The sequence below is a fragment of the Streptomyces sp. NPDC001407 genome, assembly GCF_042895325.1.
In the GTDB taxonomy this organism is placed as follows: Bacteria; Actinomycetota; Actinomycetes; order Streptomycetales; family Streptomycetaceae; genus Streptomyces.
The window spans coordinates 57672-113196 of sequence record NZ_JBIAWF010000020.1; the positions used below are offsets into that span (position 1 = coordinate 57672).

General features: G+C 71.8%; 51 protein-coding genes, 1 tRNA gene and 2 pseudogenes (1 of these 54 running past the window's edge). 25 read left to right on the top strand and 29 right to left on the bottom strand.

Going from position 1 to position 55525, the window contains the following annotated elements; translation table 11 throughout:
- Positions 1-203 precede the first annotated feature (203 nt).
- Positions 204-3470, top strand: a complete 3267-nt coding sequence (locus ACFY1P_RS25130) for a S41 family peptidase (protein ID WP_361531406.1) — start codon at positions 204-206, stop codon at positions 3468-3470.
- Between the two features lie 241 nt (positions 3471-3711).
- On the opposite strand, the gene ACFY1P_RS25135 is transcribed toward ACFY1P_RS25130, so the two are convergent.
- The 4 genes and pseudogenes from ACFY1P_RS25135 to ACFY1P_RS25150 form a co-directional block, all read right to left on the bottom strand.
- Entirely contained in the window at positions 3712-3900 is a 189-nt protein-coding gene (locus ACFY1P_RS25135) for a hypothetical protein (protein ID WP_361531403.1), read from the bottom strand.
- A gap of 96 nt (positions 3901-3996) precedes the next feature.
- Positions 3997-4875 carry an SDR family oxidoreductase gene (locus tag ACFY1P_RS25140; RefSeq protein ID WP_361531400.1) on the bottom strand — a complete coding sequence of 293 codons (879 nt, stop codon included), beginning with the start codon at positions 4873-4875 and terminating at the stop codon, positions 3997-3999.
- Positions 4872-6404 carry a flavin-containing monooxygenase gene (locus ACFY1P_RS25145; protein WP_390751935.1) on the bottom strand — a complete coding sequence of 511 codons (1533 nt, stop codon included), beginning with the start codon at positions 6402-6404 and terminating at the stop codon, positions 4872-4874. Before ACFY1P_RS25145 ends, ACFY1P_RS25140 begins: the two co-directional genes overlap by 4 nt.
- Positions 6405-6990: 586 nt before the next feature.
- Positions 6991-7128 (bottom strand): annotated as a pseudogene (locus ACFY1P_RS25150) (exodeoxyribonuclease III); the annotation flags it as partial.
- 52 nt (positions 7129-7180) lie between these two features.
- Here ACFY1P_RS25150 and ACFY1P_RS25155 point away from each other — a divergent pair.
- The gene (locus ACFY1P_RS25155) at positions 7181-7522 is read left to right on the top strand and encodes a helix-turn-helix domain-containing protein (RefSeq protein WP_361531394.1); all 342 of its coding nucleotides are present in this window, start codon (positions 7181-7183) and stop codon (positions 7520-7522) included.
- Between the two features lie 106 nt (positions 7523-7628).
- Here ACFY1P_RS25155 and ACFY1P_RS25160 read toward each other — a convergent pair whose 3' ends face one another.
- The gene (locus tag ACFY1P_RS25160) at positions 7629-8825 is read right to left on the bottom strand and encodes a helix-turn-helix transcriptional regulator (protein WP_361531391.1); all 1197 of its coding nucleotides are present in this window, start codon (positions 8823-8825) and stop codon (positions 7629-7631) included.
- Between the two features lie 400 nt (positions 8826-9225).
- Between ACFY1P_RS25160 and ACFY1P_RS25165 the strand changes: the two genes are divergently transcribed.
- Together ACFY1P_RS25165 and ACFY1P_RS25170 are read left to right on the top strand one after the other, a co-directional pair.
- Positions 9226-9519, top strand: coding sequence for a hypothetical protein (locus tag ACFY1P_RS25165; RefSeq protein WP_361531388.1), 294 nt, complete (start codon positions 9226-9228; stop codon positions 9517-9519).
- Positions 9520-9817: 298 nt separating this feature from the next.
- Positions 9818-10012: a hypothetical protein gene (locus tag ACFY1P_RS25170; RefSeq protein ID WP_361531385.1), complete on the top strand. Its 195-nt coding sequence runs from the start codon at positions 9818-9820 to the stop codon at positions 10010-10012.
- 60 nt (positions 10013-10072) lie between these two features.
- Here ACFY1P_RS25170 and ACFY1P_RS25175 read toward each other — a convergent pair whose 3' ends face one another.
- Complete coding sequence (locus tag ACFY1P_RS25175) at positions 10073-10864, bottom strand: exodeoxyribonuclease III (RefSeq protein ID WP_361531382.1); 792 nt, start codon at positions 10862-10864, stop codon at positions 10073-10075.
- A 68-nt stretch (positions 10865-10932) separates the two neighbouring features.
- On the opposite strand from ACFY1P_RS25175, the gene ACFY1P_RS25180 reads away from it, so the two are divergent.
- On the top strand, positions 10933-11412 hold the full coding sequence (locus ACFY1P_RS25180; RefSeq protein WP_361531379.1) for a GNAT family N-acetyltransferase: 480 nt from the start codon (positions 10933-10935) through the stop codon (positions 11410-11412).
- A 299-nt stretch (positions 11413-11711) separates the two neighbouring features.
- On the opposite strand, the gene ACFY1P_RS25185 is transcribed toward ACFY1P_RS25180, so the two are convergent.
- The 3 genes from ACFY1P_RS25185 to ACFY1P_RS25195 form a co-directional block, all read right to left on the bottom strand.
- Positions 11712-12221, bottom strand: a complete 510-nt coding sequence (locus ACFY1P_RS25185; RefSeq protein ID WP_361535604.1) for a DUF1269 domain-containing protein — start codon at positions 12219-12221, stop codon at positions 11712-11714.
- Positions 12222-12321: 100 nt separating this feature from the next.
- On the bottom strand, positions 12322-13551 hold the full coding sequence (locus tag ACFY1P_RS25190; protein WP_361535607.1) for a HAMP domain-containing sensor histidine kinase: 1230 nt from the start codon (positions 13549-13551) through the stop codon (positions 12322-12324).
- A gap of 20 nt (positions 13552-13571) precedes the next feature.
- On the bottom strand, positions 13572-14033 hold the full coding sequence (locus tag ACFY1P_RS25195) for a hypothetical protein (RefSeq protein ID WP_361535610.1): 462 nt from the start codon (positions 14031-14033) through the stop codon (positions 13572-13574).
- 193 nt (positions 14034-14226) lie between these two features.
- Here ACFY1P_RS25195 and ACFY1P_RS25200 point away from each other — a divergent pair, with 193 nt between their 5' ends.
- Positions 14227-16410 carry an alpha-N-acetylglucosaminidase gene (locus ACFY1P_RS25200; protein WP_390751936.1) on the top strand — a complete coding sequence of 728 codons (2184 nt, stop codon included), beginning with the start codon at positions 14227-14229 and terminating at the stop codon, positions 16408-16410.
- 15 nt (positions 16411-16425) lie between these two features.
- On the opposite strand, the gene ACFY1P_RS25205 is transcribed toward ACFY1P_RS25200, so the two are convergent.
- Positions 16426-18018 carry a serine/threonine-protein kinase gene (locus ACFY1P_RS25205; RefSeq protein ID WP_390751937.1) on the bottom strand — a complete coding sequence of 531 codons (1593 nt, stop codon included), beginning with the start codon at positions 18016-18018 and terminating at the stop codon, positions 16426-16428.
- Positions 18019-18342: 324 nt separating this feature from the next.
- Here ACFY1P_RS25205 and ACFY1P_RS25210 point away from each other — a divergent pair, with 324 nt between their 5' ends.
- Entirely contained in the window at positions 18343-18900 is a 558-nt protein-coding gene (locus tag ACFY1P_RS25210) for a hypothetical protein (RefSeq protein ID WP_361526651.1), read from the top strand.
- Between the two features lie 146 nt (positions 18901-19046).
- On the opposite strand, the gene ACFY1P_RS25215 is transcribed toward ACFY1P_RS25210, so the two are convergent.
- The 7 genes from ACFY1P_RS25215 to galU form a co-directional block, all read right to left on the bottom strand.
- Positions 19047-19120, bottom strand: a tRNA-Ala gene (locus tag ACFY1P_RS25215).
- Positions 19121-19212: 92 nt separating this feature from the next.
- Positions 19213-20289 carry a gephyrin-like molybdotransferase receptor GlpR gene (glpR, locus tag ACFY1P_RS25220; RefSeq protein WP_390751938.1) on the bottom strand — a complete coding sequence of 359 codons (1077 nt, stop codon included), beginning with the start codon at positions 20287-20289 and terminating at the stop codon, positions 19213-19215.
- A gap of 151 nt (positions 20290-20440) precedes the next feature.
- Complete coding sequence (locus ACFY1P_RS25225; protein WP_361526645.1) at positions 20441-21061, bottom strand: GNAT family protein; 621 nt, start codon at positions 21059-21061, stop codon at positions 20441-20443.
- Complete coding sequence (locus ACFY1P_RS25230; protein WP_390751939.1) at positions 21058-21705, bottom strand: molybdenum cofactor biosynthesis protein B; 648 nt, start codon at positions 21703-21705, stop codon at positions 21058-21060. Before ACFY1P_RS25230 ends, ACFY1P_RS25225 begins: the two co-directional genes overlap by 4 nt.
- Positions 21702-22223 (bottom strand): cyclic pyranopterin monophosphate synthase MoaC, encoded by a 522-nt coding sequence (gene moaC, locus ACFY1P_RS25235; protein WP_361526642.1) that lies wholly within the window; start codon positions 22221-22223, stop codon positions 21702-21704. The genes ACFY1P_RS25230 and moaC overlap by 4 nt, the downstream gene beginning before the upstream one ends.
- Positions 22224-22295: 72 nt before the next feature.
- Positions 22296-23558 (bottom strand): gephyrin-like molybdotransferase Glp, encoded by a 1263-nt coding sequence (gene glp, locus ACFY1P_RS25240; RefSeq protein WP_390751972.1) that lies wholly within the window; start codon positions 23556-23558, stop codon positions 22296-22298.
- Positions 23559-23637: 79 nt separating this feature from the next.
- Positions 23638-24540, bottom strand: coding sequence for a UTP--glucose-1-phosphate uridylyltransferase GalU (gene galU, locus ACFY1P_RS25245; protein WP_361526637.1), 903 nt, complete (start codon positions 24538-24540; stop codon positions 23638-23640).
- 51 nt (positions 24541-24591) lie between these two features.
- On the opposite strand from galU, the gene ACFY1P_RS25250 reads away from it, so the two are divergent.
- A complete protein-coding gene (locus ACFY1P_RS25250; protein ID WP_390751940.1) occupies positions 24592-25206 on the top strand; it encodes a 5-formyltetrahydrofolate cyclo-ligase in 615 nt (204 codons plus the stop codon).
- Between the two features lie 270 nt (positions 25207-25476).
- On the opposite strand, the gene ACFY1P_RS25255 is transcribed toward ACFY1P_RS25250, so the two are convergent.
- On the bottom strand, positions 25477-28359 hold the full coding sequence (locus ACFY1P_RS25255) for a penicillin acylase family protein (RefSeq protein WP_390751941.1): 2883 nt from the start codon (positions 28357-28359) through the stop codon (positions 25477-25479).
- 224 nt (positions 28360-28583) lie between these two features.
- Between ACFY1P_RS25255 and ACFY1P_RS25260 the strand changes: the two genes are divergently transcribed.
- From ACFY1P_RS25260 to mscL, 5 genes are all read left to right on the top strand, one after another.
- Entirely contained in the window at positions 28584-30083 is a 1500-nt protein-coding gene (locus ACFY1P_RS25260; protein WP_361526659.1) for a potassium/proton antiporter, read from the top strand.
- A gap of 209 nt (positions 30084-30292) precedes the next feature.
- On the top strand, positions 30293-31567 hold the full coding sequence (locus tag ACFY1P_RS25265) for an MFS transporter (RefSeq protein ID WP_361526628.1): 1275 nt from the start codon (positions 30293-30295) through the stop codon (positions 31565-31567).
- 66 nt (positions 31568-31633) lie between these two features.
- Positions 31634-31972 carry an FmdB family zinc ribbon protein gene (locus ACFY1P_RS25270; RefSeq protein ID WP_361526626.1) on the top strand — a complete coding sequence of 113 codons (339 nt, stop codon included), beginning with the start codon at positions 31634-31636 and terminating at the stop codon, positions 31970-31972.
- Positions 31973-32084: 112 nt separating this feature from the next.
- Positions 32085-32936: an S-methyl-5'-thioadenosine phosphorylase gene (locus ACFY1P_RS25275; RefSeq protein ID WP_361526623.1), complete on the top strand. Its 852-nt coding sequence runs from the start codon at positions 32085-32087 to the stop codon at positions 32934-32936.
- 1120 nt (positions 32937-34056) lie between these two features.
- Positions 34057-34536 (top strand): large conductance mechanosensitive channel protein MscL, encoded by a 480-nt coding sequence (gene mscL, locus ACFY1P_RS25280; RefSeq protein WP_361526620.1) that lies wholly within the window; start codon positions 34057-34059, stop codon positions 34534-34536.
- 25 nt (positions 34537-34561) lie between these two features.
- On the opposite strand, the gene ACFY1P_RS25285 is transcribed toward mscL, so the two are convergent.
- Positions 34562-34759, bottom strand: coding sequence for a hypothetical protein (locus ACFY1P_RS25285; RefSeq protein WP_361526617.1), 198 nt, complete (start codon positions 34757-34759; stop codon positions 34562-34564).
- Between the two features lie 80 nt (positions 34760-34839).
- On the opposite strand from ACFY1P_RS25285, the gene ACFY1P_RS25290 reads away from it, so the two are divergent.
- Genes ACFY1P_RS25290 through ACFY1P_RS25300 form a run of 3 tightly spaced genes read left to right on the top strand, consistent with a single transcriptional unit; the run spans position 34840 to position 37360 of the window.
- Positions 34840-35004: a hypothetical protein gene (locus ACFY1P_RS25290; RefSeq protein WP_361526614.1), complete on the top strand. Its 165-nt coding sequence runs from the start codon at positions 34840-34842 to the stop codon at positions 35002-35004.
- Between the two features lie 2 nt (positions 35005-35006).
- Positions 35007-36224 (top strand): low temperature requirement protein A, encoded by a 1218-nt coding sequence (locus tag ACFY1P_RS25295; protein WP_361526611.1) that lies wholly within the window; start codon positions 35007-35009, stop codon positions 36222-36224.
- Between the two features lie 26 nt (positions 36225-36250).
- On the top strand, positions 36251-37360 hold the full coding sequence (locus ACFY1P_RS25300; protein WP_390751942.1) for a P1 family peptidase: 1110 nt from the start codon (positions 36251-36253) through the stop codon (positions 37358-37360).
- 49 nt (positions 37361-37409) lie between these two features.
- Here ACFY1P_RS25300 and ACFY1P_RS25305 read toward each other — a convergent pair whose 3' ends face one another.
- The 5 genes from ACFY1P_RS25305 to ACFY1P_RS25325 all read right to left on the bottom strand — a co-directional run bounded on the left by ACFY1P_RS25305 (position 37410) and on the right by ACFY1P_RS25325 (position 41669).
- Positions 37410-38378, bottom strand: a complete 969-nt coding sequence (locus tag ACFY1P_RS25305) for a transporter (protein WP_361526605.1) — start codon at positions 38376-38378, stop codon at positions 37410-37412.
- Complete coding sequence (locus ACFY1P_RS25310; protein ID WP_390751943.1) at positions 38375-39367, bottom strand: ATP-binding cassette domain-containing protein; 993 nt, start codon at positions 39365-39367, stop codon at positions 38375-38377. The genes ACFY1P_RS25305 and ACFY1P_RS25310 overlap by 4 nt, the downstream gene beginning before the upstream one ends.
- Entirely contained in the window at positions 39364-39792 is a 429-nt protein-coding gene (locus tag ACFY1P_RS25315) for a GntR family transcriptional regulator (protein WP_390751944.1), read from the bottom strand. Before ACFY1P_RS25315 ends, ACFY1P_RS25310 begins: the two co-directional genes overlap by 4 nt.
- A gap of 110 nt (positions 39793-39902) precedes the next feature.
- Positions 39903-40796 carry a hypothetical protein gene (locus ACFY1P_RS25320; protein WP_390751945.1) on the bottom strand — a complete coding sequence of 298 codons (894 nt, stop codon included), beginning with the start codon at positions 40794-40796 and terminating at the stop codon, positions 39903-39905.
- Between the two features lie 261 nt (positions 40797-41057).
- Positions 41058-41669, bottom strand: coding sequence for a cutinase family protein (locus ACFY1P_RS25325; protein WP_361526656.1), 612 nt, complete (start codon positions 41667-41669; stop codon positions 41058-41060).
- Between the two features lie 360 nt (positions 41670-42029).
- Between ACFY1P_RS25325 and ACFY1P_RS25330 the strand changes: the two are divergent.
- The 5 genes and pseudogenes from ACFY1P_RS25330 to ACFY1P_RS25350 all read left to right on the top strand — a co-directional run bounded on the left by ACFY1P_RS25330 (position 42030) and on the right by ACFY1P_RS25350 (position 45249).
- Positions 42030-42387: pseudogene (locus tag ACFY1P_RS25330) on the top strand (DUF6879 family protein).
- Between the two features lie 138 nt (positions 42388-42525).
- A complete protein-coding gene (locus ACFY1P_RS25335; RefSeq protein WP_390751946.1) occupies positions 42526-43761 on the top strand; it encodes a helix-turn-helix domain-containing protein in 1236 nt (411 codons plus the stop codon).
- A 93-nt stretch (positions 43762-43854) separates the two neighbouring features.
- The gene (locus ACFY1P_RS25340) at positions 43855-44082 is read left to right on the top strand and encodes a hypothetical protein (protein WP_390751947.1); all 228 of its coding nucleotides are present in this window, start codon (positions 43855-43857) and stop codon (positions 44080-44082) included.
- 242 nt (positions 44083-44324) lie between these two features.
- A complete protein-coding gene (locus ACFY1P_RS25345) occupies positions 44325-44723 on the top strand; it encodes a peptidase inhibitor family I36 protein (protein ID WP_361526587.1) in 399 nt (132 codons plus the stop codon).
- A 148-nt stretch (positions 44724-44871) separates the two neighbouring features.
- Positions 44872-45249, top strand: coding sequence for a hypothetical protein (locus ACFY1P_RS25350; RefSeq protein WP_390751948.1), 378 nt, complete (start codon positions 44872-44874; stop codon positions 45247-45249).
- Between the two features lie 96 nt (positions 45250-45345).
- On the opposite strand, the gene ACFY1P_RS25355 is transcribed toward ACFY1P_RS25350, so the two are convergent.
- On the bottom strand, positions 45346-46827 hold the full coding sequence (locus ACFY1P_RS25355; protein ID WP_390751949.1) for an MFS transporter: 1482 nt from the start codon (positions 46825-46827) through the stop codon (positions 45346-45348).
- A 99-nt stretch (positions 46828-46926) separates the two neighbouring features.
- On the opposite strand from ACFY1P_RS25355, the gene ACFY1P_RS25360 reads away from it, so the two are divergent.
- Complete coding sequence (locus ACFY1P_RS25360) at positions 46927-47889, top strand: YafY family protein (protein ID WP_361526580.1); 963 nt, start codon at positions 46927-46929, stop codon at positions 47887-47889.
- Between the two features lie 1105 nt (positions 47890-48994).
- Here the strand turns inward: ACFY1P_RS25360 and ACFY1P_RS25365 are convergent.
- Complete coding sequence (locus ACFY1P_RS25365) at positions 48995-50002, bottom strand: sigma-70 family RNA polymerase sigma factor (protein ID WP_361524657.1); 1008 nt, start codon at positions 50000-50002, stop codon at positions 48995-48997.
- A 513-nt stretch (positions 50003-50515) separates the two neighbouring features.
- On the opposite strand from ACFY1P_RS25365, the gene ACFY1P_RS25370 reads away from it, so the two are divergent.
- Positions 50516-50953 (top strand): hypothetical protein, encoded by a 438-nt coding sequence (locus tag ACFY1P_RS25370; protein WP_361524660.1) that lies wholly within the window; start codon positions 50516-50518, stop codon positions 50951-50953.
- Positions 50954-50992: 39 nt separating this feature from the next.
- On the opposite strand, the gene ACFY1P_RS25375 is transcribed toward ACFY1P_RS25370, so the two are convergent.
- The gene (locus tag ACFY1P_RS25375; protein ID WP_361524663.1) at positions 50993-51775 is read right to left on the bottom strand and encodes a class III extradiol ring-cleavage dioxygenase; all 783 of its coding nucleotides are present in this window, start codon (positions 51773-51775) and stop codon (positions 50993-50995) included.
- A gap of 116 nt (positions 51776-51891) precedes the next feature.
- On the opposite strand from ACFY1P_RS25375, the gene ACFY1P_RS25380 reads away from it, so the two are divergent.
- The gene (locus ACFY1P_RS25380; RefSeq protein WP_361524666.1) at positions 51892-52401 is read left to right on the top strand and encodes a MarR family transcriptional regulator; all 510 of its coding nucleotides are present in this window, start codon (positions 51892-51894) and stop codon (positions 52399-52401) included.
- A gap of 70 nt (positions 52402-52471) precedes the next feature.
- Here the strand turns inward: ACFY1P_RS25380 and ACFY1P_RS25385 are convergent, their stop codons facing one another.
- Both ACFY1P_RS25385 and ACFY1P_RS25390 read right to left on the bottom strand, forming a co-directional pair.
- Entirely contained in the window at positions 52472-53986 is a 1515-nt protein-coding gene (locus tag ACFY1P_RS25385) for an MFS transporter (protein ID WP_361524669.1), read from the bottom strand.
- Positions 53987-54069: 83 nt separating this feature from the next.
- The gene (locus tag ACFY1P_RS25390; RefSeq protein ID WP_361524672.1) at positions 54070-54708 is read right to left on the bottom strand and encodes a helix-turn-helix domain-containing protein; all 639 of its coding nucleotides are present in this window, start codon (positions 54706-54708) and stop codon (positions 54070-54072) included.
- 312 nt (positions 54709-55020) lie between these two features.
- Between ACFY1P_RS25390 and ACFY1P_RS25395 the strand changes: the two genes are divergently transcribed.
- On the top strand, positions 55021-55525 hold the 5' end (the start) of the coding sequence (locus tag ACFY1P_RS25395) for a M6 family metalloprotease domain-containing protein (RefSeq protein WP_390751950.1). The gene runs 953 nt beyond the window's last position; only the first 505 of its 1458 coding nucleotides appear in the window; the start codon lies at positions 55021-55023; its stop codon lies off the right edge, out of view.

The following is a 55525-nucleotide window of genomic DNA, read 5'->3' on the forward strand; positions in this document are numbered from 1 at the left end:
ACGTGGGTGTCCGACTCGCGGATACGGGAACCGCCCCGGCTCCGGGCGGGCCCGGAACGAAACGGTTTCGTACACCACGAGCGTACGTGCCCCCTCATCGAAACGACGTCGTTTCGATGGTGTTCTCCGTCACGGCCCCGCCGCGGCGCGCCCGTGTCCCGGACCGAGTTGCCGTGGCCTGCCGGGGCCGAAACGATGAGGAGGTGAGTGATGCGTATCTGCGGTTCCCTCATCTGCACGGAGATCTGCTCTGCTTCACGGCCGAGGACGACCTCTGGATCGCGCCCCTCGACGCCGACGGCGCGAAGGACGCCGCCCGCGCCTGGCGGCTGACCGTCGACCGGACCCGGGTCGGACACCCCCGCTTCTCCCCCGACGGCCGGCACATCGCCTTCACCACCTGGCGCAGCCTGGACCCCGAGATCCACCTGGCGCCCGTGGCCGGCGGGCCCGCCCGGCGGCTCACCTACTGGGGCAGCAGCGACGCCCGCGTCTGCGGCTGGGCGCCCCCCGACCAGGACGGCCACTGCGACATCCTCGCCGTCTCCTCGCACGGCCAGCCCTTCTCCTATTTCTCCTGGGCCTACCGGCTGCCCACCGACGGCAGCCCCGGCGGGCGGCTGCCGTGGGGGCCCGCCTCGGACATCGCCATCGGCGGGGCCGAGCACCGGACGCTGCTGCTGACGGGCAAGCCGCCGCACGAGCCCGCCGCCTGGAAGCGCTACCGCGGCGGCGCCACGGGACGGCTGTGGCTGCACGGCACCCGGCTGGTGCCCGATCTGCGCGGCCACCTCGACTCGCCGATGTTCGTCGGCGACCGCGTCGCCTTCCTCTCCGACCACGAGGGCGTCGGCAACCTCTACTCCTGCCTGCCCGACGGCACCGGGCTGCGCCGCCACACCGACCACGCCGACTTCTACGCCCGGCACGCCGCGACCGACGGCTCGCGCGTCGTCTACCAGTGCGCGGGCGACCTGTGGCTGGTGGACGACCTCGGGCCGGAGGGCGTCCCGCGCAAGCTCCGGGTGCGCCTGGGCGGGCCGCGGGCCGGGCGGCGCCCGTACCAGGTGCAGGCCGCCAACAACGTCGAGGCGCTCGCCGTGGACACCACCGGCCGGGCCAGCGCCGTCGAGGTCCGCGGCAGCCTCTACTGGCTCACGCACCGCGACGGCCCGGCGCGGACCATCGCCGACACCCCGGGCGTGCGGGTCCGGCAGCCGGAGATGCTCGGCTCGACCGGCCAGGTCGCCTACGTCACCGACGCCGAGGGCGAGGACGCGATCGAGATCGCCCAACTGCCGCGCGCCACCGGCCCCGCCGAGCCTCGGCGGCTCGCGGCGGGCCGGATCGGCCGGGTGCACGAGCTGATCGCCTCCCCGGACGGCGAACGGCTGGCCGTCGCCGCGCACGACGGACGGCTGCTGCTCGTGGACGTCCCCGGCGAAGAGGAAGGTGAACCCGCCGAAGAGGTGCTGGAGCTCATCCGGTCCACCAACGGGCCCGTCCGCGACCTGGCCTTCTCCCCCGACTCGGCGTGGCTGACCTGGTCGCACCCCGGCGTCGGCCGCTCGCTGCGCCAGATCAAGATCGCCAGGCTGTCGGACCGGATGGTCGTCGACGTCACCAACGGCCGTTTCGAGGACGAGCAGCCCGTCTTCACCCGCGACGGCCGCTATCTCGCCTTCCTGTCGTGGCGCGGCTTCGACCCGGTCTACGACGTGCACACCGGCGACCTCTCCTTCCCGCTGGGCTGCCGCCCCTATCTGGTGCCGCTGTCCTCCGCGACGCCCTCGCCCTTCGCGCTGACGACGGAGGGCAGGCCGGCCGCCGGCGGACTCGACTCCGACGACAACGGCGGCGGGGACGGCTCGACGCTCATCGAGGTGGAGGGGCTGGAGAGCCGGGTGACGCCCTTCCCGGTCGCGGCGTCGAAGTATTCCGCGCTCAACCCCGTCAGCGGCGGCGGCCTGGTGTGGCTGCGCTGGCCGATCTCCGGCGCCCTCGGCGAGACCTTCGCCAACCCCGCCGACACCTCCGGCCGCCCCACGCTCGAACACTTCGACCTGGCCAAGGCCAAGCGCACCGAACTCACCAGCTCCCTCGACTGGTTCGCGGTCAGCGGCGACGGCACCCGCCTGGTCGTCAACGACGAGGGCGAGCTGCGGGCCGTGCCCTCCGGGGACGTCGGCGACTCCGACTCGACCGTCTACATCGACATGCGGCGCATCCTGCACGACGTGGACCCGGCGGCCGAGTGGCGGCAGGCGTACGAGGAGGCGGGCCGGATCGTCCGTGCGTACTTCTGGGAACCGGGCATGTGCGGCATCGACTGGGACGCGGTCCTCGACCAGTACCGCCCGCTGGTCGAACGCGTCGCCACGCCCGACGAGTTCGCCGACCTGCTGCGCGAGCTCCTCGGCGAGCTGGGCACCTCGCACGCCTACGTGGTCCCCGCCCGCCGCAACGAGGGCCCGCCGCACTACCAGCGCGCCATCGGCCTGCTGGGCGCCAACCTCGTGCACGACAAGAACGGCTCCTGGACCGTGCGGCGCATCCTGCCCGGCGACTCCTCCGACTCCAAGGCCCGCTCCCCGCTGGCCGGTTCCGGCATCCGGGAGGGCTCGGCCCTCACCCACGTCGACGGCCGTCCCGTGGACCCGGTGGCCGGCCCGTACCCCCTGCTGGCGGCGGCCGGCGGCACCACCGTCGAGCTGACCTTCCGGCCGGCGGAGGGCGAGGGCCCGGCACGCCGCGTCGCCGTGGTGCCGCTCGTCGACGAACGTCCCCTGCGCTACCAGGACTGGGTGGCCAAGCGGCGCGCGGTCGTACGCGAGCTGAGCGGCGGCAAGTGCGGCTACCTCCACATCCCCGACATGGGCGGCTCCGGCTGGGCACAGTTCAACCGCGACCTGCGGATGGAGATGTCCCGCCCCGCGCTGATCGTCGACGTACGCGGCAACGCGGGCGGCAACATCAGCGAGCTGGTCGTGGAGAAGCTGACCCGCACCATCGTCGGCTGGGACCTCACCCGCGACGCCCAGCCCGTCTCGTACGCCAGCAACGCCCCGCGCGGCCCGGTCGTCGCCATCGCGGACGAAATGACCTCCTCCGACGGCGACATGATCACCGCCGCCTTCAAACTCCAGGGCATCGGACCCGTGGTGGGCCTGCGCACCTGGGGCGGCGTCGTCGGCATGACCGGCCGCCACCGCCTGGGCGACGGCTCCGCGATCACCGTGCCGATGAACGCGGCCTGGTTCGACGCGTACGGCTGGGGCGTGGAGAACCACGGCGTGGAACCGGACATCGAGATCGACCGCACGCCGCTGGACTGGGCGGAGGGCCGCCACAAGCAGATGGACGACGCGGTGCGGCTGGCTCTGGACCTGCTCGAACGCCATGGCTGCGCGGAGCCGCCGGATTATTCGGGGGTACCGGATCGGCGCCGGCCGAAGCTTCCGCCGAGGTAGGGGGTTTGTTCCCCAGCCCCGCCCCTTCCCGAAACTGGGGGCAAGCCCCCAGACCCCCGCAACACGGCTTCGCCGCGTTAGTCCTCAAACGCCGGACGGGCTGATTGTGCTGGTTACGGTCCGCACCATTCAGCCCGTCCGGCGTTTGAGGACGCGCACGCAGTGCGCTCCCGCCGCAGGCGGACAAAGGCGAAAGCGGGCCCAGGGGCGAACCCCGGACCCGCCCCGCTCAGCGCAAGCGTCAGGTGCGGTCGTCCAGTTCGTCCTGGATGTCGTCGAAGGACCGCTGACCCTGCTGCCTGGCCTGCTCCGCGCGCTGCCGCAGCCGCTCCTGCTCGCTCTGGCCACGCTGCTTCGCCTCGTCCTGCTTGCCCTGCAACTTCTCCTTGGCCTGCCGCGCCTTGCCCTGCATCTCGTCCTTGATGCCCATGTCGTTCTCACTCCTCGGCGAGGGGATGGGGGCGATTCGCCCCGATTCAGCGTGGCACGCACCCCAACTCCCCGCACATCGGACGATTACCCTCCGCTACCCCGCCGCGCGGGCCTTCTCGTCGGCCGCTCCCCCGGCACCCACAAGTCCCGCGCGAGGCACGGGCGTCCGCGCTCCGAGGCGCCGCATCTCGCGCGGGCCGAAGGTCCCTATGAGGCCGGGCAGCAGGCCGCGCACGGGCTGCATCGCGCGCAGCCACCCCTGGGCGTAGATGTGCGAGGAGCGGCGTTCGATGCCCGCGACCAGCCGGTCGACGGCCGGGCCCAGGGGGTAGACGCGGCCGACGGGGCCGCGCAGCCGGGAGCGCATCTCGCGCATCGCCTCGTCCTGGTCGGCGCCGCGCACCATGTCGGTGTCCGTCCAGGTCAGATAGCCCACCCCGACCCGTACGCCCCGGTGGCCGACCTCGGCGCGCAGGCAGTGGGCGTACGCCTCGACGCCCGCCTTGGACGCGCAGTAGGCGGTCATCATCGGCGCCGGGAAGAGGGCGGCCGCCGACGCGATCTGGAGGAGATAGCCGCGGCTCTCGGCGAGTACGGGCAGGAAGGCGCGGCCGGTGACGGCGCTGCCGATGAGATTGACCTCGACGACGCGCCGCCAGGCGTCGGGGTCGGAGCCCTCCAGCGGGCCGCCGGTGGCGACGCCCGCGTTGGCGACCACGATGTCCACCTTGCCGAAGCGGGCCTTGACCTCGCGGGCCACCGAGGCCATCGCCTCGTGGTCGGTGACGTCGGCGTACCAGTGCGCGGCGTCCTCGTGGAGCGCGCCCGCGACGCGGCGCAGCTCGTCCTCCTCCAGGCCCACCAGCGCGACGCGGGCGCCACGGGCCGAGAGTTTGCGGGCCAGTTGGGCGCCGATGCCCCGCGCGGCGCCGGTGACGACGGCGACCTGTCCCGCCAGCGGCACGCGGCTCATCGGGCGGCCTCCGCGACGGTACGGGTGCGGCCGGCGGTGTCCGGGACGCGCAGCACCTGGTATTCCATGAGGTCCACCTGGCGGGTGACCTTGCGGAATTCGGTGGTGGTGCCGGGCCAGACGGTGGTGTTGCGGCCGGCGGCGTCGAGATACCAGCTGTCGCAGCCGGTGTTCCAGACCGAGGGTGCCAGCCGTTCCTGGAGTCTGCGGTTCCAGGCACCCACCGCGGACGGTCGGGCGTCGAGCGCCGCCTTGTGCGAGGGGCCGCCGAGGATCTCCAACTGCCGCATGTAGTCGACGAGATAGTTCAGGTGCGATTCGATGATGAGGATCATCGAGCTGTTGCCGAGGCCCGTGTTGGGGCCGATGACCATCATGAAGTTGGGGAACCCGGCGATGGTGGCGCCGCGCAGCGCGGCCATGCCGTCCTGCCACGCCTCGGCGAGCGTACGGCCGTCGGCGCCGGTGACCATCCTGCCGATGGGCTGGTCCGTGACCTGGAAGCCGGTGCCGAAGACGATCGCGTCGGCCTCCGCCTCGGTGCCGTCGGCGGCGATCAGCGTGGAACCGCGCACCTCGGCGAGCCCGGACGTCACCACGTCCACATTGGGGCGGGTGAGCGCGGGGTAGTAGTCGTTGGAGAGCAGGATGCGCTTGCAGCCGATGCGGTAGCGGGGGGTCAGGGCCTCCCGCAGCGCCGGGTCCTTGACGGCCTTGTGCATATGGGAGAGCGCGAGCCGCTCCAAGAAGCGGAGTCCGGACGGCCACTTGGCGAACAGGCCGACCTGCGACTCCCTCACCCCCCACTGCATTCCGCGCCGCAGCACGCGCGTGGCCGGGACCCTTGCGTGCAGCCACTGCTCGGCCTTGGTGATCCCGCGGTCGGCACGCGGCACGACCCAGGCGGGGGTGCGCTGGAAGAGCGTCAGCCGCCGTACGTCCGGCTGGATCTCGGGCACGATCTGGATGGCCGAGGCGCCGGTGCCCACGACGGCGACGCGCTTGCCCCGCAGGTCGTAGTCGTGGTCCCAGCGGGCGGAGTGGAAGACCTTCCCGGGGAAGGTGTCCAGGCCCGGCACGTCCGGGATCCTCGGCTCGGAGAGCGGGCCGGCCGCGGAGACCACGACGTCGGCGGTGAGCGGGCCACAGGCGGTGTCGAGCTCCCACAGCAGGCGGCCGGTGTCCCAGCGCATGCCGCGCACCTCGGAGTTGAAGCGCAGGTGGGGGCGGATGCCGAAGGTGTCGGTGACCCGCTCCAGGTAGGCGCGGATGTGCGGCTGGCCGGAGAAGTTGCGCGGCCAGGCGGGGTTGGGGGCGAAGGAGAAGGAGTAGAGGTGCGAGGGCACGTCGCAGGCGCAGCCGGGATAGGTGTTGTCCCGCCAGGTGCCGCCCACGGAAGCGGCGCGCTCCAGGACCACGAAGTCGGTGATCCCCTCGCGGCGGAGCCGCACCGCCGCCCCCAGCCCGCCGAATCCGGACCCGATCACCGCCACCCGTACGTGTTCGCGCTGGCGCTCGTGCTCGGCCATGCCGCCGCCTCCCGAAGCCGCTCCACCACGCCAGCGTTCACTGGCACAGTCGTGAGCGTAAGCGAGTGCCCCGGGCGAGCGATAGGGGTGCGTGGCAAGGAAGTTACCGCCGGTCGCACATACGCGGACGCCCTCGCCGAGCCGTTCACAGGGTGGGGCCGAGGCGGGCTTTTTCCCCTGCCCCGCCCCTTCCCGGCTGCGTCTGATTTGCGGCTCCGCCGCGTGGGGGCGCTGCCCCAGACCCCGAGGTGCGGGTCCGTTGCCTCCCCCAGACTCCGTCCGGAGGTGCCCCCAGCGGCGGGAGCGGCCTGCGGCCGCGTCCTCAATCGCCGGACGGGCTGGATTGCACGGACCGTAGTCCGTTGTCTGCGGCTCGCAGACGAAAGACCACAGTCCGCCAAATCCAGCCCGTCCGGCGATTGAGGACAGTGCGCGAAGCGTGCTTCGGGGGGCTGGGGGGGGAGCCCCCGCGCGGCGGAGCCGCACATGAGATGCAGCCGGGAAGGGGCGGGGTAGGGGAACAAAGCCGGCCGCAGGCGAAGCGAACCCGCACCCGACAGCGGCGAGCAACCAAGACCCCCGCCGACTACAGCTCGTACACCGCCGTAACAGGCGCATGGTCCGACCACCGAAGATCATGGCTCGCCGCCCGCTCCACCACGGCCTTGAGGGCCCGCCCCGCCAGCCCCGGCGTCGCCACGTGGTAGTCGATGCGCCAGCCGGTCATCTTGACCGTGGTGGAGATGAAGCGCCTTGCTCGCAGCGCGGCGGAGCTCATGACGCTGTCGTCCACCCTCCAGGCGGACGGCATCCAACTGGAGCTCTTGTCCGGCCCGCTCCAGGGCGTCTACGACCCGAACGGCGCTGGTGCCATCGTGTTCGCCGTGCTGGCTGTCAGCGCTGAGGTGGAGAGGGAGGGGATACGGGAGAAGACGTTGGAGGGGCTGGAGGCTGCGGCCCGCAAGGGCAACCACGGTGGACGGCCGACCGTGATGGACGCCGACAAGCTTGCCGTGGCCCGCGCCCGGCACGCGAAGGGAGAGAGCGTCACGGCCATCGCCAAGGCGCTCGAGGTGTCCCGTGCGACGCTGTACCGGGCGTTGGGTGAAGCGTCGTAATCTGCTGCGCCCCGAGACCTGAGAGACCGCCTGTCGCGTGGACAGGCGGTCCTTCGCTGTGTCGGCACAGGGAGGGGGCAAGGCACCGCTGAAGTAGGGGCTCGGTTCACGCAACGCCCTCAAGTACGGCGCGCACCTCTGGCACGTCTCGGAACTCCTCCAGCCTTGCGAGCACGACCCTCACCCGCTCCGCCGTGCGTTCGCTCGCCACGTCAGCGGACAGGGTGATGACGCGCTCCGCCGTTGCCGCTGCTTCCTCCGGCTCGTTGGCGTCCGCGAGAGCGACGGCAAGCCACGACAGGTAGAGCGCAAGTTCCCGCGTGTGTGTGGCGTCGTACCGGCTGAGCACGTCCCGGAGCAGCGGGACGGCGCGCAGGGGTCGGCGCAGCTCTGTGTAGACGCGGGACTCCATGACTTGGAGTTCTCCGGCATCCACCCAGTACAGGTAGCCGGGCTCCTCTTCCCCGCCGTGCCCCGTCAGTGCCTCGCCTGCCTCGCTGAGCGCCCGCATGGCGGGCTGAGGTTCCCCGGCTTTTGCGTGGGCCCATGCCACCCGGTCGAGATACAGGGCGTGCGCCCGGGGGGGTGCTCCGTCGGCGTTCTCCAGCGCTGCGCGGGCCATGACGAGACCTTCGCGTACGTCGCCCGTGTTCGTTCGCTGGTAGGCCAGGCAACCCAGCAAGTTGCCCGCCAGCGTCGCGTCTCCCGCCGCGTGTGCTGCCGACAGGCCAAGCCGATAGATGCGTTCAGCTTCCGCGTGCTGCCCAGCGTCACTCGCGATCCATCCGGCGATCTGCGCCAACTCCCCGATGGCCCGCAGAAGCGACCTTCCGACGATTTCCGTGTGACTGCCCTCTCTGAACAGCCTTACAGCAGAGCGGAGTTCACGGAGGGCGGGGCGCAGCAAGTCGCCGCCCGCGATCACGTCGTCGGCAAGCCTCAGCCCATGCACACGCTGCTGTAGGTCGCCCACGACACCTACGCCGACGCGACGCCCCTCACAGCCGCTGAGCGGGGCGAGCGGGTTACCTTCGGGCAAGTAGTCGGCCAGTGTCGGCGGGGGCGGTTCTGCGGGCTCCAGGGGCGTCCTGAGCGTGTCCACGGGCACGTCGAGAGCGGCAGCGATGAACGGCAGCCACTCACGAGGAGTGCGCTTGCCCGTCTCGTACCGGCTGATCTCCTGCCGCCCGATCGGCTCGCCCTGGACACCAGCGGCACGGCACGTCTCCCGCGCTAAGCGCGCCTGGCTCCACCCGCGCTGTTCGCGCAGGCGACGGATGTTGGCCCCGATGCTGCCTGTCATGTCGCAAGTCTGGCCGACAGTTGGCCTGCACGGGGCCGCTAGTCCTAGATCACGAACGGGCGGACGCTGGTCGCCACACCGAGTCAAGTTGGCGGAGAGGGCGGTTCAAGCGCATGGACGGCGAGAGATCCCACTGGGGTACAGGCGCCACGACGACGCTTTGGGGCAGCACCGGGTACCGCTCCGGGGCGCTGGTGGTGGACATGAGGACCAACACCATGGGTGTGATGCACGGGCCCCGGGATGACGGGTTCCTCATCCGGGGAGTGGGTGACCACCACGGCGAGGAGTGGACCGCCCCCATGAGGCGTCTGCGCGTCGCGACATCAGCGGAGCGCCGAATCCTTGGTCTCGCCCCTCGGAGCACGGTCTGATGGAAGCGTCGGACGGAATCGCACGCATGGCCAAGTCGCATCCTGCTGACGCTGAGAGCGTCCGCCCGCCCTTCGTGGTCACGCCGGGCGGGTCGGCCGAACCTCCCGCGCCCCCTGCGGGTGACATGACGGCGGACGCGCTGACCCCCGCCTACAGTCCGGCCGTCTACGACACCCAGGAATTCCGCGATCAGTTCGCACAGGTCGTCATCGCGCGGTTGCGCGGGTGGCAGGAGGACATGGACGAGTTGCGCGCGCTGGTCGACGCCGCTGCGCGCCTCGAGGCGTTCTGTCTGCCGCACCAGCACGGCGCCCCCTAGACCGCCTGCCCCTTTGCCGGATGTCCCCACTCCCGTGGGGTTGGCTCTTCCTCCTCCCGGCACAGGGGCGGGCCTCAAACGCCCGTCCGGTCGATCCTGGGGAGTTTTGGCCGGGCGGGTGCACCACCGCACGACGACAGAGACGTGGGGTTCCAAGCACCCACCCCAACCCGCTACAACCGAAGGAGGCCCGTCATGGGCAGGGACGAAGTCAACGGGTACGACCTGGGGGCGAACGAGACGATCACCCCCGTCGATCCGCCCGAGGACACCAGCGGCGACGAGGACAACAACGGAGATGACAAGTAGCAACACCCCCGACGGCGACGGCGTGCGCGCCACGCTGAGGCAGTTCCTCAAGCACGACTTGCCGGAAGACACCGAGCTGTCCTGGCTCTGCCCCATACATCGGGACCCGCAAGCCATGCGGCTGGTGCTCCGCTCCCGGTACGTCTGCGACAAGTGCACGCACGAGACGGCGCGCCCTCGCTAAAGGGTCTGCCCCGATCTGACGCCTCCGCTGCGCCGGGTCGGGGCTTCCCGCTGCTGTGCGCTAGACGTCGAAAACGGCCGTCACGGGCGCGTGATCGCTCCACCGCTCGGCGTGGCTGGCGGCCCGCTCCACGTACGCCTTCACCGCCCGCTCTGCCAACTGAGGCGAACTGACGATAAGGTCAATCCGCCAGCCCGAGTCGTTGTCGAACGCGCGGCCCCGGTAGGACCACCAGGAGTACGGCCCGTCGACGCCGGGATGCAGGGCGCGGACCACGTCCACGTACTCCCCGAAGACCTCGGTCAGCCAGGCCCGCTCCTCGGGGAGGAAGCCCGCGCTCTTGCGGTTGGCCTTCCAGTTCTTGAGGTCGGCCTCGGTGTGGGCGATGTTCCAGTCGCCGCAAACCAGCACCTCGCGGCCGTCCGCCGCCGCACGCGCGCGCAGCGCGACGAGGTAGGGCAGGAACTCGGCCATGAAGCGTTCCTTCTCGTCCTGGCGCTCCGTGCCGACCTCGCCGGAGGGGAGGTAGAGGCTCGCGACCGTGACGCCGGGCAGGTCGATCTCCGCATAGCGGCCGCTGCCGTCGAACTCGGCCGAGCCGAAGCCGACGCGCACCGCGTCCGGCTCGCGCCGGGAGTAGATCGAGACGCCCGCGCGCCCCTTCGCCGCCGCCGGGGCGTGCACGGTGTGCCAGCCGGCCGGCTCGCGCACGTCCTCGGGGAGCTGGTGGGCCTCCGCGCGTACTTCCTGGAGGCAGACGACGTCGGCCTCGGTGGCGGCCAGCCAGTCGACGAAGCCCTTCTTGGCGGCGGCACGCAGGCCGTTCACATTCACGGAGGTCACGGTGAGCATTCCGGCACGATACCGACTTCCCCGGCACACCTGTCGCGGGGCGCCCGTCCGTGCGTACGATCCGTTGAATGCGCATACTTCCCGTCGCCTACGACCACCCGGACGCCGTGAAGCTCGCTGACCAGGTGCAGCTGGAGTACGTGGAGCGCTACGGCGACGGTGATCTCACTCCCCTGGACGCGGCCCAGTTCGACCCGCCGCGTGGCCTATATCTCATCGCCTACGAGGACGACGGCACGCCGGTCGCCACCGGCGGCTGGCGCTCGCAGGAAGCGAACGACGAGGGGTACGCGGACGGTGACGCGGAGCTGAAGCGGATGTATGTGGTGCGGGGTGCGCGGGGGCGCGGCCTGGCGCGGCGGATCCTCGCGGCGCTGGAGGAGGACGCGCGGGCGGCCGGGCGACTGCGGATGGTCCTGGAGACGGGCACGATGCAGCCGGAGGCGATAGCCCTTTACGGCTCCTCCGGCTATGTCCCCGCGGAGCGGAAATTCGGCCTGTACCGCGATCACGAGGGCAGCCGCTGCTTCACGAAGTGGCTGGGCTGACGGCTGCTTTTTCCCCAGCCCCGCCCCTTCCCGAAACTGGGGAGACCCCAGACCCCCTGACCGCGCTTCGCGCGCTGGTCCTCAAACTCCCCCAGCTACCTCCCCCAGACTCCGTCTGGGGGAGGTAGCTGGGGGAGTTTGAGGACCAGCGCCGCAGGCGCTGCGCGTCAGCCGGCGTACCCGCACATCGGGGTCTGGGGCAGAGCCCCCACGCGGCGGAGCCGCACATCAGATGCAGCCGGGAAGGGGCGGGGCAGGGGAACAAAGCCCGCCGCAGGTGACAACGGCGAGCAACCCCCTCACGCCCCCTCCCCCGGCCGCTCAGCCATCGCCTCCTCCACAAGCTCCCGCACCCGATCCGCCGGATACCTCTCCAGCCCCCGCCCGAAGGGCAAGAGCGCCGAATCCAGCACGTCCGCCCGCGACTCCCCCACCTCGGCGAGCAGCACCGTACTCCCCGGCGGAACCTCCGCCGCAAGCATCTCGACCGCCGCGTTGGCCGCCGTAGCCTCGCGCGCATCGTGCGCACCCCCGACGAGCCCGCCCGCGCCGAAGCCGATCATGATGCCGAGCGGGCCGCCGAGGATGCCGACGAGGCCGCCGACCAGGCTGCCCACGGCGAAGCCGCGGGCGGTGCCGGTGTTGTCCTCGGTGTCGGGGAAGTCGAGGTTGCCGTCCGCGTCCCGGCTGATCACCGTGGCCTCGCGCAGCTTGATGTCGCCGTCGGCGTGCGCCTGACGGAGGGCGTCGAGGGCGCGCCGCCCGTCGTGCGGGCCGTCGACATTCATGAACAGAACGTGCTCGTCCATCGTGACCGCTCCCGTGCGTCGGCTCAGGTGGCAGCAGCCCCCGTGGCTTCGGTGGCTGCCGTGGCTTCCACTGTTGCGCCTGCCCGGTCCGGCCGCATTCTCACGGGCTCTGCCCGGGCTGCTCCTCGCGCACGGCCGAGGTGAGGTCGAGGACGGCCTCCGCGCCGCCGCTCCCGGGGTTGGCGAAGGTCAGCCGCGCGCCCAGGACGCGGGCCTGCCCGGCGGCGATGGTCAGGCCGAGGCCGAGGCCGCTGCCGGAGCCCGTACGGAAGCGCTGCGGCCCACGCTCAAGCAGCCGGGGCGGGAAGCCGGGGCCGCTGTCGCGGACGCGGACGACGCCGCCGTCGACCTCGGCGACGACCGGCGCGGCACCGTGCCGGAAGGCGTTGGTGACGAGGTTGGCGAGGATGCGTTCGACGCGCCGCCCGTCGGTCTCGACGAGGCTCTCGCGTACGACGCGGACCTCGACCACGGCGCCCTCGGGGACGGCGGTCGCGCGCACCGCCCGGCGGGTGAGCTCGCCGAGGGCGCGTACGTCGGTCTCCGCGTGCTCGGTGGAGCCGTCGAGGCGGGCCACCTCCAGAACGTCCTCCATGAGTCCGCTCAGCCGCCGGGCGCGGTCGCGGACCATGTCGGCGGGGCGGCCGGGCGGCAGCAGCGCGGCGGCGGTCACGAGGCCGGCCACGGGGGTGCGCAGTTCGTGCGCGATGTTCGAGGTCACTTCGCGTTCGGCCTGGAGGCGGGCGGCGAGGGCGTCGGCCATGGTGTTCACCGCGACGATCAGCCGGGCGATCTCGTCCTTGCCGCCCCGGGGTCTGAGACGGGCGGTGAGGTCGCCGTCGGCGATGCGCTCGGCGGTGCGGGCGGAGGCGTTGAGGCGGCGGCCGGCCACGGTCGCGAGGCCCACGCCGACGACGCAGGCGAAGGCGGTGCCGAGGCCGCCGGCCAGCCAGAGGACCTCGTCGAGATCCTGGAGGTTGCGCACCTGCCGGGTGTAGGGGTGCTTGAGGACGATGACATCGTTGCCGAGGCGGCTGCCCGCCCAGAGCGTCGGTTCGGGGCCGCTGCGGTCCAGATAGGTGGCGCGCTTGCCCCTGTCGATGGCCTTCCGCAGCGGCCCGGGTATCCCCTCGGGGTTGATCAGGGTGCGGGGCCGGTCGAAGCCCGCGGCGTGGTCCTCGACGGCGGCGCCGAGCCGGGAGTCGAGGGAGTCGCGTGCGGTCTCGAGCTGGGTGTGCGCGGTGCGGTGGTGCACGACGAGGCCCATGATGACGGCGACCAGTGCGGCGGTGGCGGTGATGGCCACGCCGATCTTCGTACGCAGTCCCATGGCTGACGACTCCTCGGCGGCTAACGCTTGGGTATGTGGAGCCGCAGGTCGCGCAGCTCCGCCCGCTGCTCGGCCGGCAGGCCCTCGACGTCGACCGTGGCACGGCTGTAGTAGGCGGACCGGTCCTGCCGCACGATGCCGCCGAGCGTGACCCTGGCGTCGTACGGCGTGGTGGCGCAGCCGGGCTCGCACCAGGCGCCGCCGACCTTGCCGCTGCCCTGCGCGGTCGGCCCGCCCCACGTGCTCCAGCGCAGCCCGCTGAGGCGGACGCTGCCGGAGGCGGTGAAGGCGGCGGGGCTGCGCAGCGAGGGCCGGCCCGCGCCCTCGGAGACGTAGACGGTGCCGGTGCCCGGGGAGGGGCTCGGGGCGGGGCCCTCCACCTTGAGGCCGCCCGGCTCCGCGCAGCCGCACAGCGCGCCCAGCAGGCCCGCGGCGAGGGCCAGGGCACCGAGGGTCGCGATCGGCGTTCGCAGCGGGCGCACGGGCTTCCTCGGGTCGGACGGGCGGGGACGGCCTAGCAGGTCGGGGCGGTCCGATGGGGCCATTCGTGCCAAATGTAACCGGCGTGGCTGGTTTGCCGACCGTGCCCTTGCCGCGTGTCGCTTGTCAGCTCGTAGGATCACCGGGCTCAAGTGGTCCGGTCCGGTCGCCGCGGTGTCACGGTGGAGGTCACTCATGCATGTCGCCCGTCGTACGCTCCTGTGCGCACTCGCCGGGTCCGCCGCGCTCGGCGCGGCCGGGCCGCCGGCCTCCGCCGAGGGCCGGGCCGGCGGGGCGTCCGGCGCCGCCGCGGCGCTCGCCCGGCTGCTGCCCCGCCACCACTCCCAGGTCACCTTCCGCACGGTGCCCCGCAAGGGCGGCGCGGACGTCTTCCGGGTCTCCGGCGGGACGGGCGCGCTCCTGGTGGAGGGCAGCACCCCGGCGGTGCAACTGACCGGATTCCACTGGTATCTCAGACACACGGCCCACGCCCACTTCTCCTGGAACGGCGCGCAGACCGCCCTCCCCGACCGCCTGCCCGGCGTCCGTACCCCTTTGGCCAAGGCCGCGAACGTCGCGCACCGCTTCGTCCTGAACGACACCAACGACGGCTATTCCGGGCCGTACAGAGGGTGGGACTACTGGGAGCACGAAATCGATGTACTGGCGCTGCACGGATTCAACGAGGTGCTGGTCTACGCGGGCGCCGACGCCGTCTACCACCGGACGTTCGCGGAGTACGGCTACAGCGACACCGAACTGCGTGAGTGGCTGCCCGCCCCCGCCCATCAGCCGTGGTGGCTGCTCCAGAACATGGCCTCCTTCGGCGGGCCCGTCTCCCGCGCGCTGCTGGAGGGGCGCGTGGCCCTGGCGCGGAAGATCGTGCGCCGCCTGCGCGAGCTGGGCATGACGCCCGTGCTGCCGGGCTACTTCGGCACCGTGCCACCCGGCTTCACCCGGCGCAACCCCGGCGCCCGCACGGTCCCGCAGGGCGACTGGGGCGGCTTCCGGCGGCCCGACTGGCTCGACCCGCGCACCGCGCACTTCGGCCGCGTCGCCCGGACCTTCTACAGCGTGCAGCGGGAGCTGTTCGGGGCCACGTCGATGTACAAGATGGACCTGCTGCACGAGGGCGGTGACCCCGGAAACGTCCCCGTCGGCACCGCCGCGCGGGCCGTCGAGAAGGCCCTGCGCACCGCCCACCCGGACGCCACGTGGGCCATCCTCGGCTGGCAGAGCAACCCGCGCCGCGAGATCCTCGACGCCGTCGACACCTCCCGGATGCTGATCCTCGACGGCATCAGCGACCACTACGCCAACGTCACCGACCGCGAGGCCGACTGGGGCGGCACCCCGTACGCCTTCGGGTCGATCTGGAACTTCGGCGGCCACACCGCGATGGGCGCCAACACCCGTGACTGGGCGGCACTTTACGACCGGTGGCGCACCAAGAAGGGCAACACCCTGCGCGGCATCGCCCTGATGCCGGAGGCCGCCGACAACAACCCCGCGGCCTTCGCCCTCTTCAGCGACCTGCCGTGGACGAACGGCCCGGTGGACCTGCCGTCCTGGTTCGAGGAGTGGCCCCGCTACCGCTACGGCGCCGCCGACGCCCACGCCGTACGCGCCTGGGACGTCCTGCGGCGCACCGCCTACGGCACCAGCCGTGCGGACGGCTGGAGCGAGCCCGCCGACAGCCTCTTCGCCGCCCGCCCCGACCTCGCCGTCAGCCACGCCGCCGCCTGGTCGCCCAGGCAACTGCGGTACGACGCCGCCGAGTTCGAACGCGCCCTGCCCGCGCTGCTCGCCGTCACCCCCTCGCTGCGCCGGAGCAGCGCCTACCGCTACGACCTCCTCGACGTGACCCGGCAGTGCGTCGCCAACCGCGCGCGCCTGCTCCTGCCGCGCCTGAAGGCCGCCTTCGACTCCGGCGACCGGGCCCGCTTCCGCGAGCTCGCCCGCGAGTGGCTCTCCTGGATGTCCCTGCTTGAGCAGGCCGTGGCCACCGACGGCGGCCATCTGCTGGGCCGCTGGATCGCCGAGGCCCGCGCGTGGGGCACGACGGCGGCCGAGCGTGACCGCCTGGAGTACGACGCCCTCTCCCTGCTGACCACCTGGGGCCCCCGCCCGTCGGCCGACCGGGGCAAGTTGCACGACTACGCCAACCGCGAGTGGTCGGGCCTGGTCGGCGGCCTCTACCGGCTGCGCTGGAAGACGTACTTCACGTCCCTGGACACAGCACTGGCCGCCCACCGCAAGCCGAAGCCGGTCGACTGGTTCACCCTGGAGGACCGCTGGACCCGCGACCACCCCGCGTACCCGGTGAAGCCGTCGGGCGACATCGTGCGGATCGCCCGCGCGGTGGCGGCAAGGCTGTAGCGGGTCCGCCCGGGCTCAGCAGTGGGTCGACGGGCCGTTCTGCCGCGTCAGGTTGTCGTTCGACATCCAGCCCGCCGTGCTGGTGCCCGCTATGCGGACGTAAGTCCACTTGTTGCCATAGGCGTTGGTGACGTAGCAGTGGTACCAGAGCTTCGTGCCCGCCTTGACCACGGACCCGGAGGAGCAGTTCATGTAGGGCCCGGATCCCAGGTGGTAGTCACCGCTCAGGTAGCCGTAGGTGCCCGGGTTCGGGTCGCGGTGGTTCCAGCCGCCGCAGCCCGTCGGCAGGGGGCTGGGCTTCGCCGAGGACGGCGCCGACACCCGGGGCGCGGCGCTCGCCGTGGCGGCGGGCGGCACGGAGGCGGACGGCGTCCCCTGGGAGCCCGAAGGGCTCGGGACGACGCGCGTGCCGTCGGCATCGCCGCCCGGCCCCGGCTGCCCGCTGGAGGACGCGACGGGGCCGGGCGCCGCCGCCTGCGCGCGGCCATCGCCGTGCTCGCCCACGAGGGCGTACGTGATGCCGCCGCCGACGAGCACGACGGCCGCTGCCGCCGCCGCGACGAGGGCCCGGCCGCGCCGCGCGGGAGCGGGCGGCGGCGGGGCTCCGACGTGCGGGGACGGCGGCGGGAAGGGCGCGCCGCCGCCGGTGCCGGCGGGAGGCGGCGGGCCGAAGCCGGGAGGGGCGGCGGCCGGGGCGACGACGGACGGCTCGGTGGGGGTCCGCAGGGTGGGGGCGGGGTTCGGCATCCCCGCGCCGGCGGCTATGCCCTCCAGCATCGCGCGCGCCTGCCCGGCGGTCGGCCGCCGCTCCGGGTCCTTCGCCATCAGCGCCTGGAGCACCGGCGCGAGCGGGCCCGCCCGCTGCGGCTCGGGCAGTGGCTCGCTGACGATCGCGGACAGCGTGGACCACACGGAGGTGCGGCGGAACGGCGAGGTGCCCTCCACCGCCGCGTACAGCGTCATGCCGAGCGACCAGATGTCGGAGGCGGGGCCGGGCTCCGTGCCCTGCGCGCGCTCCGGCGGCAGGTAGTCGAGGGACCCGACGATCTCACCGCTGCGGGTCAGCTTGGCCATGGCGTCGTCGCCGGCCGTCTCCATGGTGGCGATGCCGAAGTCGGTGAGCACGACCCGGCCGCCGCGCTCCAGCAGGACGTTCCCCGGCTTCACGTCCCGGTGCAGCACGCCGGCCCGGTGCGCCGCGTCGAGAGCGTCCATCAGCTCGGCACCGATCGCCGCGGCCTCGCGCGGGTCCAGCGCGCCGCGCTCCACCAGGACGTCGTCGAGCGAAGGCCCGTCGACGAGTTCCATGACGATGACCGGCAGGCCCTCTTCCTCCGTCACGTCGTGCACGGTGACGACGCCGCGGTGCCGGATACGGGCGGCGGCCTGCGCCTCCCGCCGCATCCGGGCCCGCAGGTCGGCCAGTTCGGGTGCGGACGCGTCGGTGTAGGCCCGCAGCACCTTGACGGCGACCTCACGGTTGAGCAGCGTGTCGACCGCCCGGGCGACGACTCCCATGCCGCCCCGCCCGATCGTCGCGGTCACCCGATAGCGTCCGCCGAGGAGCTTCCCTATGAGCTCTCCGTCCTTCGCGTCCCCCGTCGACACCGCACGCTCCGTTCCTCGACCACTCTTCGCTCACCTGTCCGGCGGACACAAGAGTAGAGGCGCGATCACGAACCGCCGGACGGGCCCGGCCCCGCTCGGACGGGCCCGGCGCGGTGCAGGGCAGGGACGGCGAGTGGAGACGGCCAGGCCCGCCTGAAGGCGCTGGTGCGGGAGGGCAGGCACGCTCGGCTCGGGGACCCCCGACTCTCCGTGCCCCAGCCCTTGTTGCCGGGGGTTGTCGGTAGCACACTGCCGTCAGCCGTACGCCAGTGCCGGCCGTCCCGGAAGGCGCGGCGAACGAACCCCAGCCACTCGAGGATGCCCATGACCGCTCTCCGCTTCGGCCGCAGGATGCGCAAAACCGCCATCGGCCTGGCCACCGCCGCCCTGTCCTGCACCATCGTCGCCACCACGACCGATACCGCCCGTGCCTACACCGCCTGGCCGGACGTGATCCTCATCCCCCGCAGCAACGGCAACGTCTGCCTGGCCCAGGACTGGGGCGCGAATGTCCCTCACCTGGAAGCGAACTACAACGTGTGCCAGAAAGGCGCCCGCCCGGTGCCCAGAGGGATGCAGTGGTCAGTGAAGTCCGAGGCGCCCGATACCGGTTACTCCAACGTGAAGGTCAAGAACCTGTGGAGCGGCAGTTGTCTCACCGCGGTGAACAGCGGCGGCTGGCGGGTCAAGATGTCGGGCTGCGATCCCTCCAAGAAGGGGCAGATCTGGGCTCTCACCTGGAGCTCGCAGCAGGACGGCTGGCAGTTCTTCAACTTCGACAGCCGCTCCTGCCTGGACGCCGGTCAGGGCACATTCATCCTCAGGCAGGAAGGGTGCAACCCCAACAACCGCTACCAGACCTGGTGGTCGGCGAACGCCTGAGCCGCCTGAGCCCGAATCGGACGACGCCTGAACTCGGCCTCCGCCGACGCACGGACCTCCCGAAACGAGAAGATCCCGCCCGATCGGAGTGATCGGACGGGATCCCGTCAACTGGTCCTGAGTTGACTCAAGAACAGTCATTGCTGTGGACCTGAGGGGATTCGAACCCCTGACCCCCTCGATGCGAACGAGGTGCGCTACCGGACTGCGCCACAGGCCCTTGCAACGAGTGAAACTCTAGCACCTCCATCCGGGTGCTCGGAAATCCGCTCCCCCGCTGGTCAGCGACGCGGGCCGCGGGGGGTGCGGCACTCACTCGTTGGCCGCGCGCGGACGCTCTTCGTCGGCGTACTGGTCGAACAGCGGAGTGCGGCCGCGCTCGCGGGGACGGCGGCGGCCGCGGCCGGAGCGGCGGTCCTCCGCGGGGCGGCGGTCCTCCGCGGGGCGGCGGTCCTCCGCGGGGCGGCGGCCGGTGGGTTCGGCGGTGCTGGAGCGGGCCGAGCTCCAGGTGTCCGGGGCGCCGAGGTCGACGCTGTCACCGGCGCGCGGGGCGACCGGCGCGGTGACGTAGGTCGGCAGCGGCACGGGCACGGGCTCCCAGCCCTCGCCGGTGCCCCGGTCGCGCTGCTGGTCGACCCACTCCGCGTGGTCGGTCTGCTCGACCAGCGCGCGGCGGCCCGCCGTGGCCGAGGGCTCGGCGGGCGGGACCGGCGCGGGCGCCGGGTGGGTGACGGTGTCCTCAAGGGGTGCGGCGGCGGCCACGGGGTCCGGCGCCGCCTGGCGAGGGCGTGGGCGGCCCTCGCGGAGCCGCTGCGCGGCGAGTTCGGCACGGCGCTGGTCCATGGTGAAGGCGAACCGGCGCCGCTCCTGCGTACGCAGATAGACGATGTACGCGCTGAGCAGCAGGGCGGGCAGGGCCGGTGCCCACAGGAAGGCCAGCCCGCCGACGCCCGCGACGATCGCGCCGAGCGTGAAGGCGAGGAAGAGCACCACCGTGGTGCGGCGGCGGCGCGCGAGGACCTTCGAGCGCCGGGCGCGCTCGGCGGCCGACGGGGAGGGGTGCGGCACCCCGGGGGGCGCGCCGGCCTGCTGGTGCGCGGGCGCGCCGAAGGGCCGGACGTCGACCGTCTCGGTCGGCGCTTCCGGCTCGGGCCCGCGGGCGTCCGCGGGCTCGCCGGGGTCCGGCGCGTCGTCGGTCGCGCGCCCTTCCAGACCCTTGGCGTAACGGCGCTCCATGCCCGCCCGTCCGGACAGCAGCCGGATGGCGGTGCTGAAGCGTTCCGTCGGACGGGCTTCATTGAGCTCGTCCTGCCTGCGGAGCCACATCGGCACCAGATAGGCGGCCCAGGCCCCGACGATGACTGCGTAGATGAGGCCACTGCTGCTCACACTTCACACCGTAGAGGGGCGCACGCGAGGGATTCCGCCAATTGGCCCGGTGTGTCGCACGATCCGGCTGATATCTCGAACTTTTTTTGTGATTGTTGGGACCGGAACTTCTCGAATACTGTCAATTGGCAGTCAAATTCGAACGTTTATTTCATTTGTGAGAGGTGCTGGGCCGGGACCGGTGCCAGCGCGCCAGCAGCCCGTCCGGGACCTCCTCGGCGGTCAGCGCGTAGACGAGGTGATCGCGCCAGGCGCCGTCGATGTGGAGGTAACCGGGGCGCAGGCCCTCCTCCCGGAAATCGAGCTTCTCCACCACCCGCCGGCTGGGGAGGTTCTCCGGCCGGATGCACACCTCGACCCGGTGCAGCCCCACGCGGTGGAAGCAGTGGTCGACGGCGAGCGCGACGGCGGTCGGCATGACGCCCCGGCCCGCGACGGCCGCGTCGACCCAGTAGCCGATGTGGGCCGAGCACATCGAGCCCCAGGTGATGCCCGCCACGGTCAGCTGGCCGGCCAGCCGCCCCTGGTACTCGATGACGAAGGGCAGCATCCGCCCCGCGTGGGCCTCGGCCCGCAGATGGCGGACCATCTGCCGGTAGGTGGGGCGCTGGGTGACCGGGCCGCCGGGCGGGGGCGGCGGGATGGTGGCCTCCCAGGGGCGCAGCCAGTCGCGGTTGCGGCGGTTGACCTCCCGCCAGGCGTGCTGGTCGCGCAGCTTGATGGGCCGCAGGAGGACGTCGCCGTCCCGCAGCTCGGCGGGCCAGGCGCTCATGCGGGCGTCCGGGGGCCGTCCGCGGGCGGGCGCGGCGGGCGGGGCGTGCCGTCCGCGTCTCCCCCGCCGGGGTGACCGCCGGGATGATCGCCGGAGTGCCCGCCGGGGTTGCCGCCGGGGTTCCCGCCGGGGTGATCGCCGCCGTGGAGCTGGTCCACGGCGTGCAGGAGGATCCGTTGCAGTACGGCCAGGCCGTCGCGGACGCCGCCGGTCGAGCCGGGCAGGTTCACGATCAGCGTGCGGCCCGCGACCCCGGCCAGGCCCCGGGAGAGCGCGGCCGTGGGGACCTTCGCCAGCCCCTCCGCCCGGATGGCCTCGGGGATGCCGGGGATCTCGCGGTCGAGGACGCGGCGGGTGGCCTCGGGGGTGCGGTCGGTGGGCGAGATACCGGTGCCGCCGGTGGTCAGCACCACGTCGTACGCCTCCCGCACGGCGTCGCGCAGCGCGGCCTCGACGGGGTCGCCGTCGGGCACCACCCGCGGGCCGTCCACGGCGAAGCCGAGGGCCTCCAGCCCGGCGACGAGCAGCGGGCCGCCCCGGTCGGCGTAGACCCCGGCGGCGGCGCGGTTGGAGGCCGTCACGACGAGGGCCCGGCGGCCCTCCGGCAGGGCGGCGGGTCCGGTGCCCGGGTGCGCGGCCGTCACTCTCCCGCCCCTTCCCGCTCCGGCCGGGTCCACGGGCCCGACTTGCCGCCGGTCTTCTCCTGCACCCGGACGTCGGTGATCACGGCGCCCTTGTCGACGGCCTTGACCATGTCGACGAGCGTGAGGGCGGCCACCGTGACGGCCGTCAGGGCCTCCATCTCCACGCCCGTGCGGTCGGTGGTCTTCACGGTGGCGAGGATCTCGACGGCGTCGTCGGCCACGGTCAGGTCGACCTTGACGCCGGAGACGGCGAGAGGGTGGCAGAGCGGGATCAGCTCGGGGGTGCGCTTGGCCCCCATGATGCCCGCGATGCGGGCCGTGGCGAGCGCGTCGCCCTTGGGGACGCCTTCACCCCGCAGCAGCTCCACGACGCGGGGCGAGACGCGCACCCGGCCGCTCGCGCGCGCGGTGCGGGTGGTGACGTCCTTGGCGGAGACGTCGACCATCCGGGCCGCGCCCGCGCTGTCGAGGTGGGTGAGGCCGGTCGGCCGCGGAAGGGGGTCCTGGGCGCTGCTCATCGTTCTCCTGGTCCGGTCCGTTCGGGCAGACACCGTATCGGGCAGCGAGGGGGCGGAGCGGTGCAGGTGCGGTCAGTCGAGGAGGATCACGTCGAGCTCGGTGCCCGCCTCCACGGAGGTGGTGTCCTCCGGGACGACTATGAGGGCGTTGGCGTCCGCGAGGGCCTTGACCAGATGGGATCCGGCGCCGCCGACGACCTTGACCGTGCCGTCCTCGTGCCGGGCGCGCAGGAACTGGCGGCGGCCCGCCGGGGAGGAGGCGACGCTGTCGGCGCACACGGCGCGCACGGTCGTGCGGTCATGGGGTTCGAGCCCCATCAGCGCGCGGATCGCGGGCCGGGCGAAGAGCTCGAAGGAGACGTACGAGCTGACGGGGTTGCCCGGCAGGGCGAGCAGCGGGACGCGGTCGGGGCCGATGCGGCCGAAGCCCTGCGGCTTGCCCGGCTGCATGGCCAGCTTGCGGAAGGAGACGCTGCCCTCGTCACCGGCGAGCTCGGAGAGGGTCTCCTTGACCACGTCGTAGGCGCCGACGCTGACGCCGCCGCTGGTGACGACCATGTCCGCGCGGATGAGCTGGTCCTCCAGGGTGGAGCGCAGCGTCGCGGCGTCGTCGTCGACGGCGCCGACGCGATAGGCGATGGCACCGGCGTCGCGGGCGCAGGCGGTGAGGACGAAGCTGTTGGAGTCGTGGATGCGGCCGGGGGTCAGCTCCGTGCCCGGCTGGACGAGCTCGCTGCCGGTCGACATGACGACCACGCGCGGGCGCGGGCGCACCCGCACGGTGGCCCGGCCGATCGCGGCGAGCAAGCCGATCTGGGGCGGGCCGAGGACCGTACCGGCGCGCAGGGCCAGTGATCCGGCGGCCACGTCGCTGCCGCGGGCGCGCACGTGGGCGCGGGCGGCGGCGGGCCGGTGCACGCGGACCTCGCCGGTCGCGCCGTCGGGGGCGGCGCTGTGCGCGGCCATGGTGGTGGCGGGCCCGCCACCGGTGCCGCCGTCGGTCCACTCCACGGGGACGACGGCCTCGGCACCCGGCGGCAGCGGGGCACCGGTCATGATGCGGGCGGCCTCGCCGGGCCCCACGGTGGGCAGTTCGCCGCTTCCCGCGGCCACGTCGCCGATCACGGTGAGCACCGCGGGGAACTCGGCGCTCGCGCCCTCGACGTCCGCCGTGCGGACCGCGTAGCCGTCCATGGAGCTGTTGTCGAAGGGCGGCAGGGCGGCGGGCACGGTGACGTCCTCGACGAGCACGCAGCCCTGGGCGTCCAGCAGTTGCAGCTCGATCGGCTCCAGCGGGCGGATCCGGCCCAGGATGTCGTCGAGGTGCTCGTCCACCGACCAGAGGCGCTCCTCGACCGCGGCCGTGTCAGGGGACGTGTCGGCGGCGGATGTGTCGGCGGTTCTGCTCAAGGTGCTACATCTCCTCGGTGACGTAACGGCGAAGCCAGGCCCGGAAGTCCGGTCCTAGATCTTCACGCTCGCATGCCAGTCTGACAATGGCACGCAGATAGTCACCGCGGTCACCGGTGTCGTAGCGGCGGCCCTTGAAGACCACGCCGTGCACGGGCCCGCCGAGGCCCGGCTCGGCGGCGAGGGCCTGGAGGGCGTCGGTGAGCTGGATCTCGCCGCCGCGGCCGGGCTCGGTCTCGCGCAGCACGTCGAAGACGGCCGGGTCGAGGACGTAGCGGCCGATGACGGCGTAGTTGCTGGGCGCCTCGGCCGGCTCGGGCTTCTCCACCAGGCCGGTGATCTCCACGACGTCCTGGACGTCGGTGGGCTTGACGGCCGCGCAGCCGTAGAGGTGGACCTGCGAGGGGTCGACCTCCATGAGGGCGATCACGCTGCCGCCGTGCTTGCGCTGGATGTCGACCATGCGCGACAGCAGGGGGTCGCGGGCGTCGATGAGGTCGTCGCCGAGGAGGACGGCGAAGGGCTCGTTGCCCACGTGCGGGGCCGCGCACAGCACGGCGTGCCCCAGGCCCCGGGGGTCGCCCTGGCGGACGTAGTGCATCGTGGCCAGGTCGCTGGACTCCTGCACCCGCGCGAGCCGGGACTCGTCGCCCTTGCGCCGCAGGGCCTCCTCCAGCTCGTAATTGCGGTCGAAGTGGTCCTCCAGCGGCCGCTTGTTGCGTCCCGTGATCATCAGGACGTCCGACAGGCCGGCGAGGACGGCCTCCTCCACCACGTACTGGATCGCCGGCTTGTCGACGACCGGCAGCATCTCCTTGGGCGTGGCCTTGGTCGCCGGCAGGAAGCGGGTGCCGAGACCGGCGGCAGGGATGACAGCCTTGCTGATCCGAGAACGCGAATGAGTCATGGGCCGAACACTAACGGTTGGGATTGGGCGGAAGATGAGGCTCCACCGAGTATGACCCGAGACAGGGAGTTTGTACGAACAGTGATCAAAAACGAGGGTACGAAGGCCGAGTTGCGGCGTTCTTTCCTTGCGGTGAGAGCAGGGTTGACCATAGATGACCGCGCGGCCGCGGAGGCCGCGCTGGCCCGCCGCGCGCTCGCCCTCCCGGAGCTCGCGGAGGCCACCACGGTGGCCGCCTACGTCTCCATGGGGACCGAGCCGGGGACCCGCGCCCTGCTGGACGCCCTGCGCGAGCGGGGCGTACGCGTCCTCCTGCCGGTCCTGCTGCCCGACAACGATCTCGACTGGGCCCCCTACGACGGCCCCGCCCACCTCGTACCCGCCGCCCGCGGCCTCCTCGAACCCGACGGCGAACGCCTCGGGCCGTCCGCCGTGACCACCGCCGACGCGGTGCTGCTGCCGGGCCTGGCGGTGGACGAGCGGGGCCTGCGGCTGGGGCGGGGCGGGGGGTCGTACGACCGTGTGCTGGCCCGTCTCTCGGAGCGTTCTCCGGTGCGGGTGGTGCTGCTGTACGACTCGGAGGTGGTCGCGCGGGTGCCGGCCGAGCCGCACGATCAGGCGGTGGACGCTGTGGTGACTCCGTCGGGGGTGCGGCGCTTCCGGTAGCCTCCGGCGGTCTTTTCCCCAGCCCCGCCCCTTCCCGAACTGGGGCTGCGCCCCAGGCCCCCAATGCGCAGGTGCGTCGGCTGACGCACAGCGCCTGCGGCGCTGGTCCTCAAACGCCGGACGGGCTGATTGTGCGGACCGTAGCCAGCACAATCAGCCCGTCCGGCGTTTGAGGACAGCGCGCGAAGCGTGCTTGGGGGTCTGGGGCGCAGCCCCAGTTTCGGGAAGGGGCGGGGCTGGGGAAGAAAACAGCCCGCCGCAGGCGGACCCCTACGGCTTCAGGACAAGCTCCGCATCCGTCCCCTTCTTCACCGCGTCCGCGCTGTACGCCCAGGGGAGAAGCTCGCCCTTGGCCCACTTGTCCGTCTGGTCGTAGTAGTGCGCGTTGTACGCGTGCCCGGAAGCGCCCGTGAGGTTGATCCACCGCGACTTGTCGAGATCGCCGAGGTTGACGACCATGCGCATCGACGGGACCCAGATGACGTCGTAGCCGCCCGCCGCGTTCCAGCCGGCCGCGTTGACCGCGGCCTCGCCGCCTGCGAGGTTCCAGGGGCCGCGGTTGAGCAGCCAGCGCACGATGGCGGGGCCGTCCTTGCCGAGGGTCTGGTTCTTGAGGTTCAGCTGGTGGAGGCGGCCCCAGCTCCAGGAGTTGACGTCCTTGCCCAGCTTGGAGGTGAGCTCCATGCGGGCGTCCTTCATGGCCTGGGCCAGCAGCTCGTCACGGTTGTGCGCGCCGGCGTCGGGGTTGGCGCGGGTGCCGTTGGTCTTCCACCACGCGTCGTCCGGCTTGTCGAGGATGTTGCGGACGACCTCGAACCAGCGGTCGCCGCCGTCCGGCTGCGCCGAGTCGGGCTCGCGCTCGCCGCACTCGGTGACGAGGCGGGTGTTGCCGTCGAGGTCCTCCTGCGGCCCGGAGTCGTTGGCCGGGCGGACGCGCAGGCACTGGCCCTTGACCCGCAGCTCCTTGGGCAGCTTGTTGCCGAAGGCGAGCTTGAGGGTGTTGCGCCACACGGCGTTGAAGTACGCGGCGGCCGCGGAGTCGGCCTCCTGGGTGTAGTCCCAGCCCTCCAGGAGCTTCTGCGCCTCGCGGACGTACTTCGTCTCGCGCTCGTTGTCGCCCTTGAGCTCGATCTTCAGCAGGTAGGGGGTCAGCAGCTTGGCGATCTCGCTGGTGTTGTCCATCTGCATCTTCTGCATGTCGTCCGTCGAGATCTTCCCCCCGTCCTTGATCTTCGACTGGATGAGGTCGTTGATGCGCTGGCTGCGTGCGCCGTAGCCCCAGTCCGAGGTCAGCTGGTAGGGGTACTTCTTGTCGGCGACGGCCTGGTTGGCCGTGACGATGTAGCCGCGCTTGGGGTCGTAGTCCCAGGGCAGCTCGGCCTGCGGGATGTAACCGGTCCACTTGTAGGCCGGGTCCCAGCCGGGCGCGGGGTAGCGGCCGTCGCCCTTGCGGACGGGGATGCGGCCGGGCGCCTGGTAGCCGATGTGGCCCTCGGTGTCGGCGTAGATGAGGTTCTGCGAGGGCACCTCGAAGCCGGCGGCGGCCTTCTGGAATTCCTTGAAGTCCTTGGCGCGGTTCAGGTCCAGCAGGGCGTCCATGCTCCTGTCGGCGTCGAGCGCGGTCCAGCGCAGCGACACGGCGTAGCCCTCGGCGCGGTCGGGCGCGGGGTCCTGCACGGGCGCGTCCTGGCCGACCTTGCCCAGCTCGTCGTTGCGGTCGGAGACGATCGGCCCGCTGTTGGTGGAGCGGATGGTGAACTCACGGCTCTTGCCGCCCGCGACCTTGATGGTCTCCTTGCGGGTGGTGAAGGGCAGCTGCTTGCCGTCGTAGAGATAGGTGTCGGCGGTGACCTTCTCCAGGTAGAGGTCGGAGACGTCGGCGCCGAGGTTGGTCATGCCCCAGGCGATGTCCTGGTTGTGGCCGATGACCACGCCCGGCATGCCGGCGAAGGTGTAGCCGGCCACGTCGTACGGGCAGGCGGCACTGGTCTTCGTGCAGTGCAGGCCCATCTGGTACCAGAGCGAGGGCATCTGGGGCGCCAGGTGCGGGTCGTTGGCCAGCAGCGGCTTGCCGGTGGTCGTGTACTTCCCGGAGACGACCCAGGAGTTGGACCCGATGCCGTTGCCGGAGGGGCCGAGCAGCGCCGGGATCTTGTCGAGGGTGCTGGAGAGCGAGGACAGGCCGCTGCGCAGCCCGCCGCCGGCGCTGCCGCCGGTGGTGGGGTTGGCCGCGCCCGAGCCGCCGGTGGCACCGTTCGCCCCGCCGGCCGTACCTCCGGTGGCGCCGTTCGCGCCGCCCGTGCCCGTACCGCCCGGCTTGCCGGCCGTGCCGGCCGTGCCGCCGGTCTGCGTGCTCTCGGACGGGGTGGCCTTGGGGTCGAACGCCTTGGTGAGCGGGTCGACCCCGCCGCCCTCGACGATCGGCTTGTTCCGGTCGTACGGGTACGCGGGGTAGAGCTGGTCGATCTGCTTGGGGCTCAGCCGGGTCGCGGCGAGCGAGCGGTCGATCTCGTCCTGCATGTTGCCGCGCAGGTCCCAGGCCATGGCCTTCAGCCAGGCGACGGAGTCGACCGGCGTCCACTGCTCGGGCTTGTAGTCGTTCTTGAACGACAGGGCCGCGTACTCGACGGACAGCGACTTGCCCTGATGGTCCTTGAGGTAGGCGTTGACTCCGTCGGAGTACGCCTGGAGGGCCTTCTTGGTGCTCGCCGACAGCTTGGTGTCGTACTCCTCCTGCGCGACCTTCCGCCAGCCCATCGTGCGGACGAAGGCGTCGGTCTCCACCTGCCCCTCGCCGAACATCTCGGAGAGGCGGCCCGCCGTCAGATGCCTGCGGACGTCCATCTCCCAGAACCGGTCCTGCGCCTGGACGAAGCCCTGGGCGCGGAAGAGGTCCTCGGCGGAGTCCGCGTAGATCTGCGGGATGCCGTGCGCGTCGCGCGCGACCTTCACCTGCCCGGACAGCCCCTTGAGCTGGAGCGTGCCGCTGGTCTCCGGGAAGGAGGCGCGGACCGTACTGACGCTCCAGTACGCGCCGAAGCCGACGCCCGCCACGAGCAGCAGCACAAGAGTGATCACGAGCAGGCGGGCGCGGCGGCCTTTCTTCTTACCGGACTTCTTCTTGCCGGAAGGGCCGGTCTTGTTGGCGGGCATCGCTGTCCTTAGAGGGGCAGGGTGGTCCTGGAGTGCTGAAGCAACCATAGGCGCAGCGCTCCGGGCGCCCCGACGCGGAGTCCGGCGGGACAGTGACATACGTCGCTGTGGCCGCTATCACGCGTCAAGAACCCGTAAAATATTAGGTTAGGAAATGAAGTTCCGGTCGGCCGGAGGAACGTTCCGGCCGATATCCGTGGCAAGACTCGTGAAGGGACCGGCCCCTGACTGTCCACCACCTCAACGAACTCCTGCTGATCTGCTCTCTCGTGCTGCTCGTCGCAGTGGCGGCGGTACGGATCTCCTCGCGCAGCGGGCTCCCCAGCCTGCTCATCTATCTGGGCATAGGCGTCGCCATCGGGCAGGACGGCATCGGCGTCCACTTCAACGACGTCGGCCTGACCCAGGTGATCGGCTATGCCGCCCTGGTCGTGATCCTCGCCGAGGGCGGCCTCGGCACGAAGTGGCACGAGGTCAGACCGGCGCTGCCGTCGGCCGCCGTGCTCTCCACCGCCGGCGTCGCCCTCAGCGTGGGCATCACCGCGTCGGCCGCGCACTACCTCGCCGGCATGGACTGGCGGCAGGCCCTGATCATCGGCGCCGTGGTGTCCTCGACGGACGCGGCGGCCGTCTTCTCCGTGCTGCGGAACGTCCCGCTGCCGTCCCGGCTGACGGGTGTCCTGGAGGCCGAGTCGGGCTTCAACGACGCCCCCGTCGTCATCCTCGTCGTCGCCTTCTCGGCGGCCGGACCGGTCGACCACTGGTACGTCCTGGTCGGCAAGATCGCCCTTGAGCTGGCCATCGGCGCGGCCATCGGCCTCGCGATCGGCTTCCTCGGCGCGTACGGCCTGCGGCACGTGGCCCTGCCCGCCTCCGGCCTCTACCCGATCGCCGTGATGGCCATCGCGACCGCGGCCTACGCGGGCGGCGCGCTCGCCCACGGCTCCGGCTTCCTGGCCGTCTATCTGGCCGCGCTGATACTGGGCAACGCCAAACTGCCGCACTGGCCGGCCACCCGCGGCTTCGCCGAGGGGCTCGGCTGGATCGCCCAGATCGGCATGTTCGTCCTGCTCGGCCTGCTCGTCACCCCGCACGAACTGGGCGACGACATCGTGCCCGCGCTCATCGTCGGGCTGGTGCTGACCGTGGTCGCCCGGCCGGTCTCGGTCTTCCTGAGCACCGCGCCCTTCCGCACGCCCTGGCAGGAGAAGGTCCTGCTGTCCTGGGCGGGCCTGCGCGGGGCGGTGCCGATCGTCCTGGCCACCATCCCCATGGTGGCCGGGGTGAACGACAGCCGGACGATCTTCAACATCGTCTTCGTGCTCGTGATCGTCTACACCCTGGTGCAGGGCCCGACGCTGCCCTGGCTCGCCAGGCGGCTGCGGCTGGGCGAGACGGAGCCCGAGGACCTGGGCATCGAATCGGCGCCCCTGGAGCGGCTGCGCGGCCATCTGCTGTCCGTCTCTGTCCCGGAGGGATCGAAGATGCACGGCGTGGAGGTCGGGGAGCTGCGGCTGCCCGCCGGGGCCGCGGTCACCCTCGTCGTACGCGACGGCAAGAGCTCCGTACCGGGCCCCACGACCGTGCTGCGCCTGGGCGACGAGCTGCTGGTGGTGGCCACCGATCCGGTGCGCGACGCGACGGAGAAACGGCTGCGGGCCGTGAGCGAGGGAGGCAAGCTTGCGGGCTGGCTGGGGACACCCGGTACGCTGAAGGGGAAGTAACCTCGTTATTTCCTATGTTGTTCCCCATTATCTGACCGAACCAACTCTGCCTGATGCAGGGCTGGCGCGACCGCACGGCGGCCGCGGTCGCGCGACACAAGGCGGCCGGCACGGCATCTACCACGGTCCTGCGCGAGAGGACAGCTCTCGGCGCGCTCCGTGCGGTGTCCCGTGCGGTGCGTGCTACCAGGCGGCGGAAAGGCCCGGCCGTGGCATCCACGGTCAACGACCACGCCGAGGCGCGACCCGGATACGGCCAGCTGCTGCGCACGCGCGGCGCCTGGACGTTCCTGCTTCCCGGCTTTCTGGCCCGGCAGCCCTTCGCGATGCTGACCATCGGCATCCTGCTGCTGGTCGAGCACACCACCGGCTCGTACGGCACGGCGGGCGCCGTCTCGGCGACCGCCGGTGTCGCGATGGCGCTGTTCGCCCCGCAGAGCGGCAAGCTCGCGGACCGCTTCGGACAGGGCAGGGTGCTGCTGCCCGGCGTGGTCGTGCACGCCGCGGCGATCTCCCTGCTGATCACCCTGGCGCTGGCGGACGCACCGCTGTGGGCGCTGTTCGCCGCGGCGGTGCCCGCCGGCGCGTCCACCCCGCAGATCGGACCGATGGTCCGGGCACGCTGGGCGGCCAAGCTGGACGGCTCGCCGCTGATGTCCACGGCGGCGGCCTTCGAGTCGGTCACCGACGAGTTCACCTTCGTGATCGGCCCCGTGCTGGCCACCGCGCTGTGCACGGGCGTCCACCCGGCGGCGGGTCTGATCACCGAGGCGGTCCTGACGCTCGTCGGCGGCCTGCTCTTCGCCTCCCAGCGGCGCACCGAGCCCGAGCCCAGCCGCTCCTCCGGGAGCCGCGAGAAGACCGCCTCGGCGCTCTCCGTGCCCGGCGTCCGCGTCCTGGCGGTCGCCTTCCTGGGTATCGGTTCCGTCTTCGGCGGCATGCAGGTGTCGATGACGGCCTTCACCAAGGAGCTCGGCGAGCCGGGGCTCAACGGTCTGATGTACGGCACGTTCGCGGCCGGAAACATGATCGCGGGCATCGTCTGCGGCGCCATCGCCTGGAAGGTCAGCCCGCAGCGCCGCCTGCTGGTCGCCTACCCGCTGCTGGCGCTGGCCACCACCCCGCTGTGGGCCGCGCACGCGCTGCCGCTGCTGGGCGGGCTCGGCCTGCTCGTCGGCCTGTGCATCGCCCCGGCGCTGATCACCGGCTACACGCTGGTGGAGTCGCTGGTCCCGCCGACGGCCCGTACGGAGGCCTTCACCTGGCTCACCGGCGCGGTCGGCCTCGGCCAGGCGGCCGGTGCCAGCATCGGCGGCCGGGTGATCGACTCGCACACCGCGAGCTCCGGTTTCCTGATCCCGCTGGTCGGCACGGTGCTGGCCCTGGCGGTCCTCCTCACGCTGCGCAAGGCGCTCACACCGAAGGGCGAATCGCTCATCGCCGCACGTGGGGTGGGTCACCGCGAGGCCGTATCGGTGGACTGACGGGCCGGAATACTGCACTATGGAGCGTCGTTAGCACTCATTGAGTGAGAGTGCCAGGAGGATCAAGTGCCGACTTACCAGTACCAGTGCACCGAGTGCGGCGAGGGCCTCGAGGCGGTGCAGAAGTTCACCGATGATGCCCTGACCGTCTGCCCGAGCTGCGACGGACGCCTGAAGAAGGTGTTCTCCGCGGTCGGCATCGTCTTCAAGGGCTCCGGCTTCTACCGGAACGACAGCCGTGGCGCGTCGTCCAGCAGCAGCCCGGCGAAGGCTTCCACGACTTCGTCCGCCCCGAAGAACGGCTCGGACTCCTCGTCGGCCTCGTCTTCGACGTCCTCCTCGACGTCCTCGGCGACCTCTTCGGCGTCCTCGACCTCGTCGTCGAGCAGCACGTCCGCCGCCTGAGGCACCACTCGCACTTCCCTGGAGCCCGCGAGCCCTTCGTCGAAGGGTTCGCGGGCTCCTGCCGTTCTACGGTGCTTCCCGGTGCTTCCCGGTGCGCCGTTAGGGTGGCCGCATGGTCGAGATGGGTACCGCCGCACAGGCGGACATAGGCGTGATCGGCGGGTCGGGGTTCTACTCCTTCCTGGAGGAAGTGACCGAGGTCACCGTCAAGACGCCCTACGGGTCGCCGAGCGACTCGCTCTTCATCGGTGAACTGGCCGGACGGAAGGTCGCCTTCCTCCCCCGCCACGGACGCGGCCACCACCTGCCCCCGCACCGCATCAACTACCGGGCCAACCTGTGGGCCCTGCGCTCCGTCGGCGTGCGCCAGGTGCTCGGCCCCTGCGCGGTCGGCGGGCTGCGGCCGGAGTACGGGCCGGGCACCCTGCTCGTGCCGGACCAGCTCGTGGACCGCACCAAGAACCGCGTCCAGACCTTCTTCGACGGCGAGCCCCTGCCCGACGGCACGGTGCCCAACGTCGTCCACACCACCTTCGCCGACCCCTACTGCCCCGCCGGCCGCGCCGTCGCCGTGGCCGTCGCCCGCGGCCACGGCTGGAACCCCGTCGACGGCGGCACCATGGTCGTCATCGAGGGCCCCCGCTTCTCGACCCGGGCCGAATCCCGCTGGCACGCCGCCCAAGGCTGGTCGGTCGTCGGCATGACCGGCCACCCGGAAGCGGTCCTCGCCCGCGAACTGGGCCTCTGCTACACCTCCATGTCCCTCGTCACCGATCTCGACGCGGGCGCGGACACGGGTGACGGGGTCTCGCACGACGAGGTGATGCGGGTCTTCGGGGAGAACGTGGGGCGGCTGCGCGAGGTTCTGTTCGCGGCGGTCTGCGCGTTGCCGGAGACGAGCGAGAGGGCTTGTCTGTGCGTGGGGGCGCATGAGGGGTGGGATCTGGGGATCGAGTTGCCGTAAGGGGTTGGGTGCGGGTGTGTTGTGGCTGGGGTGGGGTGGCCTCAATCGCCGGCCGGGCTTGGGTGTGTGGTGGGTACGCTTTCCGCTGGGTGCGGGGGCGTGTTTGGGTGCGGATGCGTTTCCGGGTGCGGGTGCGTTTCCGGGTGCGGGTGCGTTTCCGGGTGCGGGTGCGTTTCCGGGTGCGGGTGCGTTTCCGGGTGCGGGTTGTGTGCGCCTGCGGCGGGCGGCCTCAAACGCCGGCCGGGCTGGGTTTGTGGTGGGTGCCGGGGGTGGCGCCTCCGGGCTGGGAACCTGGAACGCGGTGCGGGAACCGTAAGACGTATTGAGTGCCCTGAAGTCGCACCGCGTTCCAGAACCCCACCCTCCGACCCCACCCCCTCCCCCCGGAGGGCGACATCACGCTTCGGGGCACGCCATGCTTTTGTCTTTCAGCCCGTCCGGCGATTGAGAACGCGCACGCAGTGCGCTCCCGCCGCAGGCGGCAACGGGCGTGCAGGTTCGGGGGCTGGGGCAGCGCCCCCCACGCGGCGGAGCCGCAAATGAGATGCAGCCGGGAAGGGGCGGGGTAGGGGAACAAGCCCGCCGCAGGCGACCACCCGCCCGCAGCCGGGGCCTGGGGGCGGGTGGTCGCCTGCGGCGGAGCCGCACATCAGATGCAGCAGGAAGGGGCGGGGCTGGGGAACAGGCCCGCCGCTCGCGCCCCCACCGGCCACAGACGAGCGGCCCCGTTATCCACAATCGCCCAGTAATCCACAGCCCCCAGCGAAATCCCGAGATTCACGGAATCGTGGTGAACACCCAGAGCCCACGACCCCAAGGCGAGCCCCAGATGATCGCACTTGAGAGCAACCCCACACCCCCACCCACCCAACACCTCCCCGACTTCGAACCGATCAGAGTGGGAAGGAGACGGTCCACAAGACACCCCGCCCACCCCCGAAGGCAAAGACTCCGCCTGGCAGCGATCGCGGCCGCCGCCGCGGCCACCCCCTGCCTGCCCACCCTCACGCACTACGCCCTCGCATGATCACCCCCAAGCCCGGCCCAGACCTGGCAAACTCGTCCGGAAGGCATGGATCGTGCCATTGCGGCACAGAGAGAGACAGAGAGAGGCCGCTCGGTGAGCGAGAAGAAAACAGGCGTCCTTGGCGGCTTCAAGGCGTTCCTGATGCGGGGCAACGTCATAGACCTCGCGGTCGCCGTTGTCATCGGTGCGGCGTTCACCAACATCGTCAATTCGGTGGTCAAGGGTGTGATCAACCCTGTGGTCGGCGCCTTCGGCACCAAGGACCTGGACCACTACGCGGCCTGCCTGAAGGGCCCCTGTTCGAAGAACGCCGCGGGCGAGGTGACGTCCGGTGTCTTCATCCAGTGGGGAGCGGTGCTCAGCGCGACGCTGACGTTCCTGATCACGGCCGCGGTCGTCTATTTCCTGATGCTGCTGCCGATGAAGCGCTGGCAGGACCGCCAGGCCGCGAAGAACCCGGCGGAGCCGACGCCGGCGCAGGTCACGGAGATCGAGCTGCTGGAGCAGATCCGGGACGCGCTGGTCGAGCAGCGCCGTGGCCCGGAGCCGGAGACGGTCCCGGCCCAGCGCTGACGCCGGCGCGGGCCCGCCGCGGGGCTCAGATGTGGTGGGGCGGCTTCTCGTCGAGGAAGCGGGCCAGGTCGGCGGCGCTGCCGCCGCCGGCGGGCCGCTCGCCCCAGCCGCGGTCCGTGTCGTCCGAGGACTGCTGCGACAGCGGGTCGTCGAAGATCAGCGCGGCGGCGGGCCGGCGCGGCGGCGGGGTGGGCTCGGCGGCGGGTTCGGGGGCATCGCTCATGCCTCCAGGGTACGGTCGGGCCGCCCGGCCTCCGGCGCTCCCGGCGCGCGCCCGGCGGTGGCAACGGCGACAATCACCGCATGAGCGATGTGACGCTGCCCACATATGTCTCGCCGGTGCCCGGCCCGTGTCCTGAGCGCCACACCCCGGTGGCCCGCGGCCAGAGGCGGGAGCGCGGCCCCGGCCACGGGGAGACCCGGGGCGGGGGAATCTCCACCGGCCGCGCGCCGCACCGCGCCGGCTGACCATGAGCGAGCCCACTCCCGCTTCCCACGGCAGTGGTGGCGTGCTGCGCCGGATGACCGAGCGCGGGCGCGAGGAGGCGCACCGTACGGCCACGCCCCTGGAGCTGTTCTTCGACCTGTGCTTCGTCGTGGCGGTGGCGCAGGCCGGCAGGCAGCTGGTGCACGCGCTCGCCGAGGACCACCCGGCCACCGGTCTCCCCGGCTATCTGATGGTGTTCTTCGCCGTCTGGTGGGCGTGGGTCAACTTCAGCTGGTTCTCCTCCGCTTACGACACGGACGACGTGCTCTACCGCGTGGTGACGCTGGTGCAGATGGCCGGGGTCCTGATCCTGGCGGCGGGTGTCCCCCGGGCCTTCGACGGCAGCGACTTCACCGTGGTGTGGTTCGGCTATCTGGTGATGCGGCTCGCGATGGTGACGCAGTGGCTGCGGGCCGCGCACGCCGGCAGAGGCGAGGAGCGGCGGACGGCGCTGCGGTACGCGGTGGGGGTCAGTCTGTGCCAGGTGGGCTGGCTGGGGCTGCTGTTGCTGCCGCAGCAGGCCAAGCCGTGGCTCTTCCTGGTCATGGCGGTCGCGGAGATGTCGGTGCCCGCGATCGCCGAGCTCCGGCGCCAGACGGGGTGGCACCCGCACCACATCGCGGAGCGGTACGGCCTGTTCACCATCATCGTGCTGGGCGAGACGGTGTCGGCGGCCACGGTCGCCGTCCAGTCGGCGGTCGACGAGCACGAGGCGCTGGGCACGCTGCTGCCGATCGCGGGCGGCGGACTGCTGATCATCTTCGCCGCGTACTGGATCTATTTCGCGGTGCCCATCCATCTCCATCTGGCCTCCAACCGCCAGGCGTTCCTGTGGGGTTACGGGCACTACTTCGTCTTCGGCTCGGCGGCGGCCATCGGGGCGGGGATCGAGGTGGCGATCGAGGAGGCCGTCGGCAAGGCGCACATCTCGACGTTCGCGGCGTCGGGGGCGGTCACCGTGGCGACGGCGCTGTTCATGTTCTCGGCGTGGCTGATCCACTCCCGGCACCACAAGCGGGGCCTGGCGCAGCAGTTGGTGCTGCCGGTGTCGGCCGTGCTGGTGCTGGCCTGCACGTTCGCGGGGCATGCCGCGGTCCTGCTGGCCGGGCTGGTGTCGGCGGCCACGGTGGCGGTGGGGGTCTTCCTGACCACCCGGCGGGCGGCGGTGGAGGCGACGGCAGCGGACACACCACAGACATAGCGGAAGGGAAGTGGTACGCATGGGCCATGACTGACGCCCACGCCGCACAGCAGCCCTCCCCCGGCCCTCTCGACGCACTGACCGACGTTCCCGGGCTGCGGGTCGGGCACGCGCGCCGCGTCGGGGACGGCGCCCTGACCGGCACCACCGTGGTGCTCACCGAGGCGGGCGGCGCGATCGCCGCGGTCGACGTGCGGGGCGGCGGCCCGGGGACGAAGGAGACCGACGCGCTCGATCCGCGGAATCTCGTGCAGCACGTCGAGGCGATCGTGCTGTCCGGCGGGAGCGCGTTCGGGCTCGACGCCGCGTCGGGGGTGATGGCCTGGCTGGAGGAGGCGGGCCGCGGTTTCCGGGTGGGTCCCGATCCGGCGCAGGTCGTGCCCGTCGTCCCGGCGGCCGCGCTGTTCGACCTCGGCCGCGGCGGCGACTGGCGGGCCCGCCCCGACGCCGCGCTCGGGCGGGAGGCGGTCGAGGCGGCGGCGCGTTCGGAGGCGGGGGCGCCGGTGGAGCAGGGCACGGTCGGCGCGGGTACGGGCGCGGTGGCCGGGGGCGTCAAGGGTGGCGTCGGGACGGCGAGCGTGGTGCTTCCGTCGGGTACGACGGTCGCGGCGCTGGCCGTGGTCAACGCCGTCGGGTCGGTGGTCGAGCCCAGGACGGGCGCGTTGTACGGGCAGTTGGCGCAGGGCGTGGTCGACGTCCCGGCGCCCGAGCGGCACCGCGCCGCCCAGGAGAGGCTGGCGGCGGCGCAGCAGGAGTCCGCGAGGCGGGCGGCCTCCTCCGTACGGCCGCCGCTCAATACGACGCTCGCCGTCGTCGCGACCGACGCCGTGCTGACCCGCGCCCAGGCCCAGAAGCTCGCGGGCACGGCTCACGACGGCCTGGCCCGCGCGGTGCGCCCCGTACACCTGCTGAGCGACGGCGACACGGTCTTCGCGCTGGCCACCGGTGAGCGCCCGTTGGCCGGGGAGGAGCTGTTCGGCAGCACGATCCTCCCGGTGGCGGGGGCGCTCAACGAGATCCTGGCGGCGGGGGCGGACGTCCTGACCCGCGCGGTGGTGAAGGGAGTCCTGGCGGCGGAGGGGGTGGACGGCCCGGGGGGTGTCTTCCCTTCGTACGGCGATCTGTACGGGAGCTGAGTCCGGGCCGCCGCGTCCCCTGAGTGCCCCCGCCACGGGGCCCTGTCCGTCAGAGAACCGCGCGGCGGCGCAGTACGACGCAGATCAGGGCCATGAGCGCGGCCGCGAGGCCGATGAAGACCGCGGTCTCGATCCACTGGAAGACCCAGAAGTCGCTCGCGGGATAGACCTTGTAGAAGCGTCCGGTGAAGCCCTTCTGGGCCATGCAGGTCTTCATGTCGGGCAGCCCCTCGCCCGATGCGCAGGCGGCCGGTTCGTGCACCAGGCGGCCGGCCCGGTCGATGAAGCCGAAGTCCCCGGCCGATTCCGCGCTGCCGATGTACTGCCGGGGCGCGTCGCCCTGGCTGGTGCGCAGGGTGGGTGAGATCCAGTCGTGGCGGACGGTGTTGAGGAGCAGGCGTACGCCCACGATCACGGCGAGCGCGGTGCCCATCGCGGCCACCGTGCGGCGCAGCAGCAGCCCGGCCGCCGTGCCGACCACGAGGCCGAGGACCGCGCAGGCCACGGCGGCGGGGCCGGTGGCGTTGAAAATGTAGCCGTCGTGCCAGTAGAGGCCGTTCAGCATGTTGGAGACCGGCTCCCACCACCACGCGAGGAGCGCGGCGAGTGCCGCCGAGCCGATGAGCGTGCAGACCAGCGCCAGCGAGAAGCGGGTGAGGAACCAGCGGCGGACGCTGACGCCCTGGGTCAGCGCGAGCTTCCACGTACCGCTCTCCAGCTCGCGCCCGAGCAGGGGCGCGCCCCAGAAGATGCCGATGAGCACGGGCAGGGCGGTGCTGAGCGAACCGAGCGCGCGCAGCGGCCCGTTGGTGTCCTCGAAGAACTGCGCGGCTGTCGAACCGGCGCAGTCACCGTTCCAGCCCTTGCAGTTCTTCGTGTCGATGTGGTGGTCGCTGATGAAGGCCAGCATGTCCGCGCGCTGGAACGCGACCCACACCGCGCAGGCCGCGAGGACCGCCGCGCCGACCAGGATCAGCGTGCGCTGCTGGCGCCAGGCCAGCCAGAGGGTGCCTTTCACGCTGCGGCCTCCGTGTCACCGGAGGGGGCGGCGTCGGCCGGGGCGGAGCGGAGATACGCGAGCAACAGATCTTCCAGGGAGGGGATTTCGGTGACCCACCGGTCGTCGGCGAAAACGTCGACCGGGCTGTCGGCCGGGCTGTCGGCAGGGGCATCGGCGGAGGCATCGGCAGGGGCATCGGCGGGGCGGCCCGCCGTGCGGAGCAGGGCGGTGACCTGGCGGCCCGTGACGGTCGACTCCACGACGGTGGCGCCGCCCAGCCCGGCCGGCAGGCCGTCCTCGCGCCCGCTCTCGGCCCGCCCGGTGAGCAGGACGTGGTCGTCGCACAGCCGCTGCGCGTCGCCCTGGAGCCGTACGCCGCCGTGCTTGAGGAGGAGCACGTGGTCGCAGACGTTCTCCAGCTCGGACAGGACGTGCGAGGACAGCACGACGGTGATGCCGCGTTCGGCGACCTCGGCCATGACCAGGCCCATGGCCTCGATGCGGACGAGCGGGTCGAGGTCGGCCAGCGGCTCGTCGAGGAGCAGCAGCTCGGGCCGCTTGCCGAAGGCGAGGGCGAGCGAGACGCGGGTGCACTGGCCCGGGGAGAGCGTGCCGACGCGGGCGTCGAGGGGGATGTCCCCGGCGCGGACGATGCGTTCGGCGGTGGCCTGGTCCCAGTCCTGGTTGAGCTCGCGGCCGAAGCGGAGGGTCTCGTCGACGGTGAAGCGGGGGTAGAGCGGCTTGTCCTGGGCGAGGAGGGCCGTGCGGTCGCGGGCCCCGGCGGTGACCGGGTCGGCGCCGAAGACGCTCATCTCGCCTTCGGTCGGCCGCAGCAGGCCGGTGGCCAGGTGGAACAGCGTGCTCTTGCCGGCTCCGTTGGGGCCGACGAGCGCGGTGATCCGGCCGGCGGGCAGGGCGAAGTCGCAGTCGCGCAGCGCCCATCCGCTCCGGAACCTACGGCCGAGCCGTGTCGCCCGCAGGGCCGTAGAGGCGATCGGGTCGGTCACGTGTCTTCCTCCAAGGACTGCGGTGATCGGTGGGACGGGGGTGGCGCGGGGAAGCGTGCGTCGAGGGCGGCGGCGGTGAGGGCGGCGATGTCCTCGCGTTCCAGACCGGCCTCGCGGGCCCGGTCCACCCAGTCGGTGAGTTCCGCGCGCAGCGGCGAGTCCGCCGCCGTCGCGGGCCGGGACAGTGAGCGCCGCACGAACGTGCCCTGCCCCGGCCGGGGTTCCACGAGCCCCTCGCGCTCCAGCTCGCGGTAGGCCCGCAGCACGGTGTTGGGGTTGATCGCGGTGGCCGCGACCACGTCCTTGGCCGTGGGCAGCCGGTCCCCCGGCTCCAGCACGCCGAGCCGGAGGGCCTGCCTGACCTGGTGCGCGAGTTGCAGATAGGTGGCGACGCCGCTGCGCCGGTCCACCCGGAACACGATCATCCGCACCCTCATTCCACTAACGTCTTAGTGGAATGATGCGGAGCGCCTGCCGTCGGCGTCAAATGTCACGGAGTGCGTCTCCCTGCTCACGCAGCAGGTGGATGGGCGTTTCAGCGGCCGCGTCGTACGTACGGGCGTGCGTCGAGGGCGGCGCGGACCGCCGCCGCGCGGGCGCGTACACCGTCCGGCGACACGCCTTGGGCCTGGTGGGGCGCCGGTTCGCCGCGGCAGTCTCGGCAGATCCCGCCGGGCAGCGCCTCGGGGCGGCCGGGCGCGCGGCAGACGGTGCACTCCGGGATGCGGAAGGTCGGCGCGGGGGTGTCCACGACGGCCTCGGGCGGCATCTTGTCGACGAGCCGACGGCGCGCGAAGGCGCCCGCGCAGTGCACTTCCGGCGGCAGTCCGGTCGTCAGCGCGCGTACGAGCTCCACCTCGGACGCACCGCGCGCCAGCCACGCGGCGGCGAGCTCTTCGAGTGCCGCGCACTCGGCGGCGGAGAGAGTCATGCGGGGGTCCGTGCGCCCCAGGGAGGCGAGTGCGTCGTACGCGTACGAACGGGACGGCGCCTGAGGCTCGGGTTGCGATTGCGACCGGGTGCGCTGCGCCGGAACGTCCCCCGCCAGGACCGCCGTCCACCACGCGTCGTCCCGCGCGGTGCGGGAGAAATGCGAACGGGTCACCCAGTGCCAGCTGCCGCCGTCACCTTTGATCCGCTCCGTCACCCGCCGCAGATGCCCCGCCTCGGACAGCCGCCGGAGCGCGGTGAGACACGCGGCCTGCCCGTAGTCGGGCAGCTGGGCGGCGAGGGTCTTGGCGTCCATGGCCGCACCCTCGGGCAGACGATCGATGAAAGCGGCGATGGGCGCCTCGCGGGGCCGCAGGTGCGCGAAGTCGCCACGGCGGCGGGGAGCTTGCTCGGGGGCGGTGCGCTTGCCGTATCCGGGACGGGCCAGGGGGTACGGGTGCGCGGCACGTGGGGCAGGACTAAAGTCGGCGACAGCCATGGATCGACCCTTTCTCGATCTTGATGGTCAGACCCCGGCATGGTGTTGGCGCACCGGTCGGGGTCGTTCATTGCTGCGAACGCTAGAGGGTGGCGGCGCTGTGTCGCAACCCGAACACGGAAAGTGAACGCGCGTGGTATGCGCGGGGGTTGGGAGGGAGGGTGGGTCGAACCCACCACCCATTCCTTGCATAGAGGGCTCGGGTCCGGGGGCCCGGATCCCGGAGCTCGGGACCGGGCCCCCGCCCGTCAGCGGCCTGGATTACCAGGGATACCAGGCGCCGTTCCACCACTGCTCGTGGGCGCTGTCGTTGTGGTGGTCCATGTTGAAGTCTTCGGGGTAGTTGTGGGTGTGGTTGTACGGGTAGCCCAAGGGATCGGCGGAGTCATCGCAGATGTAGTCCCAGTGGCAGATCGACTTGACCGGCACGTTGCCGAAGAACCTGTCGACGCCCGCGAGCGGAGCACCGACGATGGGGCCGAACGGCGAGGTGGAGCCGTTGCCTCCGGGAGGGCCCTGGCGTTTGGGGTCCGCGACGAGGATGGCGTTGACGTTGTCGAACGACTGCCAGTTCTCGGTGACCCAGACGTGTACCACCGCGGCACCCAGGGAGTACCCGCCCATCTTGACGTGCTGCCCCGGGCACGCGGCACGCTGGTCACGGACCAGCCGGTTCAGCTCGTTGACGCCTGCCCGGACGCTCGCGCCGTTGGGAATCGTGGTGGGATACCCGACGTGCTGCTGGATGTTGCCGTAGAAGCCGTCGTTGTTCCAGGAGCTTCCCGTGCCGCCGACGACGATCGTGTACGTACCGTCGCAAGGAGCGGTCGTCGGCGCCGCGGACGCCTGCCCCACCGAAAGCCCACCCGCCATCAGAAGAGCGGCCACCAGGGCCACGCCCCGCCTCGTGCGCCTCGCGCGCAGCAGAAGAGCGGCTGACGCGGCCGCTGTTCGTCTCATTCGCATGCGATTCTCCTACGGAGTTGACCAACCGAACGAGCTCGACGGGACTGCCGACTCCTGCGCACCGGCAGCCACGGCCGATGGGTCCACTACAACCGGCTCGGGCCGCCGGGGCCATCCGGAACGTTCCGGAAGGGAGGGGGGCTTTCCGGGCGGGGGCGGACGGGGTTACGCCCGCGCTCACGGGATCCCGGGCTGATGTGGGGGATGGACACCTCCCTACGGAGCGGGCTCCAGCTGCTGAACTGCCGCCCCTCAGGGAGGAATGTGATGTCACAGAACGGCGTGCCGGACTTCGCCGAGCTGCTCGAATCCGCCCGGCGTACCGCCGTGCACCTGGAGATGCGCGACACCTACAGCGTCGGCGACGAGACTGAAAGCTTCGTGCACTTCACGCGGACCGGGGAGACCGACCTCGACCCCGACTCGGAGTTCTGGCAGGGCTGGACTCCCTTGGTACGCAAGGCCATTGACCGATGGCTGCTCGGCTCTGTTCCACCATTGAACCGGGGACGGTGACTGGGCCGGGCACGAGTACAGCGAGGCCCCCGTTACGGTGAGACTCTGCGCCTCGGCGTTCGAAGCCGTATGGGAACGCGGCGTGGATCACGAGCAGTTCGCCGTCTGAACTCGCCGCACAGGCGATACCGCCCTCGCCGTCAGCGGGAGCTCCCTTGAGGCCCCACCCAGACCCCGGGCTGCCGACCGGCGAACTCGGCCAGGCACCCGTCGGGCCTACCCTTGGCTTGAAGGGACGGTGGTTGCCGTGTCCACAGGACTGTCCGACAACATCAGGAAGTACCGCCGCGCCGCCGGGCTGAGTCAGGAACAGCTCGCCCATGAAGCCGGCCTCTCTTTGGGCGTGGTGCGCAAGGTGGAGCAGGGCGCGGCCGCGCGCGTCGAGACGCTGCACAGTCTCGCGCGCGCCCTGGGCGTCTCCACCTCCGCCCTCTTCGCGACGGAAGCACCCGATCCCGTCATCGGCGACGAGGCGAACCGGCGCTATCTCGCCGAATTGCGACGGGCGTTGATGCCGCCCGTCGGGCTCGACGCCGCGCTCTGCGATCACGGAGAGGGCAGGGCATTGCCGGAGCTCCGCGCGCACATCGAGGACGGGCACGCCCTCTACCACGCCGATCGCTACGGCGCCGTCGCGAGGAAGCTGCCGGGCCTCCTGCGTTCCACCGAAGCGTGCGTCGCCTCCCTGGAGGGCGAGGAACGGCAACGAGCAGTGGTCCTCCGGGCCCAAGCGCTGCTGCTGGCCGGTAAATACCTCACTCAGGTGCGCCAGTACGACATGGCCTACTACGCACTGGCCGAAGCCATCCGGCTGGCTCGCGAAACCGACCGGACGCGCACCGCCGCCACTGGTGTCGTCGGCATGTGCTGGCTGTTGCTGCGGCAGGACCGGTTCGACGAGAGCGAGCGGCTCGCCAGTGCAACGGCCGCGGAAATGGAGCCGCGTATCTCCGCCACCGACCCCGCGCAATTCGCTCTGTGGGGCGAACTCTCGCTGCGGATCGCCTCGGCAGCCGTACGCGACAACAAGCCCGATGTCGCACGCGAGGCCCGGCGGATGGCTCGCACGGCGGCCAGCGCGATGGACAGCGAACACATCGACTACCGGACCCACTGGGCGACATTCGGGCCCATCACGGCAGAACTCAAGGCCGTCGAAGACCTGTCCATCATGAACGACGCGCGCGGCGTGCTCCGGCACGCCGACAACGGAGTGCTGAGCGAAAGGGCCCTGCACATCCACGGCAAGCCGACCTCGAACAACTGGGACCGCCACCGGCTCGACGTGGCCAAGGCCCATGTCGCCGTGGGCTCCCACCAGGACGCGATGGGCGAACTGAAGCGCCTGCGGACCAGGTCCGGCGAGTGGTTGAAGCACCAGGCCATGGCTCGCTACATCATGAGCGATCTGCTCAGGTCACGTAAGCGCACTCTCACCCAGGACATGCGCGAAATGGCTGCCCACCTGGGCGTTACGCAGTAGGTACCACGCTACGTGATACTCGGTGCCGGACTGCTGCCGAACTACCATGTCCCGAACCTGTTTCGGCTTTACGGGCGCCCTTACGGTTCCGGCGTGAACCAGGAAACGGAATCCCTCGGCGACCGCGTCGCCGCCGCGAACGCGACGAGCCGCGCCGGTGCGGCGGCCAGCACACCGGGCAACCCCCGCCCATGCAGGAAGTGCCACGGATTCACCCTCGCCCACGTCCTCGCCGTGCGAGAAGGACGCCTCGCGGAGGCCGCCGCGTTCAACGCGGAGAAGGAACGGCACTGGCGAGAGGCCCACTATGGGAAAGCATGACGGCAGCGCCGGAGACGGCCAGGGCGGCGCTCGGAGGGATCACCGTCGCCCCGTGGGGAACCGACTATGGCGGCGAGTACCGCTTCGGGCTCAGCGCCCTCGCGTCGGCTCCGCCGGTGGCTGACCCGCAGAACGCCTTTTCGCATGGTCCCGCCCAACACCCCCGCCCCGATCAGCAGTTAAGCGGACCCAGCGGGAGTCGTCCCGAGCCGTACCCCCAGGAGACAGTGCTGCTTCAGCGCATGACCTCGGCAGCCCTCGGCATGGTCCTCGCGGCCGCGGGAGTGTTCGGTGCGGCCGCTACGGCCAGTGCGGAGGGCGGCGAAGTGGCGGCCGGCGACTGTACCGCGGGCAGCATCTGCTTCTGGTCGGAGCCCGGTTTCCACGGCGAGAAGACCGTCTACAAGTCGGCCCTCGTCGAGTGCACGCGGATCGTGAAGCCGTCGTCGGACGCCCCCGAGCGCCTGATGACGGCGCGGTCGGTCAGGAACCGTACGGACCGGACGATCGTCATCGGCTACCGGGACCCGTCCTGTCTCGTGCCCGCCTCCCTCACCTCCGCCAACACCCCGCTGCACCTTTCGGCGTTGGCGGACAACCCCGACCTGGGCGACGGAATTCGGTACATCCGCACGACCTGAACACCGGCGACACCGCGGGTCCAGGGCGGCAGGGCCGCCGACAGTGCACGATGTCAGTCGTCTCCGCTAGCGTGCGTGCTCTGAGCAGCCGGTAAGTCTGGGCGTCACCGCGCCTGTCGGATTCCTGCTCGAAGGAGGTCGTGCGCCGATGGATGCCGTTGAGACTGCCCTGGAGAAGGCGTTGGCGATCGACGGAGCCACCGGTGTCGCGATAGTCGATTTCCAGCAGCGCAGGGTCCTGGGGGCGCTGGACCGGGGCAGCGGTCTGGACATGGACAAGGTCGCCGACGGGGACAGCGACGTCATGCGCGCCAAGCTCTACACACTGGAGCTTCTCGGCTATACGCCGGACAGCGTGGAGGACATCCTGATCACGCTGGCCGGCGAACTGCACATGATCCGGCCACTGCCGCGGCTGCGCGAGGGCGGCATCTTCATCTATCTCGTGCTGGACCGCGAGCGGACCGCGCCCCTGGACGAGATCCGCCGGGAGCTGCGCGCCGTGGAGCCCCTTCTGGAGCTGTAGCAACTCCCCGTACCGCTCGGGCGCGAGACGGCGCGGGAGACAGCCGCGCCGGGCAGGCCGGAGAACCCGGCCCGCCCGGCGCCCGAAGAGGGGTGGCTACGCCGCCACCAGCTCCTGCTCCTGCGGCTCGTCCGCCACCGTCTCGGTGGCCCTCCGCTTCGGGAGGAGGAACATCAGGCCGAAGACCAGCACCAGGCCGCCCGCGACCCACCACAGGGAGTGGGTGAACGCCTCGCCGAAGATGTCCGACACCGGCCGTGTGCGCGGGTCCGCGTTGTCGACGACGCCGAAGAACGCCACCGAGACCAGGCCCAGGCCCACCGCGTTGCCCAGCTGCTGCGTGGTGTTGATCAGGCCGGACGCGGAGCCCGCGTGCTCGCGCGGGACCTCGGAGAGCACGGCGTCGGTGATCGGGGCGACGATCAGGCCCATGCCCGCGCCCATCACGATCAGCGGCAGCGCCATCTGCCAGGACTTGATGTCCGCGCCGTAATGCTCGGCCTCCCAGATGTACGTCAGGACGCCCGCGGCCATGATCAGCGCGCCCGCCTGGAGCACCTTGCGCCCGAAGCGCGGCACCAGCTTCTGCACCGACATGCCCGCCGCGGCCGAGACCGCCAGCGAGAACGGCACGCCGGTCAGGCCCGCCCGCAGCGCCGACCAGCCGAGGCCGATCTGCATGTAGAGCGTCCAGACCAGGAAGAAGATGCCGGAGGTCAGACCGAAGGTCAGCTGCACGCCGATGCCCGCCGCGAAGCTCTTGACCTTGAACAGCGACAGCTCGACCAGCGGCGAGCCGTCCTTGCGGGTCTTGTGGCGCTCGTAGAGCACGAAGGCGACGAACATCGGCACCGAGCACGCCATCGACACGAAGCCCCACACCGGCCAGTCGTGCTCGCGGCCCTGCGTCAGCGGGTAGAGCAGCATCAGCAGGCCGGCGCTGGCCAGGGCCACGCCCACGAGGTCGAGCTTCATGGCCCGCGGGGCCTTGGACTCGATGATGAAGCGACGGCCCAGGAGCAGACCCGCGATGCCGACCGGGAGGTTGATCAGAAAGATCGGGCGCCACTCCAGGCCGAAGAGGTTCCACTGGGTGAGCAGCGCGCCCAGCAGCGGGCCGGAGACCGCGCCGAGGCCGACGACCGCGCCGAACATCCCGAAGACCTTGCCGCGCTCGTGCGCGGGGAAGGTGACGTGGATGATCGACAGCACCTGCGGCACCATCATCGCGCCCATCAGGCCCTGGAGGACGCGCGCGGCGACCAGCAGCTGCGGGTCGCTGACGATGCCGCACAGCATCGAGGCGAGCGTGAAGCCGCCCATGCCCAGCAGGAATATCTTCTTGCGGCCGTAGATGTCGCCCAGCCGCCCGCCCGTGATCAGGCCGATCGCGAAGGCCAGCGCGTACCCCTCGCTGAGCCACTGCAGCACGCTGAACGAGGCGTCGATGTCCCGCTGGATGCTCGGCATCGCGATGTTGACGATGGTGACATCGACCAGGTCCATGAAGGACGCGGTCATCACGACCGCGAGCGCCAGCCAGCGGCGGCGGTCCACGGGCGGTGAATCGGTGGCCATCAAGAAAAGCCCTTTCCGGTGGAGCGGGGGGGGAACGAGACCGACGTTATAGGCCATGTAGGACAGACTGTGTCCCACTTCGCTGGCAGGCTGGGTGACATGACCGACACTCCCGCACGGCTGCTGACTCTGCTCTCCCTGCTCCAGACACCGCGCGAATGGCCGGGCAGCGAGCTCGCCGAGCGGCTCGGCGTCACCCCGCGCACGATCCGGCGCGACATCGAGCGGCTGCGCGACCTCGGCTATCCGGTGCAGGCCACGATGGGCGCGGTCGGTGGCTACCGGCTGGCCGCGGGCGCGGCCATGCCGCCGCTCGTCCTCGACGACGAGGAGGCCGTCGCCATCGCGGTCGGGCTGCGCGCGGGCGCGGGCCACGCCGTCGACGGCATCGAGGAGGCGTCCGTACGGGCCCTCGCCAAGCTGGAACAGGTGCTGCCCTCCCGCCTACGGCACCGCGTGGCCACGCTCCAGGCCGCCACCGTGCCGCTCACCTGGGGCGACTCCGGAACCGTCGACCCGCGCACGCTCACCGTCATGGCCGCGGCCGCCACCGGCAACGAACGGCTCCGCTTCGCCTACCGCACGGGCGACGGCACCGAGACCCAGCGACTGGTCGAGCCGCACCGGCTGGTGAGTACGGGGCGGCGGTGGTACCTCGTGGCGTACGACATCGACCGCGACGACTGGCGTACGTTCCGGGTGGACCGGGTCAGCGAGCCCTTCGCGACCGGCGCCCGCTTCACCCCGCGCGAGCTCCCCGCCGCGGACGCGGCGGAATTCATGAGCCGCTCCATGGCACGGCTCCAGCCGACGTACCGGGTGGTGGTGACCCTGCATGCTCCTGCGGAGTACGTGGCGGCGCGGTTTCCTTCGCAGCTGGGTGTTCCTGTGCCGGTCGGCTCTGACCGGTGTGAGCTCGATTTCACCACCGCGGACTCGCTGGAGTGGGTGGCGTTCCGGCTGGCGCTGATCGATTGCGAGTTCTCGGCGCGTCAGCCGGCGGAGCTGGTTTCTCATTTGGCGGAGTTGGGTGCGCGGATCTCTCGGGCGGCGGCGGGGTGAGCGGCGGTCTTTCCCCTGCCCTGGGGGCACGCCCCCAGCCCCCCGGTCCTGCGGGTCCGTGGCGCCTGCGGCGGGTTTGTTCCCCTACCCCGCCCCTTCCCGGCTGCATCTGATCTGCGGCTCCGCCGCGTGGAGGGGGCGCTGCCCCAGCCCACTGGGTGCGGGCCCGTTGCGCCTGCGGCGGGCTTTTTCCCCTACCCCGCCCCTTCCCGGCTGCATCTGATCTGCGGCTCCGCCGCGTGGGGGGCACTGCCCCAGCCCACTGGGTGCGGGCCCGTTGCGCCTGCGGCGGGCTTTTTCCCCTACCCCGCCCCTTCCCGGCTGCATCTAATTTGCGGCTCCGCCGCGTGGGGGGCACTGCCCCAGCCCACTGGGTGCGGGCCCGTTGCGCCTGCGGCGGGCTTTTTCCCCTACCCCGCCCCTTCCCGAAACTGGGGCTCCGCCCCAGACCCCAAGCCGCGGGTCCGTTGCCTCCCCCAGCTACCGCTGGGAGGTGCCCCCAGCGGCGGGAGCGCACTGCGTGCGCGTCCTCAAACGCCGGACGGGCTAAAAGAAAAGCAAGAAGGGCGCGCCCAGGCAGGAATGAGCGCCCCGGACGGGCGAAAAGAAAAGCGCGGCGCACCCCACAACCCGATGTCGTTCTCCGGCGGGAGGGGGTGGGGTCGGAGGGTGGGGTTCTGGAACGCGGTGCGACTTCACAGCACCCAACACGCCTCACAGCAACCGCACCGCGTTCCAGGTCCCCAGCCCGGAGGCCCCACCCCCGGCACCCACCACCACCCAAGCGCGGCCGGCGCTTGAGGCCACCCGCCGCAGGCGGCAACGCACCCGCACCCAAAAAGCGCCCCCGCACCCAGCGGAAAGCGCACCCACCACTACCCAAGCCCGGCCGGCGATTGAGGCCGCCCCGCCGCAGGCGGCAACGCACCCGCACCCAGACCCGCACCCGCACCCGCACCCGCACCCGACAACGGCGAACCCCACAACCAAAGCCCGGCCGGCGATTGAGGCCACCCCACCCCAGCCACACACCAACCGCACAAAGAAAAGGACCCCGGCGCAGGGGGGGGTGGCGCCGGGGTCCGGTCTACGAGGGTATGCCCTTTTACGCCGCCGCGTCGAAACCCGTGTCGTGAGCCATCTTCTTCAGCTCCAGAAGCGCATGCTTCTCGATCTGCCGAATCCGCTCACGCGTGAGACCGTGCTGCTTGCCCACCTCCGTGAGCGTGCGCTCGCGGCCGTCCTCGATGCCGTAGCGGGCCTTGATGATCGAGGCGGTGCGCTGGTCGAGGCGGCCGATGAGGTCTTCGAGCTCCTCGCTGCGGAGGAGGGCGATGACGGACTGCTCGGGCGAGACGGCGGAGGTGTCCTCCAGGAGGTCGCCGAACTGGGTCTCGCCCTCGTCGTCCACGGACATGTTCAGGCTGACCGGGTCGCGGGCCCAGTCGAGGACGTCGCTGACGCGGCCGGGCGTGGTGTCCAGCTCGGCGGCGATCTCGGCGGGCTCGGGGTCGCGGCCGTTCTCCCGGTTGAACTCGCGCTGGACGCGGCGGATCCGGCCGAGCTCCTCCACGAGGTGGACGGGCAGCCGGATCGTGCGGGACTGGTCGGCGATGGACCGGGTGATCGCCTGGCGGATCCACCACGTGGCATACGTGGAGAACTTGAATCCCTTGGTGTAGTCGAACTTCTCGACCGCGCGCACCAGGCCGGCGTTGCCCTCCTGGATGAGGTCGAGGAGGGGCAGGCCACTGCGGGGATAGCGGCGGGCGACGGCGACGACGAGGCGGAGGTTGGACTTGATGAAGACGTCCTTCGCGCGGGCGCCCTCGGCGGCTATCGCCTCGAGCTCCGCGCGGTCCGCGCCGGCGGCTCCGGAACCCTCGGCGTCGAGGGCGCCGTCGAGGAGCTGCTGGGCATAGACACCGGCCTCAATGGTCTGGGACAGCTCGACCTCCTTGGCGGCGTCGAGCAGGGGCGTACGCGCGATCTCGTCGAGGTACATGCCGACCAGGTCGCGGTCGGCGATTTCCCCGCCAGCGGCGCGAACACTGCTTGCCCCTTCAGCGCCCTTTGCGGCGGTCTGACGACGGGCGACGGCACGGGTTGCCATGCGTGCTCCCTTGCGATGAGTCGGTCGCGGGACGGATGGGACTCCCTTTGAGGGCGGACCCTGCCACGGGTGCCCCGTCCGAAGGAAAGAACGACTGGAATCCGGACAGAATTCCCATGGAACGTCTTCTTTTTTGTGATCATGCAGTACCCTGTCCGGCCACAGCACGGGAGGACGCTCCGAGGAACCGGGGAAGTGCAGGTCAGAGCCGGTACGGAGGGTGACACCGGGACGGCCGGGAAGCGCGGTCCGCGACCGTCGGCGCTGACGCCCCGGGCCCCCGCTCGCTCTTCAAGACGACCTGGACGCGTCCACGGTTGCCCACGGCGGCGACCGACGTGGGCAATGGACGACAACGGCCGGCAACGGGCCGACAACGGCATGGCGTGATCGAGTTGCCGCCGCCCGTACGCGGGTGTGCGCTGGTGGGACAAGGCAGCGGTGCGCGCCACCGCCGGCGGAGCCGACGCGGGGTGACGCGCAAGCGAGACGCACCGGCGAGAGGAGCCCGCGATGCCGACGCACTCGATCATGCCCGGCCACCACCGGGGCCACGAAGGTCCCGGCCCGGTCCCCAGCGGCACGCATCTCCGCGGCGCGGACCACGCCTCACGGCTGTCCTGGGCCGTCCCGCTCACCGGCGCCGTCGTGCTCGGTCTCTACGCCGTCTTCCTGGCGAGCCAGAACGGCTTCACGACGCCCGGCGCCTGGCTCATGGGGATCGCCGTCGCGCTGGTCTCCGGGGGCGCCGGGTACGTCCTGATCCGCGAGCGGAAGAAGATGATCACCGAGGTGCGCGCGGTGGCGTTCGGCGCGCTCTTCGGATGCAGCATGGGCTTCCTCTACAGCCTCAGCGGGGACTCGGTGCTGCGCTCGATCGAGATCGGGCTGCTGCTGGGGCTGGGGATGGGCCTCGCCTCGTACTACGTCTTCTACTGGCACGAGCACTGAGCACTGGCACGAGCACTGAGCCCGCCGCTCCTGGCCGGACTAGCCGAACTGCACCGACCTCTTCGCCAGGCCCATCCAGAACCCCTCGACGGCGGTCCGCTGGCGGTCCAGGTCGCCCGCGGCCGCGCCGAGGGTGACGAAGAGCGGGGCGAAGTGCTCAGTGCGCGGGTGGGCCAGCCGTCCCGCCGGGGACTTGCGCTCGAAGTCCAGCAGCGCGTCGACGTCCCCGGCGGCGAGCGCCTCGCGCCCCCACGCGTCGAACTCCGCCGACCAGGCCGGCGGCCCCGACCCCGCGTGCCGCAGCGCCGCCAGGTTGTGGGTGAAGAATCCGCTCCCGACGATCAGCACGCCTTCGTCCCGCAGCGGCGCGAGCTTGCGCCCGGTCTCCATCAGCCGCTCCGGGTCGAGGGTGGGCAGCGAGATCTGGAGGACGGGGATGTCCGCCTCGGGGTACATCTCGACGAGCGGGACGTACGCGCCGTGGTCGAGCCCGCGGTCGGGTATGTCCTGTACGGGCGTCCCGGCGCCCCGCAGCGTCCTGCGCACCCGGTCGGCGAGCGCGGGCGCGCCGGGGGCGTCGTACCGCACCGTGTAGTAGTGCTCGGGGAAGCCCCAGAAGTCATAGACGAGCGGCACCCGCGTGGTGGCGCCGAGGGCGAGCGGGGCCTCTTCCCAGTGGGCCGAGACCATCAGGATCGCGGTCGGCCGCGGCAGCGCGGCGGACCAGGCGGCGAGCTCGGCGGGCCACAGTTCGTCGTCCGCGAGGGGCGGCGCGCCATGGGAGAGGTAGAGCGCGGGCATGCGCTCGCCGGTGGCCTGCATGGTGCCTCCCGAGAAGATTGTTTGAAACTTCAAGCTATTCGCCAGCTTAACCCTCCCTTATTTAAACTTCAAGAATCGCGACATCGAGGAAGCCGACGGGTGAAACAGTGGATGCCATGACCAATGACAAGGTCCCGGACGCCGGGCAGCCGCGCTGGCTCAGCGCCGAGGAACAGGACACCTGGCAGGCGTACCTCCACGCCACCACGCTCCTGGAGGACCACCTCGACCGGCAGCTCCAGCGCGACGCGGGGATGCCGCACGTCTATTACGGGCTGCTGGTCCACCTCTCCGAGGCACCGCGCCACCGGATGCGGATGACCGAGCTCGCCCACGACGCCAAGATCACGCGCTCGCGGCTGTCGCACGCCATCGCCCGTCTGGAGAAGAACGGGTGGGTCCGCCGGGAGGAGTGCCCCTCCGACAAGCGCGGTCAGCTGGCCGTCCTCACGGACGAGGGTTTCGCGATGCTGAAGGAGTCCGCGCCGGGCCATGTGGCCGCGGTCCGCGGTGCCATCTTCGACCGGCTCACGCCCGAACAGGTCGTCCAGCTCGGCGACATCTGCCGCACCATCGCGTCCGGCCTCCAGCCGGCCTCGGGCGCCGACCTGCCCTGGCTGCGCTGAGGGCGCGTACGCACGCCGAAGGCCCCCGCCAACTCCCGGCGGGGGCCTTCGTCATGCGTCACGGACGGCGTCAGTGCGCCATCACCGGGATCGCGTCCTCGATCGCCTCGCCGTCACCGGACGCGACGGTCGTGCCGCCCTGGTGGCCGGTGTTGATCGCGAGGAACGCGATCGCCGAGGACAGGGCGAGGATGCCGACCGCGCACCAGATGGCGACGGAGTAGCCGTGCACGCTCGACTGGAGGACGAGCAGCTTCTGCCCCGCGGCGCCCCGGGCGGCCTCGGCCAGGTGGGACTTGGCGTAGGCGGTGCTCGCGCTGGCCGCGATGGTGTTGAGCAGCGCGGTGCCGATGGCGCCGCCGACCTGCTGCGAGGTGTTGACCATCGCGGAGGCGACACCGGCGTCACGCGGCTGAATGCCGTGCGTGGCCAGGCTCATGGCGGGCATGAAGGCCGTGCCCATGCCGAGGCCCATCAGCATCAGGCCGGGCAGGATGCCCGTGGCGTACGAGGTGTCCAGGTCGATCCGGGTCAGCCAGAGCAGGCCCAGGGCGGCGAGCAGGAAGCCCGGTCCCATCAGCCAGCGCGGGGCGACCCGGGTCATCAGGCGCGCGCCGATCTGCGTCGAACCGGTGATCATCATGAAGATCATCGGGAGGAACGCGAGGCCGGTGCTGACCGGGCTGTAGCCGCGGGCGACCTGGAGGTAGTAGGTCAGGAAGAGGAACAGGCCGAACATCGCGATGGCCGCGAGGCCGAGCGAGGCGTAGACGCCGCCGCGGTTGCGGTTGGTGATCACGCGCAGCGGCAGCAGCGGCGACTTCACCTTGGACTCGACCACCAGGAAGGCGGACAGCAGCACGGCGGCGGCGACGAACAGCCCGAGGGTGGCACCTGCGGTCCAGCCGTCGGACTCGGCGCGGGTGAAGCCGTAGACCAGGGAGACCAGGCCGGTGGTGGCCAGGACGACGCCGGGGATGTCCAGCTTCGAGGGGTTGCGGCTGCCGGCGGGCTCGCTGATCACGGCGATGGCACCGGCGGCGGCGACCACGGCGAAGGGGATGTTCACGAAGAACGTCCAGCGCCAGTTGAGGTATTCGGTGAAGACACCGCCGAGGATCAGGCCCACGCCACCGCCGGCACCGGCGATGGCACCGAAGACGCCGAACGCCTTGGCGCGCTCCTTCGCGTCCGTGAAGGTGACGGCGAGCAGCGACAGCGCGGCCGGCGCGAGCAGCGCGCCGAAGACACCCTGGAGGGCGCGGGCGCCCAGCAGCATGCCGGTGTTCATCGCGGCGCCGCCGAAGGCGGAGGCGGCCGCGAAGCCGATCAGGCCGATGACGAAGGTGCGCTTGCGGCCCCACAGGTCGGCGATCCGGCCACCGAAGAGCAGCAGGCCGCCGAAGGCGAGCGCGTAGGCCGTGATGACCCACTGCCGGTTGCCGTCCGAGATCCCCAGGTCGGTCTGGGCGGAGGGCAGCGCGATGTTCACGATGGTCGCGTCGAGGACGACCATCAGCTGGGCCAGGGCGATGAATATCAGCGCTTTCCAGCGCCTGGGGTCGGGGGCGGTCGTGTGGGGCATGGTGCCTACCTCAGTGTTGCGTGATGCGGGACGGCGAGCGCGTGGCGGGCGGCACGAAGGAAGCCACCACGAAGTCTTGGGGGTCAGCCGGAACAGCGGCTGCGGCGCAGGGCCTCCAACGAGGCCGCGGAGCCGGGGAGTTCGGAACGGGCCGGGTTCATCAGGCCGTCGAGGAAGAGCTGGACGTGCCGGTGCACGAAGGCGTCGAAGGTGTCACAGCCCTTGCCCGGCAGTGGCCTGGTCAGCTGGGCGAGCGCGATCATCAGATCCCCGACGGCGACGTCGGTGCGCAACTGCCCGGAGGCGCGGGCGGCTTCGATCAGCTCCCCGACCGCACGGTCGAGGCGGCCGCCGGCCGCGACGTGGTCCGGATGCGTCGGGTCGATGCTCTCGGCGAACAGCGTGCACAGCGCCCCGACCCGCTCATCGGCGGCCGCGTGGGCGAAGCGCCTCAGCGCGTCGAAAGCATCGGACTCCTCGGCTCGTGCCCTCTCGGCCTGGTCCGCGAGGCGGCCGAGGACGAACAGGGTGACATGGCGGATCAGCTCGGAGCGGTCCGCGAAGTGCCGGTACAGCGTGGCATTCCCGACCCCGGCGCGTCGAGCGATTTCATCGAGCGAGGTCTCGTCGCCGTACTCGACGAGCGCCTCCCGCGCGGCGGCGATGATCCGCTCCCTGTTGCGCAGGGCGTCCGCGCGGAGGCGGGGCTGGGTGGTGGCCACGGGTGGCACTCCTTCCTCGGGTTCACTTCGGGCTTCCGCCGGCTTCTCTCTGATGCCGGTCACGTCCTGGGCCGGTCAGCCCTGGGCCGGGTCTGTGTGCCGGGTCACAAGCGGGGAGCAGCTCCCCGCTTCGGTCGGACGAAGGAGTAAACGGGGATGAGCTCCCCGGTTATTTCCGCGCGGCGCCGTGACGCCCGTCACACCCGCGAGACCTCCATCTGCCGCAGCCCCGGGAGCGCTCCGGCGCGGGGCGGCACAGGGTGATCACAGAGCGGCCGGACGGCGGGCCGCGCGCCCGGGAGGTGCACCGGCATGAGAACCCTGGCCATCGTGGTCATGGTGCTGACCACGCTCGCCCTCACCGTGCCGCTGCCCCTCCGGGAGGGCGGGACCGGCACTGTCGTCGCCGCGGCGCCCGGCGGCCGGTCCGCCACGCCCGCGGGGGCGGGCCGCCCCACCGGCCCCTGCGCGCTCCCCGGCGTCACCGACAACGTCTCCGAGTCCGCGCACACCCCGGCCGGCTTCGCCCGCTCCTCCGGCACGGTGCGGGCGGTCACCCTCTTCGTCGACTTCCCCGACGCGCGAGCGACGATCACCCCGCAGGAGCGCTACGCCGAGTTCTTCCCGGCGGTCGCCGACTTCTACCGGGCCAGTTCGTACGGCCGGCTGGACTACCGCTCGACGCCGGTGCCGCGCTGGATCCGGATGTCACGCCCGTACGCGACGTACGGCATCACGCGCGGCGCGCCCTTCGACGGCGGCAGCGAGAACGGCTACCACGCGATCGCGAAGGAGATCCTGGCCGCCGTCGACCAGG

Excerpts from the sequence above, each read along its gene's own strand:
- ACFY1P_RS25135 (WP_361531403.1), bottom strand. The coding sequence starts at position 3,900 with ATGGGCATCAAGGACGAGATGCAGGGCAAGGCGCGGCAGGCCAAGGAG.
- ACFY1P_RS25140 (WP_361531400.1), bottom strand. The coding sequence starts at position 4,875 with ATGAGCCGCGTGCCGCTGGCGGGACAGGTCGCCGTCGTCACCGGCGCC.
- ACFY1P_RS25145 (WP_390751935.1), bottom strand. The coding sequence starts at position 6,404 with ATGGCCGAGCACGAGCGCCAGCGCGAACACGTACGGGTGGCGGTGATC.
- ACFY1P_RS25155 (WP_361531394.1), top strand. The coding sequence starts at position 7,181 with ATGACGCTGTCGTCCACCCTCCAGGCGGACGGCATCCAACTGGAGCTC.
- ACFY1P_RS25160 (WP_361531391.1), bottom strand. The coding sequence starts at position 8,825 with ATGACAGGCAGCATCGGGGCCAACATCCGTCGCCTGCGCGAACAGCGC.
- ACFY1P_RS25165 (WP_361531388.1), top strand. The coding sequence starts at position 9,226 with ATGGCCAAGTCGCATCCTGCTGACGCTGAGAGCGTCCGCCCGCCCTTC.
- ACFY1P_RS25170 (WP_361531385.1), top strand. The coding sequence starts at position 9,818 with ATGACAAGTAGCAACACCCCCGACGGCGACGGCGTGCGCGCCACGCTG.
- ACFY1P_RS25175 (WP_361531382.1), bottom strand. The coding sequence starts at position 10,864 with ATGCTCACCGTGACCTCCGTGAATGTGAACGGCCTGCGTGCCGCCGCC.
- ACFY1P_RS25180 (WP_361531379.1), top strand. The coding sequence starts at position 10,933 with ATGCGCATACTTCCCGTCGCCTACGACCACCCGGACGCCGTGAAGCTC.
- ACFY1P_RS25185 (WP_361535604.1), bottom strand. The coding sequence starts at position 12,221 with ATGGACGAGCACGTTCTGTTCATGAATGTCGACGGCCCGCACGACGGG.
- ACFY1P_RS25190 (WP_361535607.1), bottom strand. The coding sequence starts at position 13,551 with ATGGGACTGCGTACGAAGATCGGCGTGGCCATCACCGCCACCGCCGCA.
- ACFY1P_RS25200 (WP_390751936.1), top strand. The coding sequence starts at position 14,227 with ATGCATGTCGCCCGTCGTACGCTCCTGTGCGCACTCGCCGGGTCCGCC.
- ACFY1P_RS25210 (WP_361526651.1), top strand. The coding sequence starts at position 18,343 with ATGACCGCTCTCCGCTTCGGCCGCAGGATGCGCAAAACCGCCATCGGC.
- ACFY1P_RS25225 (WP_361526645.1), bottom strand. The coding sequence starts at position 21,061 with ATGAGCGCCTGGCCCGCCGAGCTGCGGGACGGCGACGTCCTCCTGCGG.
- moaC (WP_361526642.1), bottom strand. The coding sequence starts at position 22,223 with ATGAGCAGCGCCCAGGACCCCCTTCCGCGGCCGACCGGCCTCACCCAC.
- galU (WP_361526637.1), bottom strand. The coding sequence starts at position 24,540 with ATGACTCATTCGCGTTCTCGGATCAGCAAGGCTGTCATCCCTGCCGCC.
- ACFY1P_RS25250 (WP_390751940.1), top strand. The coding sequence starts at position 24,592 with ATGACCCGAGACAGGGAGTTTGTACGAACAGTGATCAAAAACGAGGGT.
- ACFY1P_RS25255 (WP_390751941.1), bottom strand. The coding sequence starts at position 28,359 with ATGCCCGCCAACAAGACCGGCCCTTCCGGCAAGAAGAAGTCCGGTAAG.
- ACFY1P_RS25275 (WP_361526623.1), top strand. The coding sequence starts at position 32,085 with ATGGTCGAGATGGGTACCGCCGCACAGGCGGACATAGGCGTGATCGGC.
- ACFY1P_RS25285 (WP_361526617.1), bottom strand. The coding sequence starts at position 34,759 with ATGAGCGATGCCCCCGAACCCGCCGCCGAGCCCACCCCGCCGCCGCGC.
- ACFY1P_RS25290 (WP_361526614.1), top strand. The coding sequence starts at position 34,840 with ATGAGCGATGTGACGCTGCCCACATATGTCTCGCCGGTGCCCGGCCCG.
- ACFY1P_RS25295 (WP_361526611.1), top strand. The coding sequence starts at position 35,007 with ATGAGCGAGCCCACTCCCGCTTCCCACGGCAGTGGTGGCGTGCTGCGC.
- ACFY1P_RS25300 (WP_390751942.1), top strand. The coding sequence starts at position 36,251 with ATGACTGACGCCCACGCCGCACAGCAGCCCTCCCCCGGCCCTCTCGAC.
- ACFY1P_RS25315 (WP_390751944.1), bottom strand. The coding sequence starts at position 39,792 with ATGATCGTGTTCCGGGTGGACCGGCGCAGCGGCGTCGCCACCTATCTG.
- ACFY1P_RS25320 (WP_390751945.1), bottom strand. The coding sequence starts at position 40,796 with ATGGCTGTCGCCGACTTTAGTCCTGCCCCACGTGCCGCGCACCCGTAC.
- ACFY1P_RS25325 (WP_361526656.1), bottom strand. The coding sequence starts at position 41,669 with ATGGCGGGTGGGCTTTCGGTGGGGCAGGCGTCCGCGGCGCCGACGACC.
- ACFY1P_RS25345 (WP_361526587.1), top strand. The coding sequence starts at position 44,325 with ATGACCTCGGCAGCCCTCGGCATGGTCCTCGCGGCCGCGGGAGTGTTC.
- ACFY1P_RS25350 (WP_390751948.1), top strand. The coding sequence starts at position 44,872 with ATGGATGCCGTTGAGACTGCCCTGGAGAAGGCGTTGGCGATCGACGGA.
- ACFY1P_RS25355 (WP_390751949.1), bottom strand. The coding sequence starts at position 46,827 with ATGGCCACCGATTCACCGCCCGTGGACCGCCGCCGCTGGCTGGCGCTC.
- ACFY1P_RS25360 (WP_361526580.1), top strand. The coding sequence starts at position 46,927 with ATGACCGACACTCCCGCACGGCTGCTGACTCTGCTCTCCCTGCTCCAG.
- ACFY1P_RS25365 (WP_361524657.1), bottom strand. The coding sequence starts at position 50,002 with ATGGCAACCCGTGCCGTCGCCCGTCGTCAGACCGCCGCAAAGGGCGCT.
- ACFY1P_RS25370 (WP_361524660.1), top strand. The coding sequence starts at position 50,516 with ATGCCGACGCACTCGATCATGCCCGGCCACCACCGGGGCCACGAAGGT.
- ACFY1P_RS25375 (WP_361524663.1), bottom strand. The coding sequence starts at position 51,775 with ATGCAGGCCACCGGCGAGCGCATGCCCGCGCTCTACCTCTCCCATGGC.
- ACFY1P_RS25380 (WP_361524666.1), top strand. The coding sequence starts at position 51,892 with ATGACCAATGACAAGGTCCCGGACGCCGGGCAGCCGCGCTGGCTCAGC.
- ACFY1P_RS25385 (WP_361524669.1), bottom strand. The coding sequence starts at position 53,986 with ATGCCCCACACGACCGCCCCCGACCCCAGGCGCTGGAAAGCGCTGATA.